The 54,786-nt window shown below is 61.4% G+C and carries 60 protein-coding genes (2 of these 60 cut by a window edge); 28 read left to right on the plus strand and 32 right to left on the minus strand.

The features are described 5' to 3' along the window. The 4 genes from MK745_RS02940 to MK745_RS02955 all read right to left on the minus strand — a co-directional run. A protein-coding gene (locus MK745_RS02940) for an ATP-binding protein (RefSeq protein ID WP_243611766.1) crosses the window boundary here: on the minus strand, positions 1-1,237 show its 5' portion. It extends 281 nt beyond the left edge of the window; the window shows 1,237 of its 1,518 coding nt (coding positions 1-1,237); the start codon lies at positions 1,235-1,237; the stop codon falls past the left edge of the window. Between the two features lie 10 nt (positions 1,238-1,247). Then, complete coding sequence (dcm, locus tag MK745_RS02945) at positions 1,248-2,546, minus strand: DNA (cytosine-5-)-methyltransferase (RefSeq protein ID WP_243611767.1); 1,299 nt, start codon at positions 2,544-2,546, stop codon at positions 1,248-1,250. Between the two features lie 51 nt (positions 2,547-2,597). Further along, entirely contained in the window at positions 2,598-2,996 is a 399-nt protein-coding gene (locus MK745_RS02950) for a hypothetical protein (protein ID WP_243611768.1), read from the minus strand. Positions 2,997-3,181: 185 nt separating this feature from the next. Further along, entirely contained in the window at positions 3,182-3,640 is a 459-nt protein-coding gene (locus MK745_RS02955; RefSeq protein WP_347813640.1) for a helix-turn-helix domain-containing protein, read from the minus strand. Positions 3,641-3,790: 150 nt separating this feature from the next. On the opposite strand from MK745_RS02955, the gene MK745_RS02960 reads away from it, so the two are divergent. The 3 genes from MK745_RS02960 to MK745_RS02970 all read left to right on the plus strand — a co-directional run bounded on the left by MK745_RS02960 (position 3,791) and on the right by MK745_RS02970 (position 6,410). After that, a complete protein-coding gene (locus tag MK745_RS02960) occupies positions 3,791-4,009 on the plus strand; it encodes a hypothetical protein (RefSeq protein WP_243611770.1) in 219 nt (72 codons plus the stop codon). 215 nt (positions 4,010-4,224) lie between these two features. Beyond that, positions 4,225-5,319 carry a tyrosine-type recombinase/integrase gene (locus MK745_RS02965; protein WP_243611771.1) on the plus strand — a complete coding sequence of 365 codons (1,095 nt, stop codon included), beginning with the start codon at positions 4,225-4,227 and terminating at the stop codon, positions 5,317-5,319. 194 nt (positions 5,320-5,513) lie between these two features. After that, the gene (locus MK745_RS02970; RefSeq protein WP_243611772.1) at positions 5,514-6,410 is read left to right on the plus strand and encodes an SDR family oxidoreductase; all 897 of its coding nucleotides are present in this window, start codon (positions 5,514-5,516) and stop codon (positions 6,408-6,410) included. A gap of 7 nt (positions 6,411-6,417) precedes the next feature. On the opposite strand, the gene MK745_RS02975 is transcribed toward MK745_RS02970, so the two are convergent. The 5 genes from MK745_RS02975 to MK745_RS02995 all read right to left on the minus strand — a co-directional run bounded on the left by MK745_RS02975 (position 6,418) and on the right by MK745_RS02995 (position 9,946). Next, positions 6,418-7,023: a cytochrome b/b6 domain-containing protein gene (locus tag MK745_RS02975; RefSeq protein WP_243611773.1), complete on the minus strand. Its 606-nt coding sequence runs from the start codon at positions 7,021-7,023 to the stop codon at positions 6,418-6,420. Positions 7,024-7,032: 9 nt separating this feature from the next. Further along, entirely contained in the window at positions 7,033-7,479 is a 447-nt protein-coding gene (locus MK745_RS02980) for a c-type cytochrome (protein ID WP_243611774.1), read from the minus strand. 164 nt (positions 7,480-7,643) lie between these two features. Further along, on the minus strand, positions 7,644-8,858 hold the full coding sequence (locus MK745_RS02985; RefSeq protein ID WP_243611775.1) for a threonine ammonia-lyase: 1,215 nt from the start codon (positions 8,856-8,858) through the stop codon (positions 7,644-7,646). A gap of 120 nt (positions 8,859-8,978) precedes the next feature. Next, entirely contained in the window at positions 8,979-9,683 is a 705-nt protein-coding gene (locus tag MK745_RS02990; protein WP_243611776.1) for a winged helix-turn-helix domain-containing protein, read from the minus strand. Between the two features lie 23 nt (positions 9,684-9,706). Then, positions 9,707-9,946: a hypothetical protein gene (locus MK745_RS02995; protein ID WP_243611777.1), complete on the minus strand. Its 240-nt coding sequence runs from the start codon at positions 9,944-9,946 to the stop codon at positions 9,707-9,709. A 175-nt stretch (positions 9,947-10,121) separates the two neighbouring features. Between MK745_RS02995 and MK745_RS03000 the strand changes: the two genes are divergently transcribed. The 3 genes from MK745_RS03000 to MK745_RS03010 all read left to right on the plus strand — a co-directional run bounded on the left by MK745_RS03000 (position 10,122) and on the right by MK745_RS03010 (position 12,542). Beyond that, positions 10,122-10,580, plus strand: a complete 459-nt coding sequence (locus tag MK745_RS03000) for a hypothetical protein (RefSeq protein ID WP_243611778.1) — start codon at positions 10,122-10,124, stop codon at positions 10,578-10,580. 123 nt (positions 10,581-10,703) lie between these two features. Then, complete coding sequence (locus tag MK745_RS03005; RefSeq protein WP_243611779.1) at positions 10,704-11,321, plus strand: ribonuclease HII; 618 nt, start codon at positions 10,704-10,706, stop codon at positions 11,319-11,321. A gap of 105 nt (positions 11,322-11,426) precedes the next feature. Further along, positions 11,427-12,542 carry a site-specific DNA-methyltransferase gene (locus MK745_RS03010; protein ID WP_243611780.1) on the plus strand — a complete coding sequence of 372 codons (1,116 nt, stop codon included), beginning with the start codon at positions 11,427-11,429 and terminating at the stop codon, positions 12,540-12,542. A 129-nt stretch (positions 12,543-12,671) separates the two neighbouring features. Here MK745_RS03010 and MK745_RS03015 read toward each other — a convergent pair whose 3' ends face one another. From MK745_RS03015 to mutY, 3 genes are all read right to left on the minus strand, one after another. Beyond that, positions 12,672-13,085, minus strand: coding sequence for an SMI1/KNR4 family protein (locus MK745_RS03015; protein WP_243611781.1), 414 nt, complete (start codon positions 13,083-13,085; stop codon positions 12,672-12,674). A 72-nt stretch (positions 13,086-13,157) separates the two neighbouring features. Next, positions 13,158-14,291, minus strand: coding sequence for an alkane 1-monooxygenase (locus MK745_RS03020; RefSeq protein ID WP_243611782.1), 1,134 nt, complete (start codon positions 14,289-14,291; stop codon positions 13,158-13,160). A 66-nt stretch (positions 14,292-14,357) separates the two neighbouring features. Further along, positions 14,358-15,410: an A/G-specific adenine glycosylase gene (gene mutY, locus MK745_RS03025; RefSeq protein WP_243611783.1), complete on the minus strand. Its 1,053-nt coding sequence runs from the start codon at positions 15,408-15,410 to the stop codon at positions 14,358-14,360. 86 nt (positions 15,411-15,496) lie between these two features. Here mutY and MK745_RS03030 point away from each other — a divergent pair, with 86 nt between their 5' ends. Together MK745_RS03030 and MK745_RS03035 are read left to right on the plus strand one after the other, a co-directional pair. Beyond that, complete coding sequence (locus MK745_RS03030; protein ID WP_243611784.1) at positions 15,497-15,997, plus strand: DUF721 domain-containing protein; 501 nt, start codon at positions 15,497-15,499, stop codon at positions 15,995-15,997. A gap of 13 nt (positions 15,998-16,010) precedes the next feature. Continuing rightward, the gene (locus MK745_RS03035; protein WP_243611785.1) at positions 16,011-16,697 is read left to right on the plus strand and encodes a DsbA family protein; all 687 of its coding nucleotides are present in this window, start codon (positions 16,011-16,013) and stop codon (positions 16,695-16,697) included. On the opposite strand, the gene lpxK is transcribed toward MK745_RS03035, so the two are convergent. Both lpxK and MK745_RS03045 read right to left on the minus strand, forming a co-directional pair. Continuing rightward, on the minus strand, positions 16,694-17,704 hold the full coding sequence (lpxK, locus tag MK745_RS03040; protein WP_243611786.1) for a tetraacyldisaccharide 4'-kinase: 1,011 nt from the start codon (positions 17,702-17,704) through the stop codon (positions 16,694-16,696). The genes MK745_RS03035 and lpxK overlap by 4 nt on opposite strands. Beyond that, entirely contained in the window at positions 17,701-18,921 is a 1,221-nt protein-coding gene (locus tag MK745_RS03045) for a 3-deoxy-D-manno-octulosonic acid transferase (protein ID WP_243611787.1), read from the minus strand. The genes lpxK and MK745_RS03045 overlap by 4 nt, the downstream gene beginning before the upstream one ends. Positions 18,922-19,148: 227 nt before the next feature. Between MK745_RS03045 and MK745_RS03050 the strand changes: the two genes are divergently transcribed. Then, a complete protein-coding gene (locus MK745_RS03050; RefSeq protein ID WP_243611788.1) occupies positions 19,149-19,889 on the plus strand; it encodes a glutamine amidotransferase in 741 nt (246 codons plus the stop codon). A gap of 41 nt (positions 19,890-19,930) precedes the next feature. On the opposite strand, the gene MK745_RS03055 is transcribed toward MK745_RS03050, so the two are convergent. Beyond that, positions 19,931-20,728 carry a 3'(2'),5'-bisphosphate nucleotidase CysQ gene (locus MK745_RS03055; RefSeq protein ID WP_243611789.1) on the minus strand — a complete coding sequence of 266 codons (798 nt, stop codon included), beginning with the start codon at positions 20,726-20,728 and terminating at the stop codon, positions 19,931-19,933. After that, positions 20,715-22,061 carry a TldD/PmbA family protein gene (locus MK745_RS03060; protein WP_243611790.1) on the minus strand — a complete coding sequence of 449 codons (1,347 nt, stop codon included), beginning with the start codon at positions 22,059-22,061 and terminating at the stop codon, positions 20,715-20,717. Before MK745_RS03060 ends, MK745_RS03055 begins: the two co-directional genes overlap by 14 nt. Before the next feature lie 154 nt (positions 22,062-22,215). Between MK745_RS03060 and MK745_RS03065 the strand changes: the two genes are divergently transcribed. Both MK745_RS03065 and MK745_RS03070 read left to right on the plus strand, forming a co-directional pair. Next, positions 22,216-22,965, plus strand: coding sequence for an SDR family oxidoreductase (locus MK745_RS03065; RefSeq protein ID WP_243611791.1), 750 nt, complete (start codon positions 22,216-22,218; stop codon positions 22,963-22,965). Further along, the gene (locus MK745_RS03070) at positions 22,962-23,573 is read left to right on the plus strand and encodes an enoyl-CoA hydratase/isomerase family protein (protein WP_243611792.1); all 612 of its coding nucleotides are present in this window, start codon (positions 22,962-22,964) and stop codon (positions 23,571-23,573) included. The genes MK745_RS03065 and MK745_RS03070 overlap by 4 nt, the downstream gene beginning before the upstream one ends. A gap of 78 nt (positions 23,574-23,651) precedes the next feature. Here MK745_RS03070 and MK745_RS03075 read toward each other — a convergent pair whose 3' ends face one another. Then, positions 23,652-23,945 (minus strand): HNH endonuclease, encoded by a 294-nt coding sequence (locus MK745_RS03075; protein WP_243611793.1) that lies wholly within the window; start codon positions 23,943-23,945, stop codon positions 23,652-23,654. Between the two features lie 76 nt (positions 23,946-24,021). Here MK745_RS03075 and MK745_RS03080 point away from each other — a divergent pair, with 76 nt between their 5' ends. Together MK745_RS03080 and MK745_RS03085 are read left to right on the plus strand one after the other, a co-directional pair. After that, positions 24,022-25,350 (plus strand): mechanosensitive ion channel family protein, encoded by a 1,329-nt coding sequence (locus tag MK745_RS03080; protein WP_243611794.1) that lies wholly within the window; start codon positions 24,022-24,024, stop codon positions 25,348-25,350. Further along, entirely contained in the window at positions 25,347-26,537 is a 1,191-nt protein-coding gene (locus MK745_RS03085; RefSeq protein ID WP_243611795.1) for a TIGR03862 family flavoprotein, read from the plus strand. The genes MK745_RS03080 and MK745_RS03085 overlap by 4 nt, the downstream gene beginning before the upstream one ends. A 12-nt stretch (positions 26,538-26,549) precedes the next feature. Here the strand turns inward: MK745_RS03085 and MK745_RS03090 are convergent, their stop codons facing one another. The 4 genes from MK745_RS03090 to leuS form a co-directional block, all read right to left on the minus strand. Beyond that, positions 26,550-27,134 (minus strand): glutathione S-transferase family protein, encoded by a 585-nt coding sequence (locus MK745_RS03090; RefSeq protein WP_243611796.1) that lies wholly within the window; start codon positions 27,132-27,134, stop codon positions 26,550-26,552. 113 nt (positions 27,135-27,247) lie between these two features. Beyond that, the gene (gene holA, locus MK745_RS03095; protein WP_243611797.1) at positions 27,248-28,273 is read right to left on the minus strand and encodes a DNA polymerase III subunit delta; all 1,026 of its coding nucleotides are present in this window, start codon (positions 28,271-28,273) and stop codon (positions 27,248-27,250) included. Beyond that, entirely contained in the window at positions 28,270-28,773 is a 504-nt protein-coding gene (gene lptE, locus MK745_RS03100) for an LPS assembly lipoprotein LptE (RefSeq protein WP_243611798.1), read from the minus strand. Before lptE ends, holA begins: the two co-directional genes overlap by 4 nt. Then, positions 28,760-31,333 carry a leucine--tRNA ligase gene (leuS, locus tag MK745_RS03105; protein WP_243611799.1) on the minus strand — a complete coding sequence of 858 codons (2,574 nt, stop codon included), beginning with the start codon at positions 31,331-31,333 and terminating at the stop codon, positions 28,760-28,762. Before leuS ends, lptE begins: the two co-directional genes overlap by 14 nt. A 337-nt stretch (positions 31,334-31,670) precedes the next feature. Between leuS and MK745_RS03110 the strand changes: the two genes are divergently transcribed. Next, positions 31,671-32,930, plus strand: a complete 1,260-nt coding sequence (locus MK745_RS03110; protein WP_243611800.1) for a glycosyltransferase family 4 protein — start codon at positions 31,671-31,673, stop codon at positions 32,928-32,930. Positions 32,931-32,951: 21 nt separating this feature from the next. Here the strand turns inward: MK745_RS03110 and MK745_RS03115 are convergent, their stop codons facing one another. After that, positions 32,952-33,461 carry a DUF3576 domain-containing protein gene (locus tag MK745_RS03115; RefSeq protein ID WP_243611801.1) on the minus strand — a complete coding sequence of 170 codons (510 nt, stop codon included), beginning with the start codon at positions 33,459-33,461 and terminating at the stop codon, positions 32,952-32,954. Between the two features lie 261 nt (positions 33,462-33,722). On the opposite strand from MK745_RS03115, the gene MK745_RS03120 reads away from it, so the two are divergent. Together MK745_RS03120 and MK745_RS03125 are read left to right on the plus strand one after the other, a co-directional pair. Then, positions 33,723-34,715 carry a porin gene (locus tag MK745_RS03120; protein ID WP_243611802.1) on the plus strand — a complete coding sequence of 331 codons (993 nt, stop codon included), beginning with the start codon at positions 33,723-33,725 and terminating at the stop codon, positions 34,713-34,715. 110 nt (positions 34,716-34,825) lie between these two features. Further along, complete coding sequence (locus tag MK745_RS03125; protein ID WP_243611803.1) at positions 34,826-35,479, plus strand: YggS family pyridoxal phosphate-dependent enzyme; 654 nt, start codon at positions 34,826-34,828, stop codon at positions 35,477-35,479. A gap of 47 nt (positions 35,480-35,526) precedes the next feature. On the opposite strand, the gene MK745_RS03130 is transcribed toward MK745_RS03125, so the two are convergent. Then, on the minus strand, positions 35,527-36,021 hold the full coding sequence (locus MK745_RS03130) for a L,D-transpeptidase family protein (RefSeq protein ID WP_243611804.1): 495 nt from the start codon (positions 36,019-36,021) through the stop codon (positions 35,527-35,529). Further along, positions 36,018-37,109, minus strand: coding sequence for a GTP cyclohydrolase II (gene ribA, locus MK745_RS03135; protein WP_243611805.1), 1,092 nt, complete (start codon positions 37,107-37,109; stop codon positions 36,018-36,020). Before ribA ends, MK745_RS03130 begins: the two co-directional genes overlap by 4 nt. 175 nt (positions 37,110-37,284) lie before the next feature. Between ribA and MK745_RS03140 the strand changes: the two genes are divergently transcribed. After that, positions 37,285-37,971: a response regulator transcription factor gene (locus tag MK745_RS03140; RefSeq protein WP_243611806.1), complete on the plus strand. Its 687-nt coding sequence runs from the start codon at positions 37,285-37,287 to the stop codon at positions 37,969-37,971. Positions 37,972-38,166: 195 nt separating this feature from the next. Here MK745_RS03140 and MK745_RS03145 read toward each other — a convergent pair whose 3' ends face one another. Further along, a complete protein-coding gene (locus MK745_RS03145) occupies positions 38,167-38,796 on the minus strand; it encodes a glutathione S-transferase family protein (protein ID WP_243611807.1) in 630 nt (209 codons plus the stop codon). A gap of 177 nt (positions 38,797-38,973) precedes the next feature. Between MK745_RS03145 and MK745_RS03150 the strand changes: the two genes are divergently transcribed. From MK745_RS03150 to MK745_RS03170, 5 genes are all read left to right on the plus strand, one after another. Continuing rightward, positions 38,974-39,762 (plus strand): exodeoxyribonuclease III, encoded by a 789-nt coding sequence (locus tag MK745_RS03150; RefSeq protein WP_243611808.1) that lies wholly within the window; start codon positions 38,974-38,976, stop codon positions 39,760-39,762. A 132-nt stretch (positions 39,763-39,894) separates the two neighbouring features. Beyond that, the gene (locus MK745_RS03155; RefSeq protein ID WP_243611809.1) at positions 39,895-40,809 is read left to right on the plus strand and encodes a thioredoxin family protein; all 915 of its coding nucleotides are present in this window, start codon (positions 39,895-39,897) and stop codon (positions 40,807-40,809) included. Between the two features lie 27 nt (positions 40,810-40,836). Then, complete coding sequence (locus tag MK745_RS03160; RefSeq protein WP_243611810.1) at positions 40,837-41,481, plus strand: LON peptidase substrate-binding domain-containing protein; 645 nt, start codon at positions 40,837-40,839, stop codon at positions 41,479-41,481. Then, a complete protein-coding gene (locus MK745_RS03165; RefSeq protein WP_243611811.1) occupies positions 41,478-41,663 on the plus strand; it encodes a Trm112 family protein in 186 nt (61 codons plus the stop codon). The genes MK745_RS03160 and MK745_RS03165 overlap by 4 nt, the downstream gene beginning before the upstream one ends. A gap of 89 nt (positions 41,664-41,752) precedes the next feature. Beyond that, the gene (locus MK745_RS03170) at positions 41,753-42,049 is read left to right on the plus strand and encodes a hypothetical protein (RefSeq protein WP_243611812.1); all 297 of its coding nucleotides are present in this window, start codon (positions 41,753-41,755) and stop codon (positions 42,047-42,049) included. Here the strand turns inward: MK745_RS03170 and MK745_RS03175 are convergent. Next, positions 42,039-43,253 carry an FAD-dependent monooxygenase gene (locus MK745_RS03175; RefSeq protein ID WP_243611813.1) on the minus strand — a complete coding sequence of 405 codons (1,215 nt, stop codon included), beginning with the start codon at positions 43,251-43,253 and terminating at the stop codon, positions 42,039-42,041. The two genes, MK745_RS03170 and MK745_RS03175, sit on opposite strands and share 11 nt — an antisense overlap. A gap of 87 nt (positions 43,254-43,340) precedes the next feature. Between MK745_RS03175 and MK745_RS03180 the strand changes: the two genes are divergently transcribed. From MK745_RS03180 to MK745_RS03195, 4 genes are all read left to right on the plus strand, one after another. Then, positions 43,341-44,675: an amidase gene (locus MK745_RS03180; RefSeq protein WP_243611814.1), complete on the plus strand. Its 1,335-nt coding sequence runs from the start codon at positions 43,341-43,343 to the stop codon at positions 44,673-44,675. 129 nt (positions 44,676-44,804) lie between these two features. Then, a complete protein-coding gene (locus MK745_RS03185; RefSeq protein ID WP_243611815.1) occupies positions 44,805-45,980 on the plus strand; it encodes an aminotransferase class I/II-fold pyridoxal phosphate-dependent enzyme in 1,176 nt (391 codons plus the stop codon). Positions 45,981-45,999: 19 nt separating this feature from the next. Further along, positions 46,000-48,873, plus strand: a complete 2,874-nt coding sequence (locus MK745_RS03190; protein ID WP_243611816.1) for a DNA translocase FtsK — start codon at positions 46,000-46,002, stop codon at positions 48,871-48,873. A gap of 87 nt (positions 48,874-48,960) precedes the next feature. Then, entirely contained in the window at positions 48,961-49,560 is a 600-nt protein-coding gene (locus MK745_RS03195) for a LolA family protein (RefSeq protein ID WP_243611817.1), read from the plus strand. Between the two features lie 4 nt (positions 49,561-49,564). Here the strand turns inward: MK745_RS03195 and MK745_RS03200 are convergent, their stop codons facing one another. Beyond that, positions 49,565-50,149 (minus strand): transglycosylase SLT domain-containing protein, encoded by a 585-nt coding sequence (locus MK745_RS03200; protein ID WP_243611818.1) that lies wholly within the window; start codon positions 50,147-50,149, stop codon positions 49,565-49,567. Positions 50,150-50,251: 102 nt separating this feature from the next. Next, positions 50,252-51,133 (minus strand): AEC family transporter, encoded by an 882-nt coding sequence (locus MK745_RS03205; protein WP_243611819.1) that lies wholly within the window; start codon positions 51,131-51,133, stop codon positions 50,252-50,254. 84 nt (positions 51,134-51,217) lie between these two features. Here MK745_RS03205 and hspQ point away from each other — a divergent pair, with 84 nt between their 5' ends. Further along, positions 51,218-51,544: a heat shock protein HspQ gene (hspQ, locus tag MK745_RS03210; protein ID WP_243611820.1), complete on the plus strand. Its 327-nt coding sequence runs from the start codon at positions 51,218-51,220 to the stop codon at positions 51,542-51,544. 17 nt (positions 51,545-51,561) lie between these two features. Here hspQ and MK745_RS03215 read toward each other — a convergent pair whose 3' ends face one another. From MK745_RS03215 to MK745_RS03230, 4 genes are all read right to left on the minus strand, one after another. Then, positions 51,562-51,948 carry a rhodanese-like domain-containing protein gene (locus MK745_RS03215; RefSeq protein WP_243611821.1) on the minus strand — a complete coding sequence of 129 codons (387 nt, stop codon included), beginning with the start codon at positions 51,946-51,948 and terminating at the stop codon, positions 51,562-51,564. Positions 51,949-51,952: 4 nt separating this feature from the next. Beyond that, complete coding sequence (locus MK745_RS03220; protein WP_243611822.1) at positions 51,953-53,530, minus strand: gamma-glutamyltransferase family protein; 1,578 nt, start codon at positions 53,528-53,530, stop codon at positions 51,953-51,955. A 64-nt stretch (positions 53,531-53,594) separates the two neighbouring features. After that, positions 53,595-54,023 carry an ATP-binding protein gene (locus MK745_RS03225; RefSeq protein ID WP_243611823.1) on the minus strand — a complete coding sequence of 143 codons (429 nt, stop codon included), beginning with the start codon at positions 54,021-54,023 and terminating at the stop codon, positions 53,595-53,597. Positions 54,024-54,069: 46 nt separating this feature from the next. Further along, a complete protein-coding gene (locus tag MK745_RS03230) occupies positions 54,070-54,402 on the minus strand; it encodes an STAS domain-containing protein (RefSeq protein ID WP_243611824.1) in 333 nt (110 codons plus the stop codon). A 188-nt stretch (positions 54,403-54,590) separates the two neighbouring features. On the opposite strand from MK745_RS03230, the gene MK745_RS03235 reads away from it, so the two are divergent. Further along, positions 54,591-54,786, plus strand: partial view of a thiolase family protein gene (locus MK745_RS03235; RefSeq protein ID WP_243611825.1) — the beginning only. Its footprint extends 977 nt past the window's final position; only the first 196 of its 1,173 coding nucleotides appear in the window; it begins with the start codon at positions 54,591-54,593; the stop codon falls past the right edge of the window.

The raw sequence follows: 54,786 nt of genomic DNA on the forward strand, positions 1-54,786 counted from the left end.
CGTGGACTTCCCACTTTTGGCCGTCAATGGTCGCCTCGAAGTGTTCGTCTGCTAACTCTCGTGCATTGTCTTCTGGTTCTTTTTCAAGAACCACACGTGACACATCACGATCAATCGACGCGGAAACAAGTCCTTTTTCCGCGTCATGCGCTGTTTCAGCGGCTGCTTTTTGCGCGACAACAGCAAGTTCATTTTTTGCTTTTCGCGCACGGAAATCATCTGCTTGTTTCAAGAGCGGGACGGGTTCCTCTGCAAGTCTCTCCTTGAGGAGTTCCAGGAACGCTTCTTGTTCGCTCTCGTCCCACTGGAAACCGTCTTTTGTATGTGAGACTTCAAAACCTTCGAGTTCCAATTCACCAAACAAGCGCTGACGTCTAAAGCTGTTCGCGCTTCCAAAAATGGCTTGCGGCTTAAAACCCTCATCCGCACTACCTTGAATGAGCCTTCCTCGCCGAAACAATGCAAAGCCAGCCCGTCTAGTGCTCGCGGTTGCGAACAGTGCAGCGAACCCCTTGGCGCTTTTGCCTTGACCAAAATCGAAGTCGATTTCTTTATGCCATTCAATAGGTCCGGCCTCCTTGTCCCATTCTGGAGGCTGATGGAGAATTGGAGGCTCATCATATTTCAAAGCCTCTCCTTTTATTTCGAGTTGCAGCCAACCTTCTCGGATAAACTGTCGATAAATGTCGCTGAGGTGTTCGCGGATCTTCCCTAGCGTCTTAGTGCGTGGAAGGCGGACAACATCGCGTAGTTCAACTACAGTGTAATGAGATTGCTCTAACGCAGGTCGCTCGTCCGCATCCAACTCTTCAATAGACTGGTCGACGATTGAGGAAATATCGAATTCTACCGTGCGTTCTACAGCTTCGCCGAGAGCTTTAGTGCGGACCGACCAACGAGGTGCAAACCAGCAGGCAGCAGACTTCATGCCCATGCCAAACTCTGACAAGCCACTGGCGTCCTCCGGAGCCTGCGCAGGACGAAAGGCACGCGGGAACTCCGAAAGTGGTATACCCGCTGCGTTGTCTTCGATCCGAATGATGCCATCATCAGAGATCAAGATTTGAACACGCAAATATCTCGATCCGGCTGCAGCTAGGGCATTTCTGTTGGCTCGAAAACTCTGCACTGAGTTGTCAACGAATTCGGCGATGGCAAACCATTCTTTGTAGTTCAGGTGCTTTAGAACGCCCAGAACACTAACGCCGGGATTGATCGGAACTTTTCGGAGCGTCATTGAAAGAGCCTTAATGTAAAGTGGATGAACAATTATCTTGGCCCAACAGACGAGCGGCAACGGATTGGACTACATCGACGTTCACCGCATTGCCTAACGCTTTGTAAGCGGCTTGCCTGGTTTCCGGCATGTATTCGAAGCCGCCCATACTCTGAAGCCGGGCACACTCTCGGACAGTCATATACCTTTGCTCCCATCCGATGACGGGCACTTGGCTCGTGGTTAGCGCCACAAGAGAAGGGGCTACTGTCGGTCGTTTCACCCGAATTCCGGACGCGCGAAACTGGATAATACCGCTTCGGATATCGCGCGGTCCGCCCTTCCAGTTCCACTCAAGTTTTTGAAAGCTTGGAGCAAACTGCCTAATCGACGGCAACCATGCATCAAAGGCTTCTGGAGCAAAGCCATAGAGCTCTCGGTTTTGAGAAATGAAGCGCTCTTTCCACGAAGCAAAGCGAGGTTTGGTTTCGCGCGCGTAAGGCGGTAGCGAAGCAAAGTCAGATGCACGGTCGCCAGACAATAAGTCGCCGAATGCGCCTCTGAGTCCTGTTAAAGCCTGCTCGATTAAAGAGTGAGGAGTGTGCCCAACATATGGATAGGTAGCTCCAAACTCCATCGCCCATATCGGAAACGATGGAAGAGGAACATCTTCGGGGTAGATGTCCAAGAACCGTTGCCACGCATCCAGGTATGAGATGAAGCTCTTTGGGAGGTACTTCGCATCATTCGGGCGATCATCTAAAACATCCCTGATATCCAGCTCGTCTTTAGCCCTTTTCCGCCCGGGCCAAGTGAAGTCCTTTAGCGAATTCTTGCCCTGCTTTGCAACGATGATGGCGCGGTCTCGGACTTGGGGAACGCCGAACATATGGGGCGAGAGAAGAGTGGATTTGACGTCGTATCCTATGTTCTCCAGTTGAGCTTCCATACCAGCCCAAGTTTGGCCGCTGTTATGGCGCAATAGATTGGGAACGTTCTCCAGAATTACGTGACCGGGTCGGCGTTTTCGTAGGATGCGCAACACATCGTCGAAGAGAGTTCCTGACCCAGGGTACTCCCTTCCGAGTTGAGCACCCGCCTTTGAGAACGGCTGACAGGGAAACCCGGCGCATAAAATGTCGTGAGCAGGTACCTTTTCAGCCGAGACCTTTGTAATGTCACCAGAAGGGCGAATGCCGTGATTTTTTTCGTAAAGGTCTGCTAGCTGATCATCGAGTTCCGAGGCGAATACACAGTGGTGCCCAAGATTATGGAGAGCCCTGTGAAACCCGCCTAGACCTGCAAAAAGGTCAATAAACTTCATCGTCATATCGTCATATCGTCATCGCCCTGACGAAAGCCTTGCAAGTCACGCCCATCGTCAATCCAAATTTTCTGAAATGTTTCCAGGCCACGAACGAGACTCCAAAAAATGCTGCCATGTACAGTTTTCCAAAAGCGCCTTGCTTGCTCGAAGCGGCTTGCAAACGTGTGCTTCTGTGATTGCCATCACACCCAAGATCATCACACCTATTGCGGTGCTCATAATCGCATATATCGTGATTTCAGACCGATTGAATACAAAATACAGCAAAGGAGCAACGATAAATGGCATGGAGACAAGGCTCATTAGCCGAACTGCTCTTAGTCTTTGTTCTGTAGTCTCGGCAATATCTTCACTAGCTCTTTTGAGGCCGTCTTTCCATTCCAGAAATTCATCCTCGAGCTGACCGAGCAGGTAATGCCCGCAACGACAATACTCCCTCGTGAGATACTCCATCTGCCCGCAACAGGCGCACCTAATTGCGTTGATCCCTGGCGCTTTGGGACGTGTTGGATCGCGCCGGACTAGTGTTTCATCTGGAGCTAGAGCGTTCTTCTCAAGAAATAGGTCAAGCCGATCTGAGAGCGACATGGTTCGCGGCTTGAGCACGTGGACGTTTGATGGCAGCTGACCCTCAGACATCACGCGACCAGCCCCAGGATGCGGTCTACTCGTTGTGTGTCGGGCGCATTCTCGGTCGTATTCAATGGGTCCTGATTGAGGAACTCAGCAAAGAGGAAATCAATCGCGTCCCACTTCTTTTCATCCGGCACTGAGAGGCCCCGTTCATTGATCCGGTGCTCAACGGCCATTCCGACCTTGCGGTAGGCCTGCGCCAGTTCTCGTTCACGCCGGGTCAGTCCTGGTTCAACGTCGCCTTCCAGCACCCACAGCGGGTCAGCCTCGAACTCCTGAAACACCTTCAATAAGAGCGATCCGGGCAGATCGCGTTCTCCCCTTTCATAGTACTGATAGGCGCTCCGGCTGACGTGAAGACGCTCAGCCATTTCTTCTTGAGACAGTTTTTCTTGGCGTCTTATTGCCGACAAGCGGTGTCCTAGGCCCTCTACAGTCATGTGCAACCTTGAAATTAGTTGCATTGACCACGAATATGGTCACATATTTACAGTGTGACTATGCTACGTGGCTATGCGCTCGTTTCTCTCATACCGAGCGTACTTTTGTTTCATTCTGAAGGCAAAAGAGAATCTTCTGCTTCGTTTCGTGGTCTGGACAGCCAGAGGTGACGCATGACGAAATTTCTTGAAACACCGAAAGAACTTGCCGAGCGCGTTGGTATTCCTGTGACCAACGTTCGCTACTTGATCCGCGAGGACATGCTGGATCACATCTTCACCGCGCCAGGGAAACGAAACCCGAAAATCCCCAAAGGTGCGTGGGAAAAGTATGTCGCCCAGTTCACGGTGAAAGCCGAGCCTAAAGCCGCAAACGCGGGCAGAGGGAGCTGAGCAATGTCAAATGAAGAGTATGCTGACAGCTCTCAAATATTGGCTCTAGGCAAGAAACCCGAGGAATGGGTTGAGCTCATGGGTGACATGGGCATCGAGATTTCCGAGCGAACACTTCGGGAGAGGGCAAATGAGACCGGGGCATTCTACCGGCTTGGACGGACCATGCTCATCACACCCGCGCAGATCGACAAGATTTTTGAAGGAGGCCAGGCATGCCGCTCCAAATCTACAAGAGGGGTCGCTTCTACTGGGCTAAGGGCTGGGTCGAGTACAACGGCAGGCCAATCGCAGGCCCATACCGGCGAAGCACTAAGGCATCTACAGAAGCAGGCGCTCGGGACTGGATAAACCGCGAGACCGAGCTCCAGATACGTCGCCATGTTGTTGGAGATGAGCCGAGCAAGACCTTCTCCGATGCAATCATGCTCTATAACGCCTCTCCCAAGACCGCAAAGCAGTTGATCCCGATTGTCGAAGAGATTGGCGACTTGCCACTGGGTGCCATCTCTGGCGCGCTTCTCAAGGGCCTTGGTCCGAAACTCAAACCGAAGGCGTCGACCGACACTTGGTGGCGCGAGATCGTGACGCCAGCGAGTGCGGTGATCAACAACGCGCATGAGCTGGAAGGAACGCCTCTGATCCGGGTGAAGCCCTATGACAAATTCGAGCGGATCGCCCAGGACAAGCGACGCGGAAAGCTGAGCCGCGTGGAACGCAAGCCCGCCGACAAGGAATGGATCGAAGCCTTCTGCCGAGCGGCTGATCCTTACAACGCCGCTTTGGTCCGTTTCATGTTCGAGACGGCGGCGCGGATCGATCAGGCCGTCTCGATTGAGCCTGACGATCTGCGACCGGCCGAGAACAAGGTCAGGGTGAAGGCGCAGAAGGGTCATCCGGAAAGCTGGATCACCGTATCGCCTCAGATGATGGATGAGTTGCTGGCCTTGCCGCCGAAGCGGCCAAAGAACCGCAAGACTGGCAAGTTCATGAAGCCACGCGTCTTCGGCTATGGCAGCTCGACAGGCTACAACACCCGCTGGAAGACCATCTGCAAACGCGCAGGCATCCCATACATATCCGCACATCCTGCAGGGCGACACGGGTTCTTCACTGAATTGGTCGTGCGCCAGGGCGTCGATCCGGTCACGGCGGCCAAGGCTGGCCGCTGGTCAGACCCCAATTTGCCGATGCGTATCTACGCCCACGCGGAGACGGATGAGGCCGATGTCAGGGCCCGTTTTCGTACAAACCACGTACAGGCGGACACTGTACAAACACCCAAGAGCAAGAAATCACAGAAGGAATAGCGCTATGAACGGTTCCCTCCTAAGGGGCAGGTTGCAGGTTCGAATCCTGCCGGGGTCGCCATCTTCCTATACATATGGCGAATAACGCGGGCTTTCGGAGGATCGGGCAGGTCTTGGGGAGAATGTGGCAGGTAACTTGAGGCCGTGGTGGGTATGTTCATCGGGACCAACAGAGAGCTTATTGGAGAGTAGCCATGACTATTCAGACACAATTTCCGGACTTTAGTGAACATCACGCGCCGTATGATTCCATCGACCCGGCGGCGGGGCTCAAGGATAGCGCGCGGGGCAAGGTTGTTCTTGTGGCGGGGGCATCGCGGGGGATTGGGCAGGCGACGGCGGTGGCCTTTGCCAAGGCCGGCGCCAAGGCGGTGTTCCTGCTTGCACGCTCGGAGGCGGCGCTTGAGGAGACGCAGGCCCTCGTGACGGAAGCCAACCCGGAGACGGAATGCGCCTATGCGGTTTGTGACGTGACGCAGGCCGGGGAGGTTTCGGCGGCGGTTGACGCTTGCAAGGCGCGTTTTGGCGCGATTGATGTGGCGGACGCGAATGCCGGTTATCTCGGCCCGTGGGTCAAGATCGGCGAGAGCGACCCGGAAGGGTGGTGGCGGAACTGGGAGGTGAATATGCGCGGGGCCTATCATGTGGCGCGCTATTGCCTTGCGCCACTGGCCGAGTCGGCGGCGCGCTGGGCGTCGGAAGGCAAGAGCGGTGGGCACCTGATCCTGCTGTCGTCGATTGGGGCACAATTCGTGATGCCCGGGGCCTCGGACTACCAAACCGCCAAGCACGCCATCAATCGCCTCTGCGAGTTCGTGCAGAACGATCACGAGGCGGACGGGATCAAATGTTTTGCGATCCACCCCGGCGGTGTGGCGACAGAGCTTGGTCACAACATGCCGGAGGGGATGCATCAGTATCTCGTCGATGCGCCGGAGCTTGCGGCGGGGTTTGTGGTCTGGCTCTCGTCTGGTCAGGCGGACTGGGCGCGGGGGCGTTACCTTAGCGCGACCTGGGATGTCGGCGAGATTGAGGCGCGGAAGGAAGACATCCTCGAGAACGACCTGTTCGTGAACAGGATGAGGGCCTGAGGTCGCGTCAGTCGCGGCTTTCGTCGCGGCGCACGGGTTTCCAGCCTGTGATCATCGGAGTCACGAGGTTCTCGCCCTTGAACCGCTTGTAATAGGCGATGGCCGCGATGTGCAGCACGACAAGGGCGAGGATCACCCAGAGCATCCGGTTGTGGATAAAGGTTGCGGTGCGGTTGGCTTCGGAGCTGACATACCCTGCGAGCGGGCCGACATTGATGAAGTCGTCGGGATCGGAAAAGAGACCGGTCCCGACTTGCGCGATCAACGCCGCGAGGATGGCGAATACGGAAAGCGCGCCCATCGGGTTATGACCGGGCCAATAGGAGGGCTTCGGCGTGCCAAGGGTCCGCAAATAGCGCAGCGTGGTGCGCGGGCCGTAAAGAAAAGAGGCAAAGCGCACTGGGGCTGGGCCCACCAACCCCCAAATCACGCGGAACACCAGAAGCGCGATCACCGCGTAGCCGAAATAGAAATGTAGCGTCATGATGTTGGGGCCGAACTTGCCGAGCCCCCATGCCGCGGCGACGCAGATCACCAAGGCCCAATGGAACAGGCGCGTGCCAATGTCCCAGATTTTCTCTTGGGAGACGTCTTCGGTGATCTGCTTGTTCATGGGGCGGCCTTAGTCTGCGCGGTAGTCGTCGTGGCAGGATTTGCAGGCACCGCCGAGCGTCCCGAGCGCGCCGGCCATCTCGGCCTTGCCGTTGCCAGCAACCGCTTGCATGGCGAGCGCGGCTTTGTTGAGGTTGTCGAACTTGGCCTCTACCCCGGCCATGTCGTCCCAGATGTCGGGCAGGGCGCGGGTATTGTCGAGGTCGAGCGACGACGTGCCTTCCATGAAGAGGTGACCGGTATTGTAGCTCGAAAGAAGCACGACGTTATCCGCGGCTTTTTGTGCGGCCTCGGCGTCATAGTCGATCTGGCCTTTTGCCATGCCCGCAAAGACGCCCATGTTGGCACCGAGAAGAGAGAAGTAGCCCTGCCGGGTTTCGACGGCTTTTTCTTCGGGTGTTTCGGCAATGGTAAGAGTCGGGGCGACGAGGAGAGCTGCGATTAATACGTGGCGCATAGGTCGTGTCCTTGATGATGATTACAACGCAGGGAAGTCTATCAAGGAAATTGTAACTGGATAGCGTCAGCAGCCTCGTGCCTGCGGGTGATCACCTGAATGTGATTGTCCCGCGCCATGGGCGCGCGGCGGATTGCCCGGCAAATGAGCGCTCCTGACCCGGTCTAGACCGGGTCCGCGTCGAGACGCACGGCAAAGCCTGCGTCGGACAATTTTGCGAGGATCGCCTGCACATGTTCCTTGTCACGGGCCTCGATCACCACGTCGAGCTCGGCGCGTTTGAGAGAGACGCTCTGCATCATGCGTTGGTGAATGACCTCAATGACGTTGGCGCCAGCATCGCCGATAATGCGCGAGATATTGGAGAGCTGGCCCGGCGTGTCGTCGATCTCGAAGGTGAGGCGCGCGATGCGCCCGTCGCGCATGAGACCGCGCAGGATCAGCGTCGAGAGCAGGCGCGAGTCGATATTGCCACCGCAGATCACGAGGCCGACCTTTTTGCCCTTGAAACGGTCGCGGTGCTTCTTGATGACGGCGAGGCCCGCTCCGGCGGCGCCTTCGCAGACGAGTTTCTCATCCGAGAGGATGTCAAAGATGGCGTCCTCAATCTCGGCCTCGGACGCACTATCCACGCGATCCACATAGCGCGAGATGATCGCGAGGTTGGCCTCGGCGGGTTCCTTGACGGCGATGCCCTCGGCAAGGGTCATGGCGCCAAACTCGGTCGGGACTTGGTAGAAGCGCGCGCGCACGGCATCGAAACTCTCGGCTTGGGCGCCGACGATCTCGATCTCGGGTTTGACGGATTTGGCCGCCATGGCCATGCCCGCGATGAGGCCACCACCACCAATGGGCACGACGATGGTATCGAGGTCGGGTTCCTGTTCGAGCATCTCGAGGGCGACGGAGCCTTGACCGGCAGCGACCACGGGATCGTCGAAGGGGTGAATGAAGGTCATGCCCTTGTCGCGGGCCATGTCGAGGGTGAACTGCACGCTTTCGTCGAAGCCGCGCCCGTGGAGGACAACCTCGGCGCCAAATTCCTCGGTGCGCTTGACCTTGTTGAAGGGGGTGCCCTCGGGCATGACGATGGTCGAAGGGATGCCGAGCCGCGTCGCATGATAGGCGACGCCCTGCGCGTGGTTCCCGGCGGAACAGGCGATCACGCCGGCGGCGCGTTCGGCCTCGGAGAGCGTCAGGAGTTTGGCCAACGCACCGCGGGCCTTGAAGGCGTTGGTGTGCTGGAGGTTCTCGAGCTTGAGGTAAAGGTCGATCCCGAGATGCAGCGAAAGCCGCGCCGCTTTGACAACGGGCGTGCGCGTCGTGGCAGGTTTGATGGCGTCATAGGTCGAGCGGATCAGGTCGGGGGTCAATTCCACGGGAGCACCTTTGGATGGTCTGGGACGTGCAAGATGCACGAGGTGCAAGGCTTTGCCGGAACCGGGGGAATTGTCAAATGTCTGGGGGCAAGCGATTTCGAGAATCCTTGCGCGCCGCGCCTAGAGCATGCGGATCACGTCCTTGTCGATCGAGAGCATATAACCCTTGCGGGCGATGTTCTTGACCAGAAGCTCGCTCACCAACTGGTTGCCGAGACTGTCGCGCAGGCGTTTGATACGGGTCGCGCCCGCGGCCTCTTCGCAATCGGCGGCGGGTTTGCCGGAGATCATCGCCTCGATCTCGGCCCCGGTCAGCACATCGTCATCAAGCCGCGCTTCGGCCAGCACCGAGAGGGTTTCCATCGCGGCGTCGGTGAGTTTGAAATCCATGTTGTTGAGATAGACGGCCTTCTCTTCGCGGCTGATGAGGAGGGAGTTGACCTGAATGCCTGAGCGTTCGATGGCGGCAAGGCGGCGGTTCATCACCACGAGCATGACAAGGAACACCAGTGCCGCGATGAGCATCGCCGTGGCAAAGGTCAGGAGCACGAAGATCACCATCCGGTAAGAGGAGAGCACTTCAGAGAAGGCGGTGCCTGAGCGGGCGAGAATCTCAAGAAGTTTGATCTCAGCCTCAGAGGTCAGGGTGTCGTTCTCGATGAATATCCGTTCGACTCGCGCATTAAAGGCGTTGGCATCAGGCAAGTTCGAGAACAACAGGATAGCCGCGACGAGCAAGATACCGACAATGGCAATCAGCCCGCCGATCACGATGCGGTTGCCAGAGCGGCGGGACTCGGAAGCGAGAATGGTATCTTCGGGCAAGGCCCCTCTCCCTGTTCCAGGTATCAGCGTTTGGTGACGGAAATCACCTTGAGAAGGACCAGCCCCTGCGATTTGAGCTGCCGGGCCAGCCTGGCCTTGGCGTCCTGGCGGGTGCAGGGACCGCCCACTGTCGCCACATCATAGATCAAGGCATAGGGCGTGTCGCGCTTGGCTTTGTATTCCACGTAACAGGCCGCCGATGCGGCGGCAGGTGCGAGGCCCAAAGCGGCGATAAGGGAGAGTATGGCAAGTTTCTGTGTCATGCAGGCAATCTGACCGAGGGGCGCATGTTTTTCAATAACAACAGGGTTTTGTGCGGCTGTTATCGGATAACAGGGGGGTGATATTGCCTGTCTTTCGGGGTCTGGGGGAGGGTGGATCATCAACTTCCGGCGCGACGTGTCGGAGACATGTATATCGCAACGAAAGGAAGACCCCATGTTCCGCAACCTGACCAACCGAACCCTTGCTGCCGTTCTTGCGGCATCGATTGCCATGACCGGCTTTGCTGCTGCCCCGGCGCGGGCCGCAGATAGCGGCGACGCGGCGAAGATCGCGGCAGGCCTCGCGGCGCTGTTCATCATTGGCAAAGCGCTTGAAGACAATGACAGGGATTATGTGCACCGTCGTCACGGCGGCTACAATCCGAACCACAACCGCTATCGCAACCCGCATCACGCGCGCAAGAACCTCCCGGCGAAATGCCGCTTTGTGTTCAACACGCGCCACGGTCGTGTGCCGATGATGGGGCAGAATTGTCTCGTGAAGAACTACGGCAAGATCAACCACCTGCCGAACCATTGCCGGATCAACGTGAAAACCAAGAAGGGTCTGATGCGCTATGGTTACAAGCCGCACTGCCTGCGTAACAACGGCTACCGCCTTGTGAACTACTAAGTCGAGCAGGAGGGCGGCTGTCCCTGTCCCTAGAACACGCTGCCCCCATGAGGCCCGGAGGATCCCCAGTTCTCCGGGCCTTTTTCATGTTGCGCCTTCGGGGTGGATCGGGTTTCTGGCGGTATGATGACACCTGATCTTAGTTTTGAAGAAGCCGCCTTTGCGCGTGGACTGGCGCGCGTGGCGGGTGTGGACGAAGTCGGCCGGGGGCCATTGGCCGGGCCTGTGACGGCGGCGGCGGTGGTGCTTGATCCGGGGCGTATTCCGGAGGGGCTCAATGATTCCAAGGCGCTCACGGCGAAACGGCGCGAGGTGCTCTATGATGTGATCCACGAGATGGCCGAGGTCTCTATCGCCCATGCCAGCGTCGAAGAGATCGACGAATTGAACATCCTGCGCGCGAGCCACCTTGCGATGGAGCGGGCGGTTGCGGGATTGCGCGCGCCCGTCGATCACCTTTTGATCGACGGCAATATGATCCCGCGCGGTTTGACCGGATCGAGCGAAGCCGTGGTCAAAGGGGACGCCCGATCCCTGTCGATTTCGGCGGCCTCCATCATGGCGAAAATCGAACGCGACAGGATCATGTGGGATTTGGCGCAACAGTTTCCCGGCTACGGGTGGGAGACCAATGCCGGATATCCATCAAAAAGCCACAAAGCGGCGCTGCAAAATCTTGGTGTGACCCCACACCATAGACGTTCCTTCAAGCCGGTGCACAATATCTTGTATCAAGAGTAAAATGTAACCCCTTGATTCAAAAAAGAAATTGACGGCGAATCGGGTTTGAATCATCTTTGTCTTAACCAAAGAGCGCGAAAAATCGTGCCGGGTAATGAGGCAGACATGATGACGAAGACCAAAGCAAAGGGCGCGCAAGCGCTCCCTCTAAACACGATTCTGGACGGCGACTGCATCGAAATGATGAACAGTCTGCCGGCAAATTCGATCGACCTGATCTTTGCCGATCCGCCCTACAACCTTCAGCTTCGCGGCGATCTGCATCGCCCGGACAACTCGAAGGTGGACGCGGTCGATGACGAATGGGACCAGTTCGCGAGCTTTGCCGCCTATGACAAGTTCACCCGCGAATGGCTCGCGGCGGCACGCCGCCTATTGAAGCCGAACGGGGCGATCTGGGTCATTGGCTCCTATCACAACATCTTCCGCCTCGGCGCAGAGTTGCAGAACCAGGGTTTCTGGATCCTCAACGACGTGGTGTGGCGCAAGGCGAACCCGATGCCGAACTTCCGCGGCAAGCGGTTCACCAATGCGCATGAGACGATGATCTGGGCCTCGAAAGAGGAAGGCGCGAAATACACGTTTAACTATGAGGCACTGAAGTCGCTCAACGAGGGCATTCAGATGCGCTCGGACTGGGTTCTGCCGATCTGCAACGGGCATGAACGCCTGAAGGATGAGAACGGCGACAAGGCGCATCCGACGCAAAAACCCGAGAGCCTGCTGCATCGCGTGCTGGTCGGGTCGACCAATCCCGGCGATGTGGTGCTTGACCCGTTCTTTGGCACCGGCACGACCGGCGCAGTGGCGAAGATGCTTGGCCGCGAATTTATCGGGATCGAGCGCGAGGAAGCCTATCGCAAGGTCGCCGAGAAACGCCTCAAGAAGGTGCGCAAGTTCGACCGTGAGGCGCTTCAGGTGTCGGCGAGCAAACGCGCCGAACCGCGCGTCCCGTTCGGGCAGCTCGTGGAGCGCGGCATGCTGCGCCCCGGTGAACAGCTTTACTCGATGAATGGCCGCCACAAGGCCAAGGTGCGCGCCGATGGCACGCTTATCGGCGATGATGTGAAGGGGTCGATCCATCAGGTCGGTGCTCATCTCGAAGGCGCGCCGAGCTGCAACGGCTGGACCTATTGGGGGATCAAGAAGGACGGCAAACAAGTCCCGATCGACATCTTCCGCCAACAGATCCGCGCCGAGATGGCCGAGCGCCCGAACTGATCATCCCAGAAGAATACCGCCAGTGCCATGTGGTCTGACTTTCACATGGCACGCATACCTATGCCCCGCCCTTGTGGCGGGGTCTTTTTGTTGGGCTGTTTGCTATTCGCCGGAGAGCCAATGCGGCGATCAGTCATTTCTATTCTCAAGTAGCGCCAGCAGGTCTTCAAATGATTGCGCGATCTCTATGCTGCTTTCTTGAAGATCGACGTTGGTCATATCGAAAAGAACAACCTTGATGCCTCTCGATTGGTCGGCGGTTAGAGCCACTGCAAGCCCCCCACCGCTGCCACCAATGACGAAGCAGTCTGGGAAGAACTCATGAAATGAAGCGGACCTATCAATCTCGACAACCTCTTCCGCCGAATAAAGAATAAGCCAGTAGGGATCGATGCTGAGTGGTCCCTCGCCGCCGTTACTAGCAGACAAGAAGCTCACGTAGCTTTCAGGCAGTGAGAAGGGCGCCACTTTTTCAAGGTCGATTAAGGCGTCTCGGGACGCCCCTTCATTTTGATCCCAACCTGTTAAATCATGCACTTCCATAACCCTGCCAGCAAAAAACTGAAGCTTCTATTCAAAACCCAAAGGCGGCAAAGTCCCGCATAGCCTCACACCTCACCGCGGCATCGGGGTCTTGGCCTTGTTGTAGGGGTGCCAGTCGGTGATCTCGGGGTAATACATCGCGCGCCATTTGCGGACGCGGGGGTTCATCACCTTCTTCCAGAGCGGTGGGATCATCGCGGCGACGCCCATGAGCGGGTAGCCGTAGGGCAGTTGCGGGGCGTCTTCCTCGGTATAGTTCTGAAGCAGTGGAAAGCGGCGGTCGGGTTTGTAATGGTGGTCCGAGTGGCGCTGGAGGTTGATGAGGAGCCAGTTCGTCGCCCGGTGCGCCGCGTTCCAGCTATGGTGCGGTTTGACGTGTTCGTATTTGCCCTCGCCAAGGTGTTTGCGGGTCAGGCCGTAGTGTTCGACATAGTTCACCAGTTCGAGCTGCCAGATGGCGATATAGGCCTGCCAGAGAAAGAGAAAGAGCCCGGTCCAGCCGCCGATGATCAGCGCGAGGAGGAGCATCGCGGCCTGAAGCGCCCAGTAGCGGAAGAAGGGGTTGGAGAGGTCGGTCCAAGGCAGGCCCTTGCGGGCGAGGCGGGCTTTTTCGAGCCGAAAAACCGAGAGCGGCACCTGCCAGAGGACGCGCGGGAAGTAGCGGTGAAACCCCTCATTGTAGCGCGCGGTGACGGGGTCGCGGGGGGTGCCGACATAAACGTGGTGACCGTGCAGGTGCTCGGTTCTGAAATGTGAGTAGAGCACCATGGAGAGGAGGATATCGCCGAGCCAACGCTCGCGATTGTTCTTTTGGTGCATCAACTCGTGCGAGTAGTTGATGCCGATCGTGCCGGTGACGATGCCGACTCCGAAGAACAGGCCGATGGTCGCCCCGGTGGAGAGGTGATCGGTATGTGTCACATAGTAGATCAGGCCATAGAGCGTCAGGAATTGCAGCGCGGGCCAGATCATCGTGATGGCGCGATACCAAAGGAGATCGTCCTCGGTCGTGTCGAGGTCAGCATTGTCGAGGTTGAGGCCGGTGACCGCATCGAGCAGCGCAAAGAGATACCATGTCGTGAGAGGGATCAGCAGGACCCACCACGAGCCAAGGCCCGCGACGATCCAGATCAAAGGGATCAGCAGCAGCGAGAGCCAGAACGGCAGGGCGCTTTGGAATTTGGCGACTTGGGCGGACGGGATCATGGTCTTCTCCGGTGTCTTGCGCGCGCCTGTATTCTGAGCCTCCGAGCGGCGCGGTGCAATGCGATATTATGCGCCTTGGAGAAGGTCGAAGGCCTTGCGCATCACGGTCGGCAGGTCGGAGGGGCGGAAGGCCTCTTTCTCGATGAACTCGCCTGTGCGCGGGGTGCGGTCGAGGGGCACGAGGGCCGTCTTCACCGTCAGGCGTAGATGGAAATGTGTGAACGTATGGCGTGCTTCGGCGGGCAGGGTCTTCCACTCGGCGCGGATCGGGGCGGTATGGGCGGGTGTGTCGCCCTCGATCCAGTCAGAACCGGGCCAACCGAGCATGCCACCGAGAAGCCCCTTGTCTGGGCGGCGTTCGAGAAGGAACGCACCGTCGATGCGCCGCGCGATGTAAACTGTGCCGTGGCGGATCGGCTTGGGCTTGCGCGGTGTCTTTTTCGGCAGGTCCGCCGCCGTGCCATTGAGCCGTCCACGACAGCCATCGCGCCACGGGCAGAGGCCGCAGGCAGGGTTGCGCGGGGTGCAGATCGTGGCGCCAAGGTCCATCACAGCCTGTGCGTGATCGCCGGGACGTGTTTCGGGGGTCAGGGCGGCGGCGCGTTCGGTCAGTTCGGCCTTGGCAGCGGGGAGTGGCGTGTGGATATCGAAGAGGCGGGCCATCACGCGCTCGACATTGCCATCCACCACCACGGCGGGGCGGTCAAAGGCGATGGCGGCAATGGCTCCGGCGGTATAGGGGCCGATTCCGGGGAGTTGTTGCAGGGCTTCGACGGTATCGGGAAACACGCCGTCGTGCTCTTGCGCGATCACACGGGCGCATTTGAGCAGATTGCGGGCGCGCGCGTAATAGCCGAGCCCCGCCCATTCGCCCATCACTGTCCTGTCCTCGGCCCCGGCAAGCGCCTCAACTGTGGGCCAAAGCGTTGTAAAGCGGGCAAAATAGTCCTTTACGGCGGCCACGGTGGTCTGTTGCAGCATGATCTCGGAGAGCCAGATACGATAGGGATCGGGGCGCATGCCTGCACGGTGATCCGCCGGGGCGATGCGCCATGGCAGCACGCGAGCATGGCGGTCATACCATTCGAGCAGGGCCTCGGATCGTGGCTCTTCACGCAAGATTTATTCTCCTGACGGTTGGTTTCGCTGGTGCCGCGCGGTGTGGACACTAAAATAGCGCGCACGAAGAACATGCAAGGGATCTCATGCGCCGCGCGACCACCAAAGGCTTTGCCCGCACATCGACGCTATTGCGGGAGCGTATCCGCAAGGCGGGCGAGAGCCGGGGATTCGCCGTGACGCGGGTCTTGACGCATTGGCAAGAGATCGTGGGCGAAGACATTGCGGCGATCTGCAGGCCGGTGGATGTCAAGTATGGCCGGCAGGGCCTTGGCGCGACGCTTACCGTTTTGACAACGGGTGCGCAGGCCCCAATGCTTGAGATGCAGAAGGATCGCATCCGGGCCAAGGTCAATGGAATCTACGGCTATAACGCGATCGAACGCCTTCGGATCACGCAGACGGCAGCGACGGGCTTTGCCGAGGGGCAGGCCACCTTCACGCCCAAACCGAAACAGACCGAGACCGCATTGCCCGATGATATCCGTGCCGCAGCGCATGATGTCGCTGCGCCGGTTTCGGATGACGGCCTCCGGGAGGCGCTTGAACGTCTGGCCGGAAACGTATTGAACAAGACAAAACGCTAGGAAAGGTTTCCTGATGAACCGTATCGTCCCCATTCTCCTTGTTGCGCTGGCCGTTGTGGCCGGGGCGGCCTATTGGGTCACCCAAGGCAACACGGAAGACGTCGCCACCACCAACTCCACAACGTTGATCGCGTCGAACGAGACCAGCACTGATGCCGCGCCGGCAGAGGACCGCGGGATTGTCGAGATGGTTCTTGGTCAGGCGGATGCACCCATCGAGTTGATAGAATACGCCTCGTTCACCTGTCCGCATTGCGCGACGTTCCATGAACAAATCCTGAAGCCTCTCAAGGCCGACTATGTCGATACCGGCAAGGTCAAGGTTGTCTTCCGCGATGTGTATTTTGATCAGCTTGGCCTTTGGGCGTCGATGATCGCGCGCTGCGGCGGGGAAGAAAAATTCTTTGGCATCACTGAGCTTCTCATGAAAGGGCAGCGGGATTGGGCGCGGTCTGGTGATCCTGTCGCGATTGTGGACGAGCTCAAGAAGATCGGCCGCATTGCCGGGGTCGATCAAGAGAAGCTTGATGCCTGTATGCGTGACGAAGACAAGGCGCGCGCGCTTGTGGAATGGTCCGAGGCCAATGTGTCGGGTCATGATATCGAAGGCACCCCGACGATGATCATCAACGGCGAGAAGCACTCGAACATGAGCTATGCCGATCTGAAGAAAATCCTCGACGCGAAGCTCGAGGGTTAAGAGCCTTTCGCCAGGACGCGATCCAAGAGCGCGTCTACGGCGGTCCAGTCGGCAATCTCAAGCCGGACGGGCAAGGTCAGAACCTTGGAACGGAAGGACGCCGGCAGTCGCACGGCGTCCTTTTCCGTTGTGACAAGCTGGGCACCGTGGAGAAGCGCGTCGCGTTCGAGCCGCGCCATCAGGGCGGCGGTCAGGGGTTGGTGATCCTCGAGCGCTTCACCATGCACGAGATGCGCGCCGAGGCTACGCAGTGTGGCAAAGAACTTCTCCGGGTGGCCGATGCCCGCGAAGGCGAGATAGGGCGTTTCGCTCCAGTCCATGCCCATTTGCAGCGGTGCCAGCGCGCCGGTGACATGCGGCAGGCTGGAGAGAGAGGCGCCCCAGACGTCGGCGAAACGGGATTGCGCCTCGGAGGGGCCGATAGAAAGGACGAGATCGGCGCGTGAAAGACCTGTGGCCACCGGTTCGCGCAGGGGGCCGGCGGGGATACAGAGGCCGTTGCCAAAGCCCTTTTGTGCGTCGACCACGATCACGGAGGCGTCCTTGGCCAGGCTCGGGTTCTGAAACCCGTCATCCATCAGGATCACATCCGCCCCGGCCGTTTCGGCCGCGCGTGCGCCCGCGGCGCGGTCCTTGGCGACCCACGTGGGCGCAAAGGCGGCTAGGAGGAGCGGTTCGTCACCTGTCTCGTCGGCGCGGTGGTTGCGCTCGTCGACTTGCACCGGGCCTTCGAACGTACCGCCATAGCCGCGCGAGACGACATGCGGGGTCAGTCCGCGCGCCTGAAGCCTTTGCAGGAGAGCGATGGTTGTCGGTGTCTTGCCCGTGCCGCCTGCGTTTAGGTTGCCGATACAGATCACGGGAACACCAGTGCGATGGGCGGTGTCCGCGCCTTTGGCGAGGCGTTTGGCGGTTTGATGCGCGTAGAGGCGCCCAAGCGGCGCGAGACAGCGGGCGCGCCAGTCGAGCGCTTCGGGATCGGTATGCCAGAACGCGGGCGCCCTCATGCGTTGACCTCTGAAAGATCAAGCGCCTCTTGCAAGAGCGTGATGATCTGATCCGACACTTCCGCGCCCTCCGATACGATTTCCCAACCTGCATGGGCCATGCGCGCGGTGATGTCCGGAGCGAGGACTTGGCCGAGCGCGCTCACGAGGCTGTCGACATCGCGCACGATACGGGCCGCCCCGGCATCGGCCAAGCGCGAATAGGCCTCGAGATGATTGCGGATGCTGGGGCCATAAAGAACAGCCGAGCCAAGCGCCGCAGGTTCAAGCGGGTTTTGGCCGCCCTGTTTCGGAACGAGGGACGAGCCGAGAAAAGTGACCGGGGCGACGCGATACCAGAGGCCAAGCTCTCGCGGGTCGCCGGACAGGATCACGCGGGTCTTGTCCTCGGGAACGTCGCCGTCGTCCCAATGCGCCACGCGCCAACCGCTTTCGCGACATGTCGTGTAGAACTGATCGGCTTCGGCCGGGTTGGCGGGCACGACGATCAGAAGCAAGCGATGCGACAGGCGTAGCATAGCGCGATGTGCGGCAAGCACCGGAGACAGTTCGGACAGATGAAGCCGCGCAGCGAGCCATGTCGGGCGCCCCCCAAGTGCCTGCGAGATATCCTCGAGATCCGTCTCATTGCACGGCAGCGCCGGGCATTCCTCAAGCAGTGGCCCACTTTCGAGGAGGCGATCTGTGTCTGGGGCCAGCTTGCGCAGACGCTGCATCGCCTCTCCGTCAGGCACGAGAATGGCTTTGAACAGCGCCAATGTCGGGCGGATCGGGTCTGGGCCGAGGCGCCAGAGGCGGTTTTCGAGCAGCAACTCGCCGGTATCGACAAAGTAGAGGGGCAGGCTGCGGCGCACGGCGGCGTCGATCAGCGCGGGCCGCAGGTATGGGCCGAGCCAAAGACCGGCATCCGGGTGCCAATGGTCAAGAAAACGGCGCACGTCGTCGGGATTTTCGGAGGGGCAGGCCTGCCAGATCACGCTTTCGGGGAGGCCGTTTGGGCGGCGTGTGCCGGGCGATGTCGTAAGCAGGAGCGAAAGGCCGGGGCGTTGTGCCGCGAGGCGCTGGCCAAGGCGTGCGACCGTGCGGGCGTTCTCGGCGCTTGGGCAATGAAGCCAGAGCAGTTCACCTTCGGGACGCGCCGAAGATGGCGGGGCGGACGTCGCCGGAAGGCGGCGGGCAAAGGTCAGGTATGCGGAGAGGCCAAGGGAGCGCGCCATGTGATATCAGCCCTTCAGGACCAGCGGCGCGGCGGCCGTTGGCAAGGCGATAAAGGCGAAGAAGGCAGGCGCATTCGTGGTCCTCGGTGTCATGCGACGCGACCCTAGGCCTTTGCCGAATGGGCTGCAAGATCAGCGCTTGCGTCAATTTTCGACAGGGTGGCGCGCTTGACCTGCGGGCGGGGATGCGGCAGGTGCCAAGCGGACCTTCTTTTGCCGGATTTGCCATGAAGCCCTTTCTCATTCTGCAATTGCGCCCCGAGACCGAAGCCTCGGACGACGAGTTTGCCGCCATCCTGCGCAAGGGTGGGCTCGAGGCCGGGGAGGTTGTGCGTATCCGCCTTGATCAGGCTCCGTTGCCGGATGGGCTCGACCTTGAAGACTATAGCGCGGTCATCGTCGGGGGCGGTCCGGGATGTGTCAGCGATCCGGTGGAAAAGAAATCTCCGGTCGAGAAACAGATCGAGGACGCGGTGATGAGCCTCATGCCCGAGATCACGGCGCGGGATTTTCCCTTTATGGGCTGTTGCTACGGTATCGGCATCCTTGGCCATCACCTCGCTAAGGCTGTGTCGAAGGAGAACTTCTCCGAGGCGGTCGGCACGTCGGATTGCCGACTGACGGAGGCCGGGCGGAGCGATCTGCTTCTTCAGGGGATGCCCGAGCGGTTCGAGGCGTTCGTCGGTCACAAGGAGGCCATGCAGAGGCTGCCCGAGGGGTGTGTGCATCTCGTGGAGTCGCCGACCTGCCCCTATCAGATGATCCGCTATGGTGAGAACGTTTATGCGACACAGTTCCACCCAGAGGCTGATAGCGACGGGTTCGAGGTGCGTATCGGGATTTACAAGCACCGGGGCTATTTCCCGCCAGAGGATGCAGAGCGCCTTGTCGCCATGTGCCGAGCGGCGGATGTGCATGCGCCCGAGCGCATCCTGCGCAAGTTCGTCGAGCGGTATCGCCGGGGCTAGGCGCGTGACCAAGGCCTTCCGAAAGGCCTTGATCCCCGGCATCAGAAACGCGGCACAGCGCCTTTGGGGGCGAGCGCGCCGGTCAGGTTCTCGTGCAGGGCGCGTGGTGCGGCAACCATACCCATCTGGCGCGGATCGGCGTTGTTGAAGCGCAGTCGCGCGCCGTAGCGATCGGAGGTGGCCGCACCTGCCTCGCGAAGGATGAGGTCACCAGCGGCGATATCCCATTCCCACGTTGGCCGTAGTGTCAGCATCGCATCGTAGCGCCCTTCGGCAACGAGCGCGGTGCGGTAGGCGAGAGAGGGGCGATGGCTGCGCTTGATGTCCGGCACGCGGCGCCAGTGTTCTGGCGCGAGGGCGGGACGTGCGGCGAGGATCGACGCGCCGAGAAGGCTATCACGGGAGGATGGTGCGATCGGTTCGCCATTGAGGAACGCACCTGCGCCCTTGGCCGCGCTATAGAGCTTGTCCATCATCGGAAGGTAGATCACGGCGGCCTGCACCTCGCCATGTGCAACGGTGGCAAGGGCATGCGCCCAAGTGCGCGCGCCTTCCATGAAGCTTCGGGTGCCGTCGAGTGGATCAACGATGAAGACCTGCTCGCGCCCGAGACGGTCGGCGTTGTCTTCGGTTTCTTCGCTCAGCCAGCCATAGGAGGGCCGCGCCGCCTGCAGCTCGCGTTCGAGCATGGCGTTGACGGCGAGGTCGGCCTCGGTCACCGGGCCAGCGCCGCCCGGCTTGTCCCAGACACGCGCCTCGGGGCCGGTATAGCGCAGGGCGATTTTGCCGGCCTCGCGCGCGGCCTCGATCAGGAGGGTGAGATCATCACTTGCCGGCAAGGGTCATCCCTTCGACAAGCAGCGAGGGCACGACGCGCGACAGGTAGGTCCGGGCGTCATTGGCGGGCACGAGGGCGCGCAGCATGTCATGCAGATTGCCCGCGATGGTGCATTCGTTGACCGGGTAGGCGATCTCGCCATTTTCGACCCAGAAGCCCGACGCCCCGCGCGAATAGTCGCCCGTGTTGGGGTTGATCGTAGAGCCAATCAGCGAGGTCACGAGGAGGCCCGTTCCCATGTCGCGCATCAGGTCGTCGCGGGTTCGGTCCGACTGCGTCATCGCGACGTTCCATGTCGAGGGCGAGGGGGGCGAGGAAATCCCGCGCGCGGCGTTGGCTGTCGTCTCGAGGCCGAGTTTGCGCGCGGTGGCGAGATCGAGGGTCCACCCCGTCAGAACACCATTGTCCACGATCTTGCGCGTGCGGGTCGCGAGGCCCTCGGCGTCGAACAGCCGCGAGCCGGGGACGCGCGGACGGTGCGGATCCTCAAAGAGGTCGATCCCGGCAGGCAGAACCTGTTCGCCAAGTCGGTCGCGCAGGAAGGACTGGCCGCGTGCTACGGAGGCGCCGTTGGCGGCGCCAAGAAGATGGCCGATCAGCGTCGAGGAGATGCGCTCATCGAAGAGGACCGGGTAGGCGCCTGTGGGGGGCTGCACCGCACCAAGGCGGGCCACGGTGCGTTCTCCGGCCACGCGGCCAATGTCCTCGGGGCTGCGCAGGTCGGCCTGAAAGATGCGGCCCTCGCCGTCATAGTCCCGCTCCATCCCGTCGCCGGTTCCTGCGATGGCGAGGCAGGAGAGGTTGCGGCTTGTGCGGCGGTAGCCACCGGAAAAGCCGTTGGTCGCGGCGAGGAAGACCTCGCTCGCGCTATAGCCGGCGCTCGCGGATTGGACCTGTGTCACGCCGGAGATGGCGAAGGCCGCGGCCTCGGCGGCTTCGGCATCGGCCTGAAGGGTGGCGGGATCGGGCTCGGGTGTCGGATCGGCAAGCTCGAGCGCCGTGGCGTCGGTCTCGTGGGTGATCTCGGACGGGTCGGCGAGGCCGATATAGGGATCTTCCGGTGCTTCCTTGGCCATCGCGACCGCACGTTCGGCGAGCATGGTGAGCGTTGCGGGGGAGGTGTCAGAGGCCGACACATTTGCCTGTCGCTGGCCGATCAACACGCGCAATCCGATATCGACCCCTTCGGAACGTTCGGCCTGTTCCAGGGTGCCGTTGCGCACGTCGATAGAGACGGAGGTGCCGCGCGATGCGATGGCATCGGCGTTTTCGGCCCCGGCGGCGCGGGCCGCAGAGAGCAGCGCTTCGGTCAGCGATTGTAGGTCTTTGCTCATGGGCCCCCCGGAAAGCGTTTCTCTTGAGGTAGACCGGGATAGGTCAAGGCGCAAGTGCGTGGGCGGATCGCAGGGAACAAGAGCGCGGTGACTGGACCTGCGGGGCGGGGCGGTCTACCAAAAGGAGAACCAGCGCGAGAGGGGAAAGACCAAGATGACGATGCAGGGAAAAACAGTGCTCATAACGGGTGCAAGTCGGGGTATCGGCGAGTCGGCGGCGCATATTTTTGCCGAGGCCGGCGCGAATGTCGTGCTCGTGGCGCGCGGCGCGAAAGAAATCGAACGCATCGCGGCAGAGATCGGCGAGAAGGCCATCGCCGTGTCCTGCGACGTGGCCGACTATGCCTCGGTGCAGGCCGCGGTCGATAAAGCCGTCGAGACGTTTGGCGGGCTCGACGTTCTCATCAACAACGCAGGCGTGATCGAGCCGATTTCGCATCTAGACGCCTCGGACCCGGACGGTTGGGGGCAGGTGATCGATATCAACCTCAAGGGCGTTTATCACGGGATGCGCGCGGCGATGCCGGTCATGGAGGCCAATGGCGGCGGGTCGATCCTGACGATTTCCTCGGGCGCGGCGCATGGCCCGGTCGAAGCGTGGAGCCACTACTGCGCCTCCAAGGCGGCGGTGAACATGCTCACGCGCTGTATCGACAAGGAAGCGCGCGACAAGGGCATCCGCGCCATCGGCCTTTCGCCGGGCACCGTGGCGACAGAGATGCAGCGCGAGATCAAAGCAAGCGGTATCAACCCGGTGAGCCAGCTTGACTGGTCCGACCATATCCCGCCGGATTGGCCCGCGAAATGCCTCCTGTGGATGTGCGGACCGGGCGGTGATGATTGGCTCGGGGACGAAATTTCGCTGCGCGATGAAAGCATCAGAAAGGCGGTGGGGCTGATATGATCGAGCTTCAAAAAGAAGAAAGCGGGCTTTGGATCGCGACGATCAATCGCCCGGATAAGGCCAATTCGCTCACCAGTGCGATGCTCGAGGAACTGGCCGATATCGCGGAGGCTGCGGTTGAGGCGAAGGTGTTGATCCTGACCGGCAAGGGCAAGGTATTCTCAGCCGGGGCGGATCTTGATGAGGCGCGTGCGGGGCTTGCGACCTCGCCTGTCTGGGAGCGGCTTTCTGGCAATATCGCGAAGCTTCCCGGCCTCACCATCGCAGCGCTGAACGGGACGCTGGCGGGTGGCGCGATGGGCATGGCGCTTGCCTGTGACCTGCGGCTTGCGGTGCCAGGGGCCAAGTTTTTCTACCCGGTGATGAAGCTCGGCTACTTGCCGCAACCCTCGGATCCGGCGCGCATGGCCGCGCTCGTCGGGCCGAGCCGTGCCAAGCTCATCCTCATGGGCGGGCAGAAGATCATGGTGGATGAGGCGCTTTCCTTCGGTCTCGTGGACCGGATTGTCGCGCCGGATGCCCTCCTCGACGCGGCCCGCGAGATCGCGACGGATACGCTCGCCGCGAAGCCGGAGATCGCGCGTGGAATCAAGGGGATGTGTGCCTAACGTGGGGAGGGGCCAGCCCCTCTTGGCCGCAAGCGGCCAATTCACCCCGGGATATTTTGGGCAAGAGGAAGCGCAGGCTTAGCGCTTGCGGCGGGGACCGGGGGTTTTCGAATGAAACCCCGGCGGGCGTTTGGCGATCCAGCGGATGAATTTCGCAAGACGCGGATGGGCGCGCAGGGCCTCAACCGTGGCATAGTCGCGGGCGAGCTCGGCCTCGCTTAGCGTCGCGTGGATCTCGTTGTGGCAGATCTGGTGCAAGAGCACGGTTGGCCCATGTTTGCCGCCCTTGAGGCGGGGGATCAGGTGATGGTGGCTCTGGCGGGCGTCCGGCGGGATCGGGCGGTCGCAGAGCGGGCAAACAGGGTCTGACACAGGGTTTTCCTTGAGTCGATTGAGGCGTCGTGCAAGAGGATGGCGCGCGTATCAGTAGTCTCAAGGGGTTCGCAGAGTGGATCAATCACAACTTTTGGAAACCATCCGCAGCTATGCGCTTCAGGGGGTGGATCTTGCCAAGGGGTGGCTCCTGAGCCCCGCCGCATGGACGCAGTTCGCGCTCCTCCTCGTGGCCTATGTGGCGGCGCTCTACCTGACCAAGCGGTTCCGGCCCCTGATCGAGAAATACCTGTCCCCACCCGAGGGGCAGGATAGCGCCTTCGCCAAGGCACGGCGGTTCCTTCTGATGTTCGCGCCGCTTCTGCTACCGCTTGTGGCTTATGGGCTGACCGGGATCGGCGAGAGCGTCACGCGGTCGCTTTTTGGATCGGGTGAGGTCATCGCCTTTGGCAAGCGAGTTTTCATGCTTCTTGCTGCGCGGATCCTCGTGCGCGAGATCATCGAGGATCCGCTTCTGCGGGTGCTGGGGCGGTATTTCCTCCTTCCGGTCGCCGCGCTTTATGCGGTGGGGCTTTTGGATGATGTGATGGCGTGGCTTGATGCGACGGTTCTGCCACTTGGCAACCTGTCCTTCTCGCTATTGTTCCTGATCCGCTTTGTCATCGTGGGCGGCGCGATTTTCTGGCTCGGGCGATGGTCGAACGATCAATCCTCGGCCTTCATCAAGTCGCAGCAAGAGATGCGCCCGGCCATGCGCGAGCTTGCCGCAAAGGCGACGGAGATCGCGATCTTCGGTGTCGCCTTCCTGCTTGTGATGAACATCATGGGGATCTCGCTCACCTCGCTTGCGGTTCTTACGGGGGCGATCGGTGTTGGCCTCGGCTTTGGCCTACAGAAGATCGCGTCGAACTTTATCTCCGGCATTATCCTCTTACTCGAAGGGCAGGCGACGGTCGGCGATTATGTCGAGCTTGATGGCGGCGAGGCGGGCACCATCGTCAAGATGACTGCGCGGGCCGCGATTCTTGAGACCTATGACGGCAAATGGATCGTCGTACCGAACGAAGATTTCATCACCACGCGGGTGGTCAACTATTCCGATAGCGGCTCTGCCAACCGCTATGAGGCGCCGTTCTCTGTCAGCTATGACACAGATATCAACCGGGTGCCGGGGATCATCGAAGAGGCGGTTGGCAAGCTCGATTTCGTGCTTTCGGGGGGCGAGGGCGGCGCGCTTGACCCGGATTGCGAATTGCGCGGCTTTGGAGATAGCGGGGTGGATTTTGCAGTCGAGTTCTGGGTCAACGGGATCGACGACGGCAAGAACAAGTTCACGCCCCGGGTTCTCTTCGCGATCTGGAACGCGCTCAAGGCCCATGACATCGAGATTCCCTATCCGCACCGCGTCGTCGAGCTGCGCGACCAGCGCGCGCCGGAGGCATGAGTTTCGCGCTCGTCATAGGGGGTGGTCCGGCGGGGCTCATGGCGGCGGAGGCGCTGTCTGAGGCGGGCGTTCCGGTGGTCGTTGCCGAGGCGAAACCCTCAGTGGCGCGCAAGTTATTGATGGCGGGGAAATCCGGCCTGAACCTGACAAAAGATGAGCCGTTTCAGAAGTTTATCGAGGCCTACGGCACGGCGGCAACGGAGCTTCATCCGATGCTCGAGGCGTTTGGGCCGGCTGAAGCGACGGCTTGGGCCGAGGGGCTTGGGCAGGAGATGTTCACAGGGTCGAGCGGGCGGGTGTTCCCCAAGAGCATGAAGGCCTCACCACTCTTGCGGGCGTGGCTTGCGCGGCTTGGGGCGCGGGGCGTCGCGCTTCGCACGCGGTGGCGATGGGTTGGGGTTGAGGACGGCTTTGTGTTCGATACGCCTGAGGGGCGGCAGGTCTTGCGGCCGGGGGTCACGGTCTTGGCCTGTGGTGGGGCGAGTTGGGCGCGGCTTGGGTCAGACGGGGCATGGGCCGGGTTTCTCAAGATAGACACCGCCCCATTCCAGCCCGCCAATATGGGCTTTGTCGTCGATTGGTCGCCGCATATGGAAAAGCACTTTGGCGCGCCGGTGAAATCGGTGCGCCTCAGCGCCGGGGGAACCTCGGTGCGTGGGGAATTTATTGTGTCTTCACAAGGGATTGAGGGCGGCGGAATCTATGCGGTGTCGCGTGAGGTGCGCGACGGCGCGGCCTTGTCGGTCGATCTCTTGCCCGATCTGAGCGAGGCCGAAATCCGCAGACGTCTTGCCCGGCCACGCGGCAAGGCGAGCCTTGGCAATCACCTGCGCAAGACACTGAAGCTCGACCCGGTGAAACAAGCGCTCCTGATGGAGTTCGCGCGGCCCTTGCCGGAGGATTTGGCGCCTGTTCTCAAAGAGTTACACATTCCCCATGATGGCCCGCGCCCGATGGACGAAGCGATTTCGACGGCGGGCGGCATCCGGTTTGACGCGCTCGATTCCGCGCTCATGCTACGTCACATGCCGGGGGTGTTTGCCGCCGGAGAGATGCTCGATTGGGAGGCGCCAACGGGTGGATACCTCCTGACGGCGTGCCTTGCGACGGGGCTTTGGGCCGGGCGGGAGGCCGCCCGGTTTACCGCGAAAACCAACGTCAGTATTACGTCGGTATCGCGTCTGTAACGCGGTGGTGCGTTATTTGCCGGTGAGCTTTTGAAATGCCGGGCGGGCGCGGCAGGCTTTGACATATTCGGCAAAGCGCGCGTTGTCCGATGGGAAGCCAGCGGAGCGCGCCCAAGTCCCACAATGGGCGAGTAGGATGTCGGCGATCGTGAAAGTCTCGCCCATGAGATACGGCCCCTCGAGGCTTTCCATCAGGCGATTGATCGTGCGCTCATATTCCCATTTGAGCGAGTCCTTGATCGCAGGCAGGCGTTTCTCCTCGGGCAGGACAAAGGTATGGCGCGCGGCGGTCCAGAGCACGGCGTCGATCTCGTCGAGGATGCAGTGGGTGAGCGCATCCTGACGCGCACGGTCAAGCGTTCCGGCGGGAAAGGTCAGCGCGCCGTGCTTGTCGGCGAGATAGGTCATGATCGCGGTCGAGTCGGTGATGACATCGTCGCCATCCTTGAAGACGGGGATTTTGCCCGACGGGTTGAGCGCCTTTACGGCCTCGGAGCGGGGCTGCTCCTTTTGCACCTTATAGGGTTCGCCCAATTCCTCGAGCATCCACATAACGCGAAAGGCGCGGCTGGTGGGGCTTCCGATGATTTCATACATGTCCTGTCCTCCCTGAAAATCCTCGAGAAGGAAAGTGCCGCCCCAAGAGCGCGACGACAAGTCAGGACGTAGGGTCGCGGGGGCGTTTCTTCTTTGGGGGATGCGTCGGCAGGTTAGCGGCGCGCCAGCATCGAGAGGCGCAGAAGGGTGCGTTCGACAAGCGCCATAGCGGGTGCGCGTTGCCCGGCAGACCGCAGTTGCAGATCGGTATCCGTCAGGATGGTGAGTGCCTGTTCGAGCTTCGCCGCGCCCCAGCCCTGCGCCTGGCGTAGCATGCGGTCGCGGCGCGGGCCGAAGATTGGCGGACGCATACGGGCGATGCCTGCGGATGCGCCGCCGGGATCGGAGGCCGCGGTGTAGAGCGCGCGGAAATGGCGAGTCGCCCCGATACAGAGCGTCACCGGGTTCACGCCTTGCGCCTGAAGCTTGCGCAAGACCGGGCCAAGATCGGGCGCGCGGCCTTCGGCGGTGATGTTGAGCACATCATCAAGAACCGCCTCGGTTGAGACGGGGGCCGAGGCCTCGACATCCTCGCTCGACACTGGGGTGGTATCGCCAAGCTTGTAGAGCGCCAGTTTCTCGAGCGTCTGGCGGAAATCGCCGGGTTCGAGTTCGCGCGCGAGGTTGGAGAGATCGGTCATCGCGTCGGGGGTGATCTCGCGCAGGCCAGAGCGGGCGAGGTCGGCCTCGATCTCTTCGCGGGTGGGCGGATCGTTGTAGAGGCCCACGGCATAGGCGTTGGGGTGGCCCTCGAAGGCTTTGCGGATCTTGGAGGTGGCCTTGAGTTGGCCTGCGGTCACGATGATCTGGGCATCGCCCGGCGCCCAGTCTTCGAGCGCGGCAAGGATCGACGGCGCGGCAGTGTCGTTGGCGTCCTCGACAAAGGCGACACGGGGGCCGGGGAAGAAGCTCACTTCCTTGATTGCATCTCCAAGGCGTGCCGGGTCTTTGCGCAGATCACCCGCCGGGATGCGTGACAGGCGCATTTCCTCTTCGCCCGCGGGGCCGATCAGCGCGGCGACAAGTTCCTGCCGCTTGAGCGCGATGCGCATTGTATCGGGGCCGTAGATCAGGATTCCGGTGCGGTCGGCATCGGGTTTGGAGAAATACCGGCCTGCGTCGCGCGCCGAAAGTTTCATTGCGCGTTTTGGGCCGCGTAGGCGAGAAGGTTGGCGACGATCTGATCCGTGAGGATCACCATCAGGCGTTCTGTTGCGTCTTCGCGGGAGGCAACGGTGGCCACGGTTGAACCGGTCGCGGAATACCCGACATAGTTCTTCGTCTTGCCGGAGGTCAGCACTTCGCCGGTTGCGAGATCCCGTAGCGCAAAGGTCGCCTCGCCGATCATGTTATAGCGCGAGGTGGCGCCAGTGATCGTGCGTCCGGCGCTGTCCTCGAAGGTGCTGAGCGAGATCGAGAGGCCATAGGCACCGTTCAGGTTCCGTCCGAGGCGGTCCTCAAGCTCGCGCGTCAGCAGGTAGCTTCGGTTGTCGGTCGGCGCATCCACCGTGATCTGGTTGAGGAACCGCGAGGCGCTTCCTCCGCTGCCATAGACAGGCTCGAAGCCGCAGCCCGCGAGCGTGAGCCCGCTGGCGGCGGTCAGGGACAGAAGAACAGTGCGACGGTTAAATGACGACATTCACGATCCGGCCGGGGACGACGATGAGTTTCTTGGGCTGGGCCCCATCCAGCGCACGAGTGACAGCTTCGTGTGCGAGCGCAAGTTTTTCAACCTCTTCCTTCGCCATATCCTTGGGAACGCTGATTTCACCGCGGCGTTTGCCGTTGATCTGGATCGGGAGGGTGACGTTCTCCTCGACCAGCATCGATTCGTCAGCTTCGGGCCAAGCCGCGTCGACGATCATGCCGTCTCCGCCGAGCATGCCCCAGATTTCCTCGGAGAGGTGCGGGGTCATTGGCGACATGAGCTGTGCCAGCGCGAGGGCGGCTTTGCGTTTCGCGGACGCGCCGGCCTTGGATTTGGCGAGCGTGTTGGTGAAGGCGTAGAGCTTGGCGATGGAGGCGTTGAAGCCGAAGCTTTCGATGCCGAGGGTCACATCGCGGATCGCTTTGTGCATTTCGCGCAGCAGGTCTTCATCCGCGCCGTTGTCCGCAGCGTCGGAGGCTGCGATCTCGGAGGCGATGCGGTGAACGCGGGCCAAATGCTTGGCCGCGGCTTCGGCACCGGAGGCTGTCCATTCCACGTCACGCTCGGGCGGCGAATCGGAGAGCACGAACCAACGCGCGGTGTCGGCGCCGTAAGAGGAGATGATGTTGAGCGGGTCCACCACGTTGTTTTTGGACTTCGACATTTTGGCGGAGGGGATGACCTCGACCGTCTCGCCGGTGTCCTTGACGAACACGCCGCCGTCACGCTCCTCGACTTCGGCCGGGTAGTGATAGATCGCGCGGCCGTTCTCGTCGGTGCGCTCGGCGTTCTTATAGATCGCGTGGGTCACCATGCCCTGGGTAAAGAGCGCGTCGAACGGCTCTTTGGACTTCTCCGGCAGGTGGCCGCAGATATGCATGGCGCGGGCGAAGAAGCGTGAATAGAGCAGGTGCAGAATCGCGTGTTCGATGCCGCCGATATACTGGTCGACGTTCATCCAATACTCGGCTTCGGCCATATCCGTCGGTGTTGTGGCGCGCGGGGCGGTGAAGCGGGCGAAATACCACGAGCTATCGACGAAGGTATCCATGGTGTCGGTCTCGCGCTGTGCCGGGGCGCCGCAGGACGGGCAGGCACAGTCGCGCCAGGACGGGTGCCGGTCGAGCGGGTTGCCGGGCACAGAGAAGTCGATCGGTTTGCCGCCCTCGTCGTAGGGCAGCTCAATCGGCAGGTTCTCTTTCTTCTCGGGCACTACGCCACATTTCTCGCAATGCACGACAGGAATCGGGCAGCCCCAATAGCGCTGACGCGACAGACCCCAATCGCGCAGGCGATATTTGGTGACGCCTTCGCCCCAGCCTTCGGCCTCGGCCTTGTCGATGGTGGCGGCGATGGCCTCTTCGCCGGTGGCCTCGTCGAGACCGGCAAAATGGTCGAGCCATTTCACCTTTTCGGTTTTCGGCGGCACGAAGGCCTCTTTCTCGACGGGTTTGGGATCGTCGAGCGCGAGGAAGGTGTCGATCACCGGCAGGTCATACTTGCGGCAGAAATCGAGGTCGCGCTGGTCGTGGGCGGGGCAGGCGAAGATCGCGCCGGTGCCGTAATCCATCAGGATGAAGTTCGCGATCCAGACCGGGAGTTCCCAGTCGGGGTTCAGCGGGTGACGCACGCGGATACCCGTGTCGTAGCCGAGCTTCTCGCCCGTCTCGATGGCTTCCTCGGTGGTGCCGCCCTTGCGGCACTCGGCGACGAATTCTGCGATCTCGGGGTTTTGGGCCTCGAGATCTTTGGCAATCGGGTGATCGGGAGAAATGCCGACGAAGGATGCGCCCATGAGCGTGTCGGGGCGGGTCGTATAGACGGTGATCGGGTCGGCATCGTCGGTGCGTTCAAAGGAGAATTGCAGGCCGCGGGATTTGCCGATCCAGTTCTCCTGCATCAGACGGACCTTGGCGGGCCAGTTTTCGAGCCCGTCCAGCGCCGAGAGCAGTTCCTCGGACATGTCGGAGATTTTGAAGAACCATTGCGTCAACTCGCGCCGTTCGACCAGAGCACCAGAGCGCCAGCCGCGGCCATTTTCGACCTGTTCGTTGGCGAGCACGGTCATGTCGACCGGATCCCAGTTCACCACGGCGTTCTTGCGGTAAACGAGGCCTTCATCGAGGAAATCGAGGAAGAGGGCCTGTTGCTGACCGTAATATTCGGGGTCACAGGTGGCGAACATGCGCGACCAGTCGAGCGAGAGGCCCAAGGGCTTCATCTGATCGACCATCGTGTCGATGTTGGAATAGGTCCAGTCCTTGGGATGGCCGCCGGACGCCATGGCGGCGTTTTCGGCGGGCATGCCGAAGGCGTCAAACCCCATCGGGTGCAGCACGTTATGGCCGGTCGATATCTTATAGCGCGCGATCACGTCGCCCATCGTGTAGTTGCGCACGTGCCCCATGTGCAATTTGCCCGAGGGGTAGGGGAACATCTCGAGGACATAGTATTTCGGCTTGGTCTCGTCCCGGACGGCCTTGAAGCTCTCGGCCCCGGCCCAGGCATCCTGCCACTTGGCTTCGATATCGGCGGCGATATAGCGCGACATGGGTGCACCTTTCGTCAGTAATCAGGCGTTTCAGCGTTGCAGAGCGTGATAGGCGCAGGCAGGGCCGGGGTCTAGGCCCAGTGGCGCGAATTTCGCGCGATTTCGCCCGCGAGCGTGGCTTTGGGGCGGTTTTTCAAAGGAGCGCGCCACGGCGCGCGCATTGGGTGCCTGCCCCCGTCCTGCGATGCAGGCCAGGGACAGGCGAGTGCGAGGCGCTGCCTCGCGCTCCGAGGTATTTTCCCCAAGCAGAAGTCAAATGCACGAGATGCGGTGCTGGTCGTGTCGGGGCCGGCGCGTTAGAAGAAGGAGAACTGGCAAGTCGTGAAAGTGCGCCCGTATGAATATCCTTTTCATTCACCAGAATTTTCCCGGTCAATATAAGCATTTGGCGCCTGCGCTGGCGCGGGCGGGGCACAAATGCGTGGCTTTGACCCTGAGGGTTGAGACGCCAACCGATTGGCGCGGTGTCCAACTTGTCCCCTACCGTATTCGGCGCAAACCGGGCGAGGGGCTGCATCCGTGGCTTGTTGATTTCGAATCCAAGCTGCTGCGCGGGGAATCCTGCTATCTCGCGGCGCGGGAAATGAAGGCGCAGGGATTTGAGCCGGACCTGATCGTGGCGCATCCGGGTTGGGGCGAATCGATGTTCCTGCGCGATCTTTGGCCCAATGCACGGATCGGCCTTTATTATGAGCTCTACTATACCACCCACGATGGCGACATGGGGTTCGATCCGGAATTCCCGCAGAAGATGCCGGAGTTGGAGGCGATGCGGCTTCGAGTCAAGAACCTCAACAATATGATGCATCTCGAGGTCGGCGACCTTGGGATCAGCCCGACCGAGTTTCAGGCCAACACCTATCCAGAGGCGTTCCGTGACCGGATCACCGTGATTCATGACGGGATCGACACGGAGATCGTGCGGCCGAACGCGGAGGCGGTTCTTGATCTTGGTGATGGGGTGTCGGTCACGGCGCAGGATGAGGTCATTACCTTCGTCAACCGCAACCTCGAACCCTATCGCGGCTACCATATCTTTATGCGCGCCTTACCGCAGCTTCTTAAGGAACGCCCCAAGGCGCGGGTTGTTCTTGTTGGGGGCGATGAGGTCTCCTACGGGGCGAAGCCGCCAAAGGGGCGGACATGGAAGCAGATCTACATCGACGAGGTGCGCGGGCGGATCGCGACGCCGGATTGGCAGCGGGTGCATTTCCTGGGCCGGGTGCCCTACGATCAGTTCCTGAGCCTGTTGCAGGTTTCAAGTGCGCATGTCTACCTCACCTATCCGTTCGTCCTGAGCTGGTCGCTCATCGAGGCGATGAGTGCGGGCGTGCCGATTGTGGCAAGCGATACGGCGCCGCTACACGAGGCGATCCATCACGGTGAAACCGGGCGGCTCTTTCCGTTCTTCGCGCCGGATCGGCTTGTCGAGGAGGTGTGTGGGGTTCTTGAGGATCGCGACATGGCGCAGGGCCTGGGGCGGGCTGCGCGAAAAGTTGCGCAGGAAAAATACGATCTACAGACAGTTTGCCTGCCGCAGCAGATGAAATGGATCGACCGGCTCGCGTCGATGGAGCCGGGTCGGATCACGATGTAAGGGCCGAAAGCGGCGTTTGGATCAGAGGCGGCCGTCGGCGATCCGCAATTCGCGGGCGCGTGTCAGGATCGCGTCTTCGACGGCGCGTACCGTGCCAGCCGCGACCGGGCGACCGCCACGGGTCTGCATGGCCACGTGCAGCGAGCGCGCATCCAAGGCGGGGTCGCGGATGTATACGGTCGCGCGGTAGGAACGGCCACCGCCCGGGGGCGTGCCAAAGCCGGTCACGATCACGCCCGAGAACGGGTCAACCGATTGAACCGGCAGGAAATCCAGCACTTCAAGCGAGGCATTCCAGATATACTTGTTCACCCGCACGGTGACGTCGGAGTTGTCGTCCTTAAAGATATCCCAGATGGAAGACCCGTCGGTCGAGCGGTCCGTCGGATTGCCGACATCATCGCGGTTGAGATAGTCACCGGCCGCGGCCTGTTCCTGTGCGTAGGGATCTTGTTTGCGGCCGCCGCAGGCTGCCACGAGAAGAACCAGTGCGGAAACTGTCAGGAATTTAAATGCGCGATTGCGTGTCATGGCCAACGTTGCCCCGTCCAATGCTTTGATACCGTCCTAGCCAAGAGGCGCGCGCGGGGCAAGGAGAGAGTCGCCTTCTTGGTTCGGGAGAGATTGGTCGGCGGGGAACAGACTGTGGCATGTCTGCACCATTTTCGGCGACATTGCATTTCGGCGTGCAGGTTTTCTTGCAAGAGAGGCCGGAAAAGAGTGAAACACCCTTGCAACCCTCGTCGGATTCCCCGGCTTGGGCGCATGAATTGGAAAACCGAGGGAAAAATCATGAAAAAGATTCTCTTCGCAACGACCGCTCTCGTCGCCACCGCTGGCGTCGCAGCAGCAGACGTTTCGTTCGGCGGCTATGCCCGCTTTGGTGTGGACTACAACGACTCGCGCGCAACTGAAGAAGTTCGCATCACGAGCCGTTTCCGTCTCGTCGTGACCGCATCCGCTGAGTCGGACAACGGTCTGTCGTTCGGCGCTCAGATCCGCTACCAGGCCGACGCCAACGAAGACACCTACAAAATCACCTCGCTGACCCCGGTCACCAACGGCACCGGTTCGACCGTTGCTGTGGGTCTCGGCAAAGCCGGCTTCAACACCCCGCGTTTCTGGGTTTCGACCGGTGGTCTGACCGTTTCGGTTGGTCACATCATGGGTGCCTTTGAAAACATGCCGGGTATCTACGCTGGTTCCGTTGGCCTCACCGGCCTCGGCTATGCCAACGTTGTCACCAACTACGGCGTTGACTTCTACACCTCCGGCGCAGCTGGCCGCTTCGGCTTCGACGTTGTGTACTCGGCTGGCGCCTTCGGCGTTCACCTGACCCACACCTTCGACGACGCGTACCTCGCAGCTTCGAACTCCGGCGTTTCGCGCACCGGCATCGTCGCATCCTACTCGATGGGTGACTACACCTTCGCTCTGGGTGTTCAGGACTCCGACGTTGTGACCGACACCGACTGGGCGTTCACCGCTGGCGGTTCGTTCGGCGCATTCGACCTGACCCTTCAGGTTGCTGACAACGGCACCAACGACACCAAATACGGTATCGCAGGTAACTACAACCTCTCCGCAGCAACCTCGCTGCAAGGTTATGTCAACGTCGACACCCGCGCTGCATTTGACGTGCCGGGCGGCGAAGACATGAACATCGGTCTGGGCTTCGTGCACAACATGGGCGGCGGCACCTCGCTCCGCGGTGGTGTTGCATCGCTCGCAGGCGCAGCTGGCAACACTGTCCGCGCCGACCTCGGTCTGCTCTTCTCCTTCTAATCTTAGAAGAAGAATACAGCCTAAGAGAGGGCAGGTCTTCGGACCTGCCCTTTTCTTTTGGCCGGGGATAATGTTTTAAAGCGGTGAGTGTTGAAGACAGGAACCCGCGCATGTCCCTTGCCGATATCAAAGCCCGCATTCACAAGGCCGAAGAGGTCGCCGGTCGCCCGGTTGGCGCGACGAAGCTCATCGCGGTGAGCAAGGTGCAGCCCAATGACCGGGTCGAAGCCGTTCTGGAGGAGGGGCATCGTCTCTTTGGGGAAAACAAGGTGCAGGAAGCGGCGAGCAAATGGCCGGATTTCCGCGCACGTTTTGAGGGTGTCGAGGTGCATCTCCTCGGGCCGCTTCAGACCAACAAGGCACGGCAGGCGATCGAGCTATTCGAGGCGATTCACTCGGTAGACCGGCCCAAACTTGCCAAGACGCTGGCGCGGTTGGCGCAGGAGATGGGGCAGTGTCCCGAATTGTTCATTCAGGTGAACACCGGGGAAGAGCCGCAAAAGGCGGGGGTTTTGCCCGCAGAGGCGGATGCATTCGTCGCGGAGTGCCGGGCGCTTGATCTGCCGGTGAAGGGGCTGATGTGCATTCCGCCGGTGGACGAAGAGCCGAGCCTGCATTTCGCGTTGCTTGGCAAGATCGCAGCACGCAACGGGCTCGACGGGCTTTCCATGGGGATGAGCGGTGATTTTGAGCGCGCGGTGGCGCTTGGGGCGACGCATGTGCGGGTCGGGTCGGCCATTTTCGGGGCGCGTGACTACGGATAAGGGAAAGCGCCTTCGAAATCGCGTCTAAGGATTTTCGAAAGCCCTTTTTAGCGGACGATCACCCGCGTGCCCGGCGCGGCATGGGCGGCAATCCAGAGCAGATGATCGCGGCGAAAGGCGATGCAGCCTTCGGTCGGATAGCCCTTGCGGCGATATTGATGCAGGAAAATCGCCGAGCCACCGCCCGGCGTTGCGTCGGGCCAGTTCCAATCCGTCAGCAGAATCACATCATAGAGCGGATCAGCGCGGCGCAGGTGCTCGTGGCTTGGGGAATAAGGCGCGCGCACGAGGGTATTATAGGCCGGATCGTCGGGGGCATCTGACCAGAGATCATCTTTGCCGATCGCCATCGCCCAAGGCGCGGGCGCAAGCAGGCGGTCAGCGCGGTAGAGGAGGCCGGTGATCCGGTGGACGCCGCGCGGTGTCGCGCCGTCCCCTTCCCGTTTCTCTGACGTCAGGCCGCCCTTGCCGATGGAGCAGGGAATATAGCGGCCCATGAAGCGCACGCCGCGCGGTGTCAGGACGAGATCAGCAGGCGTCATAGCAAGTGCCCGGATTTCGCCGCCTTGGTGGCGAGATAGGTGCGGTTGTGGGCATTCTCGCCGACTTTGAGCGGTACGCGTTCGGCTACGGAAATCCCATGATCTTCCATCATCGAGACCTTGCGCGGGTTGTTGGTCAGCAGGCGTACCGAGGAAAAACCGAGTTCGCGAAGAATTTTCGCGCCGATGCGGAAATCGCGCTCGTCATCTTCAAAGCCGAGGCGGTGATTGGCCTCGACCGTGTCAAAGCCCTGATCCTGAAGGCTATAGGCGCGCATCTTGTTGGCTAGGCCGATGCCGCGCCCTTCCTGATTGAGGTAGAGGAGGACGCCCGCGCCTTCCTGGCCCATCTGTGTCAAGGCACCGCGCAGTTGCGGGCCACAATCGCATTTGAGACTTCCAAGGACATCGCCGGTAAAGCAGGCAGAATGCAGGCGGGCGAGAACGGGTTCGTCGCGTGGCGGGCGGCCGATCTCGATCGCGTAATGCTCTTCGCCGCCATCCTCGGGGCGGAAGATATGCAGCCGCCCGGCCTCGGCCGCTTCCATGGGTAGGCGGGCATGAACAACCGGGTGCAGGGGGCTTGTCGCTTCGAGATGCGGCGCGGCGAGGTCGGCGGGAATCACCGTCAGGCCATTGGCAAGGGCAAACCCGGCGGGATCCTTTAGGTCGGTCACGACGGTAGCGGGCAAAAGCTGGGCCGATTTCGCCAGCTTGATCGCGGCCCGGTGTAGGCCAGCGTCGCCGCCGCGCTCAGCCAAGAGCGGCCCCTTCATCGGAGAGGCGAGATCATCCGCCGGATCGGCAATATCCCGGACCCATGCAAGGCTCGCGTCCGAGGGCAGGTTGATACGTGCAAGATCGCCGTCATAGGCATGGGCCTTCAGGGTCGTGGCGCGACGGGCCGTAATCGCAAGCACCGGATGCCCCCCGAGGGCGCGCAGATCATCCAAACGCTCTGCCTTGAGTGTTTCCGCAGCGAGGACAAGCACCGCCGCGCCGTTGCCAGTCAGCAAGATCGGCACCCCCATGCGCAGGTCAGCGCGGGCGCGGGCAAGGCGTTCGATAATGTCGGGTGCGAAGCTCATGGGTGGGGCTTGTTATAGTGTTACGGTTTTGAGGGACAGGTGTATCCCCGATTGTCGCATTATGAAACATATCACGGGTGAATTACACGAGGCCGTGAGAGGATTGCAGCAATTCTTGTCGAACGCGTGAGGGCGCGCCACATGTCATGCGACGAAGAGAGAAAGGGAGGTCGAGATGGCCCAGCTCAAGAAGATCCTGCTTGTCGATGATGACGAGGACCTGCGCGAGGCGCTGGCCGAGCAGCTCGACATGACCGAGGATTTCGATGTGTTCGAGGCCGGCAACGGCAGCGAAGCCATGGTGAAGGCCAAGGAAGGCCTGTATGACCTGATGATCCTTGACGTAGGCCTGCCGGACACCGACGGGCGCGAGCTTTGCAAGCTGATGCGCAAACAGGGCGTCAAATGCCCGATCCTCATGCTCACGGGGCATGACAGCGACGCCGACACCATCCTTGGCCTTGATGCCGGGGCGAATGACTATGTGCCGAAACCCTTCAAGTTCCCTGTGCTCCTTGCCCGTATCCGCGCGCAGCTGCGCCAGCATGAACAATCGGAAGACGCCGTGTTCCAGCTTGGGCCGTATACGTTCAAACCGGCGATGAAGATGCTCGTGACCGAGGACGATCGGAAAATTCGCCTGACGGAGAAAGAGGCCAATATCCTCAAGTTCCTCTACCGATCGAGCGAGGGCGTGGTGCCGCGCGACGTGCTTTTGCACGAGGTCTGGGGCTATAACGCGGGGGTCACGACCCATACGCTCGAGACCCATATCTACCGCCTGCGTCAGAAGATCGAGCCCGATCCGTCCAACGCACGGTTGCTCATTACGGAGTCTGGTGGGTATCGCCTTGTTGCGTGATGGGGTGCTGCAGCGATGCAATATGCCGTGACGGAATTTTCCGATTTGCGAAAATTTCGTTGATCTGGGTCAAAGTCACGGATTCAATGAATCTTTAGAACATACCCACTATTACGTATCCCTTGCATGTCTGGGTTATGACATGCACCTCCCTGTTGGACTGGGCCCGGATTTGTTCCGGGCCTCTTTTTTTGTTTAGAGAGAGGCGCTTGGGCGCGCGGCGATCCGGTCGTACCAGCGTTTCAGATCGGGGCGGGTGTCATCGACACGCAGTTTGATGACACGGGCGAAATCGACAAAGACAAAGCCCGTGATATCAGCGAAGGAGAACCCGTCAGCGGCGATATAGTCGCGATCTGCGAGGTGCGCGTCGAGCCGGTCGAAAAACAGGGTTGCGCGTTCGAGGCCGCGTTTGGCCAAGGCGGGAATCTGTTCGAAATTGTCCGGGCCGGGCAGGGCGCGACCCTTCATATGTGGGTTGCCGTTGCGCAGGGCTTCGGCGATGGCTAGGCCGAGCTGATGCTCGATCCGGGCGTTCCACATCTGAATCAGGGCCTTTTCTTCGGCGGTGGTGCCTAGGAGAGGCGGTTCGGGGTGCATCTCCTCGAGATAGGTTGCGATGGCGATATTCTCGCTCAGGATCAGGCCGCTTTCGGTCGCCAGCACGGGGACCGTAGCGCCGGGGTGGATCGCTAGGAATTCAGGCGAGAGCTGTTCTCCCTTGGCGAGCGAGACCTCGCGGGTCTCGACCGAAAGCCCTTTCTCGGCGATGAACATGCGGGCGCGGCGGGGGCTTGGCGCGGTGGCGCAATCGTAAAAGATCATGGTGTTTCCTCCTCGGGGCCATGTTGAAGGGCTGCGCCAGAATGTCGAGCGTATCGTGGCGGCGCGGCGGGGATTGAGTATTTGGACAGAGAAGAAGATGGAGGCGGTTTTCGCCGTGGCGGGCCTTGGGGCGAGCGGTTAAGGTGGCGCGACAACGGATAGGAAACGGAGCGGATCATGGCCTTTACCCTTGCCACATGGAACATCAACTCGGTGCGCCTTCGAGAGCCTATCGTCTTGAAATTGCTTGAGGAAGAGGCGCCGGACGTGCTCTGCTTGCAGGAGTGCAAAAGCCCGGTCGAGAAGATTCCGACCGAGGGCTTCAGGGCGCTTGGATACAACTACATCGTGGCGCGGGGGCAGAAGGGATATAACGGGGTTGCGATCCTGTCGAAGATCCCGATGGAAGATGCAGGCGACAAGGATTTCGCCGCACTTGGCCATGCGCGCCACGTTGCGGGCCGGCTTGAGAACGGGGTCACGATCCAGAATTTCTATGTCCCGGCGGGCGGCGACAAACCGGACCGTGAGATCAATGAGAAGTTTGGTCAGAAGCTCGACTACCTCACCGAGATGCGCGATTGGTTCCACGGGGAGAGACCGGAAAAATCCATTCTTGTCGGGGACTTGAACATCGCCCCGCGAGAGGACGATGTGTGGAATCACAAGCAGCTTTTGAAGATCGTGAGCCACACGCCCATTGAGGTCGAGCACCTTGCCGAGACGCAGGATGCGGGCAAATGGGTCGACATCACGCGGCAGGATATTCCCGAAGGTTTGCTCTATAGCTGGTGGTCCTATCGCGCGAAGGACTGGGACGCGGCGGACAAGGGGCGGCGGCTCGACCATGTCTGGGCCACGCCGGATATTTCCAACGCGGGGCATGGCAGCCGGGTCCTGCGCGCGGCGCGCGGATGGGAGAAACCGAGCGACCACGCACCGGTCTTTGCGACCTTCGATCTCTGAGAAACGCAGGTCGGTATTGCGTCGGTATTGCGTCTGTAACGCGGTGGTGCCGGTTTCACAGATGTGACGGGTTGGCAGGCTTGGCCACAAGGGCCATATAGGGGCCAACACGACAGATGAGGGGGAAGACCCATGCTCGAACTTGGACAAGGCAACGCGGCACCGGCCGGCGATCTTATCAAGGATGTGACCGAGGCCACTTTCATGGCCGACGTGGTTGAGGCCTCGCAGGAGGTTCCGGTCATCGTCGATTTCTGGGCACCTTGGTGCGGCCCGTGCAAACAGCTTGGCCCGGCGCTTGAGGCGGCGGTGACGGCGGCGAAGGGCGCGGTCAAGATGGCCAAGGTCAATGTCGACGAGAACCAGATGATCGCGGGCCAGATGCGGGTGCAGTCGATCCCGACCGTCTATGCCTTTTATCAGGGCCAGCCGGTGGACGGGTTCCAAGGGGCGCTTCCGCCGAGCGAGATTGACGCCTTTGTGCAGCGTGTCATCGAGGCGGGCGGCGGTGAAGCCGACAATGGCCTTGCCGATGCCGTCGAGGCCGCCGAGGCGATGCTTGCCGAAGGCGATGCGCAGGGCGCGGGCGAGACATTCGCCGCGATCCTCGAACAGGAGCAGGACAACGCGCCGGCCTTTGGCGGGTTGATCCGGGCCAATATCGCACTTGGTGCGCTTGATCAGGCCGAGGCGGTTCTGGCGCAATGCCCCGAGGCGATGGCGACAACGCCGGAAGTTGAGGCCGCGAAGGCGCAGCTTGAGCTTGCCCGGCAGGCCGAAAACGCTGGTCCGGTGGCGGAATTGCGTGCGGCGGTCGATGCAGATCCGGACAACCACCAAGCCCGGTACGACCTTGCTCAGGCGCTTCATGCGGCGGGTGAGGCCGAGGCCGCGGTCGAGGAACTTCTCGAGCTTTTCCGGCGCGACCGGGAATGGCATGATGGGGCGGCCAAGGCGCAGCTCTTTACCATTTTCGAGGCGCTCAAACCCAACGATCCGGTGGTGCTTAACGGGCGGCGCAAGCTCAGCTCGATGATATTTGCCTGACGCGCAAAGCGCGCTAAGCTTTCCTGCATGTTCAAAGTTTCCGATCTTCCCGGTACGATCCCGATTTTTCCATTGCCGGGGGCGCTGCTCCTGCCGCGCTCGCGCCTGCCGCTCCATATCTTTGAGCCGCGTTACCTCGCGATGCTCGACGATGCGCTCAAGACGCCGGAGCGGTTGATCGGCATGGTGCAACCCAACGAGGTTCCGGGCCGTGAAGGGCCGGGGCTGCAATCTATCGGCTGTGTCGGGCGCGTGACGCAATTCTCGGAGACCGAGGATGGGCGCTATCTCATCACGCTGTCGGGGGGCTCGCGGTTCCGAGTGCTGCGCGAGGTCGAGGGGTTCACGCCTTATCGGCGCTGTGAGGTGAGTTGGGACGGGTTTGCACAAGATCTTGGCGGGCAGGAACACGACGTCGATTTTGATCGTGCGGCGTTCATGTCGGTCTTAGAGCGGTATTTCGATACCATGGACCTTTCGACCGATTGGGAGACATTGCGCGAGGCAGAGGACGAGTTGCTCATCAATTCGCTCTCCATGCTTCTTGACTTTGCCCCCGAGGACAAGCAGGCGCTTCTTGAGGCGCCGTCGCTGGCCACGCGGCGGGAGACCCTCGTGACGTTGATCGAATTCGCGCTCAGAGGCGGCGCGGGAGAGGATGTGATGCAATGACTGAGAAAGCACCGCTTTTTGACCGTCGGATGCTCGAGGCGCTGATCTGTCCGCAGACGCGCGGCACGCTCGAATATGATGCCGAGGCGCAGGAGCTGATTTCCAAGAGCGCGAACCTTGCCTTTCCGATCCGCAATGGCATTCCCGTGATGCTTGTCGATGAGGCGCGGGTGCTCGACTAGGCCACGGGGTCTTTCGAAAAGACGATTGGCGTTCAGAGGGTATTAACCCCCGACGTGTTTGCATGGGCCGTCACCAGAAGGAGGCGGCCATGTCACGTGTGAGTCCGGCGGATGCGCTTGGGTATATTCGGGAAGAGATTGCAGCCCTGAAACAGAGGGAGGCAGAGCTCAAGGCGCGGTTGATTGCCGAGGGCGAGGTCGAAGGCGATGCCTATGACGTCGAGTTCTGCGAGGTGCGGCGCAAGGTGTTTCGTTATGACCGCCTGCCGCGCGCGATGCTTTGTGATCCGCGGTATTGGGATGAACGGGTGTCGGTCGAGCTTCGGGTCCGGGATCGGACTGTCGACTTTGGCGTTGGCAGTGGCGAGGCGCGGCTTAGCGCATGAGCGCGGGCAGCTCCCCGGTCAGGCCGGCCGCCTCGCGGATCATGCCACGGCGCAGCGGCGGGATCGCGTTGACGAGGCCAAGGCCAAGGTCGCGCCCGAGCCGCAGAAGCGGGTTGTCATTCGAGAATAGCTTGTTCGTGAGGTCCGTCGCAGCGATGAGCGCCTGCGTGTCGAAGCGGCGCCATTCTTGGTAGCGTTCGAGAACGGCTTCGGTGCCGATATCTTCGCCGCGCCGGCGGGCCTCGTCGAGCACCTGCACAAGCGCACCGACATCGCGCAACCCGGCATTGAGCCCTTGGCCCGCAATCGGGTGCATCCCATGCGCCGCATCTCCGACAAGCGCCACGCGATCGGCGATGAAAGCGTCGGCGACGGTCAGGTTCAGGGGATAGGTAAAGCGTTTGCCCGCAAGGGAAATCTCGCCCAGAAAGTCGCCGAACCGCGGGCGCAGGGCGGCAAGGTAATCTTCGTCGGAAAGCGATTGGAACCGGGCGGCGGTCTCGTCGGTTTCGCTCCAGACGATGGAAGAGATATTGCCCGGCAAAGGCAGGATCGCGAGGGGGCCGGGGGGCATAAAGAACTGATGCGCGACGCCGTCATGGGGTTTTTCATGGGCGATGGCGCAGACAAGCGCGGTCTGCCCATAACCCCAGCCGGTGCGGGTAATCCCGGCGCGGCGCTGCACGCCGGATTGCCGACCGTCGCAGCCGACGAGGAGGCGGGCGCGGATCGTCTTGCCCGAGGCGAGCGTCGCGGTGACACCGGCGGTATCGACCTCTTGGTCGACGACCGAATCCTCGGTGATGAGGGTGATGCGGTCATCTTCGTCCATGGCGGCAAGGAAGGCGCGATAAAGAAACCGATCCTCGAGCATATGGCCCATCGGCCCCTCTTCGAGCGCGCCGCGTTCGAAATGCAAAAAGAAGGGCGAGGGGCCTTCGCCCGCGCGTCCGTCCGTAACCTTAATCTCGTTCATCACCTGCGCGTCCGATTTGACGCGCGACCAGACGCCGATCGCATCGAGAAGCCGCGTCGAGGCCAGCGCCAGCGCATAGCCGCGCCCGTCGAAATTGTCCTCGGCCCGCGCAGAGCGGGGGCGAGGATCGACCACGGTCACGGTAAAGCCCGCCTGCGCCAGCCCAAGCGCAAGGGCCGGGCCATTCAGGCCACCACCGGCGATAACGATGTCTCTGTCATAGCTCATAGGCCAAATATGCGCTTGTAATCGGGATTGTCCATGCCGCGCCGGGCGGCTACCGTCGCTTTCGCAGGATTTAGCAAGGGGACAGGCATGTTGGATTGGCTCTCGAAAAGCGCGGCGGAGCTTGGGCGCGGAATTGGTGACGGGGCGATTGATCCCGTGGCGCTCACGCAGGCGTTTCTTGGCGCGATCGACAGCCATGATGCCCGCGACCGGATTTATAGCGTCGTGACCCATGAGCGCGCCTTGGCCGAAGCCGAGGCCGCAGCGGAACGTGCCCGCGCCGGGCTGCGGCTTTCGCTGCTCGACGGGGTGCCGATCAGTTGGAAAGACCTGTTCGATACGGCGGGCGTCGAGACCGAGGCCGGGTCGAAGCTTCTTGAAGGGCGGGTGCCGGGACGCGATGCGGAGGTGCTTCGCAATGCGACGGCGCTTGGCCTTGTGTGCCTTGGCAAGACACATATGTCCGAGCTTGCTTTTTCCGGGCTTGGTCTCAACCCGATGACGGCGACGCCGCCCTGTATCAATGATCCGGGCGCAGTGCCGGGGGGATCGTCCTCGGGCGCGGCGGCCTCGGTCGCCTTTGGCCTTGCGGCGGCGGGGATCGGTTCGGACACGGGCGGATCGGTGCGAATCCCGTCGGCCTGGAACGATCTCGTCGGTCTCAAGACCACGGCGGGCCGGGTGTCTTGCGAGGGCACGGTGCCGCTTGCGGCAAAGTTCGACACGGTGGGGCCGCTTTGCCGCACGGTCGAAGATACGGCGCTCTTGCTTGCGGTGCTCGAAGGGCGGCAGCCGATGGACCTGCGCGGCACGTCGCTTCAGGGCAAGCGGTTCGCGCTGTTGCAGACCTCGGCGCTTGACGATGTGCGCGAAACGCCGATGGCGGCCTATGTGCAGACGGTCAACCGGCTTCGTGATCTTGGCGCAGAGCTTGTCCCGCTTGAAGCGCCAGAAGTGGCGGAGGCGCTTGCACTTTCTGCGCCTCTCTTCACGGCAGAGGCCTATGGCACATGGCGTGACGTGATCGAAGCCGCGCCAGAGAAGATGTTCGACCAAATTCTCGAACGTTTCCGGGCCGGAGCACAGTTCGACGGCCCGACCTATGTCGCGGCGTGGCACAAGCTCGACGCCTTGCGCGCGCGCTGGCATGCGCGGGTTGCGGGGTTCGATGCGGTGCTTCTGCCGACCTCGCCGATCTTGCCGCCGAATGTCGCCCGGTTGATGACGGACCAGGACTATTACGTGACCGAGAATCTGCTCGCGTTGCGCAATACGCGGATCGGCAACCTGATGGGGGTGTCGGCAATGTCGCTTCCGACCGGGGTTCCGAGTTGCGGGTTGATGATGCTTGGCGCGCCGATGGGCGAAGAACGCCTGTTGCGGGTTGCGGCGGCAGTCGAGGCGGCGCTTCGCGCCGAGTGACCCGCCCGCCTTGGGCGCAAAAGCCACAACGCGCGGCTTTCAGGGCATTTTTCTGGACGTAGGCAGCCACCTTTTGTAGTCTGTGGGAAACGGGGCGCTAACGATCCCGAACCTTGAGGCAGTCCGAATATGTTTCCCGAGCGGTTTTCGAACCTTCCGGCCTATGCGTTTCCGCGCCTGCGCGCGCTGTTGGATCACCATCAGCCCGGCGGCGATGTCGTGCACATGACCATTGGCGAGCCGAAACACGCGTTTCCGGCCTGGGTCACGGATGTGATTGTGGACCATGCCGAGGGGTTCAATCGCTATCCGCCCAATGACGGCACGCCTGAATTGCTCGACGCGATCTCGGGTTGGATCGGCCGGCGCTATGGCGTCGAGGTTGGCGCGGAACAGATCATGGCGCTCAACGGGACGCGCGAGGGGCTTTACAACGCGCTGATGGCGCTTTGCCCGGAAACCAAGCACGGCCAGACGCCTTTGGTTCTCGTGCCGAACCCGTTTTATCAGGTCTATGCCGTGGCGGCGATCTCGGTCGGGGCAGAGCCTGTCTTTGTCAATGCTGAGGCCGAGACAGGGTTTATGCCGGACTATGCGGGGCTTCAGCCGGAGGTGCTTGACCGGGTGGCGGTCGCCTATATCTGCTCGCCCGCGAATCCGCAGGGCGCGGTGGCGGATCGGGCCTATTGGCGAGAGCTTATTGCGCTGGCAGAGAAGCACGATTTCCGCATCTTCGCGGATGAGTGCTATTCCGAGATTTATCGCAACGAGGCCCCGGTCGGGGCGCTTGAGGTGGCGAAAGAGATGGGGGCGGACCCAGAGCGGGTCGTGATCTTCCATTCGCTTTCCAAGCGGTCGAACTTGCCGGGGCTGCGCTCTGGCTTTGTGGCGGGTGGGCCGGAGTGCATTCGTCGCATCCGCCAGTTGCGGGCCTATTCGGGCGCGCCGCTGCCGTTGCCGTTGCAGAAGGCGGCAGAGAAGGTCTGGGCCGACGAGGCGCATGTGGTCGAGAACCGCAGGCTCTATGCTGAGAAATTCGCGCTTGCCGACGAGATTTTCGCGGGCGTGCCGGGCTACCAGAGCCCGGAGGCGGGATTCTTCCTTTGGCTTCCGGTTGAGGACGGGGAAGAGGCGGCGCTGAAACTCTGGAAAGAGACGGGGGTGCGGGTATTGCCGGGCGCCTATCTCAGCCGGGACACAGAGGCCGGAAACCCCGGCAAAGGATATACTCGGGTCGCCTTGGTGGCCCCAAAATCGCAGGTGCAGGACGCGCTCATCACGTTGCGCGACTGCCTCTACGGATAAAAGAGACGAGGGAACGAGCATGGCATATCAGGCACGCGGGCGCGACCCGCTCCTTGACAGCACCACGCAAGCCGCGATCGAGAAACGCGGCAAGGAATTGATCGGTATCGCGCTACTTGTGCTGGCGGCGATGGCGGCGGCGATGATCGTGTCCTACACGCCGGACGACCCGAGCTGGATCTCGGCGACGGATGCGCCTGTCGAGAACTGGATGGGCCGGATGGGTGCGTCGATTGCGGCGCCGCTTTTCACCATCATCGGTTGGGGCAGTTGGGGTATTGCGCTTGTTCTAGGGGCCTGGGGTGTGCGTTTCGCGCTGCACCGGGGCGAAGAACGCGCGGTCGGTCGGGTGATCTTTGCGCCGATCATGCTCGCGCTTGGGTCGATGTATGCCTCGACCCTCGTGCCGGGTGCCAACTGGACCCATAGTTTCGGGCTTGGGGGGCTTTTCGGAGATACCTTCCTTGGCGCGATCCTCAATATTCTGCCGATTGGCGCGGTGACGGGGATCAAGATCCTGTCGGCGCTTGTCGGGATGGGGTTCCTTGCGCTGTCGCTTTTCGTGCTTGGCTTTACCCGTGTGGAACTGCGTCAGGTGGGGCGGTTCATGCTGGTCGGGATCATCCTTAGCTATGCCTCGCTCATGAGCCTTCTTGGCAAGGGCATGGGCGCCACGGCGCAGGCCGCACAAAAGGCGCAGGTGCGTCGACAGGAGCGTAAGGCCGAGGCTGACGCCCGCGTCGCCAGCGCCGCGTCGCAAGGCTGGGCGAGTGCGGTTGAGGCCATGCCAGAGCCGAGCGTTACAGCGGCGTTCAAGGCTGAGGAGCCCACCAAGACCGGGCTGCTTGCGAAGATGCCCAGCCTGATCAAACGGCCCGAGCCGATGCCAGAGCCGGAGCTTGTCGAGCAGGAATGCCTTGCCGATGCGGCGAATGCCCCAGAGCCGGACCGTATTCAGGCGCGGATCGCAGAGGCCATCCGCCTGCGCAAAGCGCAAGGTCAACCCGTTTCGCCGCCGGAATTCCCGGAGGATAAGCCGCTGACCAAGGGACGCGGTCGCCAACCGGATCCGTTGATCGTCGAGCCATATTATCAGGGCGGCCTGCCGCCTGAACCGCCGCTCACGGCGTCGGGTTTTGGCGCCGCAGAGGCACCAATGGCCGAAGTCGGAGAGGAAGACCCCTTCGCGGATGAGGTCCTGATCGAAGGGTTTGACCAGCCGTTGCCGCTCCGGGCGACGCCGGAGCCAAACGCCGCGCCGGTCATCCCGACCGCAGAACCCAAGAAGGTTGTGCAGCCGCGCAGCCAGAAAACCGTGCAGCCCTCGAGCCGCGCGCAGGCCGAAGCACAGCCATCGTTGGCTTTTGACGAGGCCGCGGTCGAGTACGAACTGCCGCCGCTCGGGCTTTTGGCGAACCCGATGGAGATTCAGCGCCATCACCTCAGCGACGAGGCGCTCGAGGAGAACGCCCGGATGCTTGAGGCGGTGCTTGATGACTATGGCGTCAAGGGCGAGATCGTGTCGGTGCGTCCCGGCCCGGTGGTCACGATGTACGAACTCGAACCCGCGCCGGGCCTCAAGGCGAGCCGGGTGATCGGGCTTGCCGATGATATCGCGCGCTCGATGAGCGCCCTTTCCGCGCGTGTTTCGACCGTGCCGGGGCGGAGCGTGATCGGTATCGAACTTCCCAACGAGAACCGCGAGAAGGTCGTCCTTCGGGAAATCCTGTCGGCGCGGGACTTTGGGGATTCGAACATGAAACTGCCGCTGGCGCTCGGCAAGGATATCGGCGGTGATCCGATCGTGGCGAACCTCGCGAAGATGCCTCACCTCTTGATCGCAGGGACCACGGGGTCGGGTAAATCGGTGGCGATCAACACCATGATCCTGTCGCTGTTGTATCGCCTGACGCCGGAAGAGTGCCGCCTCATCATGATCGACCCGAAAATGCTCGAACTGTCGGTCTATGACGGGATTCCGCATCTGCTTAGCCCGGTTGTCACCGATCCGAAAAAGGCGGTTGTCGCCCTCAAATGGGTCGTGGGCGAGATGGAAGAGCGTTATCGCAAGATGTCCAAGATGGGCGTGCGCAACATCGACGGCTATAACAGCCGCGTCGCGGATGCGCTTGGCAAGGGCGAGATGTTCAGCCGCACGGTGCAGACGGGGTTTGACGACGAGACAGGCGAGCCGATCTTCGAGACAGAAGAGTTCGCGCCCGAGAAGATGCCCTATATCGTGGTCGTCGTGGACGAGATGGCGGACCTGATGATGGTTGCGGGCAAAGAAATCGAAGCCTGTATCCAGCGCCTCGCCCAGATGGCGCGGGCCTCTGGCATCCACATCATCATGGCGACGCAGCGCCCGTCGGTCGATGTTATCACCGGCACGATCAAGGCCAACTTCCCAACGCGGATCTCCTTCCAGGTGACCTCGAAGGTCGATAGCCGCACGATCCTTGGCGAGATGGGCGCGGAACAGCTCCTCGGGATGGGCGATATGCTCTATATGGCGGGCGGTGCGAAGATCACCCGCTGTCATGGCCCCTTCGTGAGCGACGAAGAGGTCGAGGAGATCGTGAACCACCTCAAGAGCTTTGGCCCGCCTTCGTATGTCGGCGGCGTGGTCGAGGGGCCCGCTGACGAAAAGGCGGACGGTATCGACGCGGTGCTTGGCCTTGGTGGCAACACGGATTCCGAGGACGCGCTCTATGACACGGCGGTGGCCATCGTCATCAAGGATCGCAAATGTTCGACCTCCTATATCCAGCGCAAGCTCTCCATCGGCTACAACAAGGCGGCACGTCTCGTGGAGCAGATGGAGGAAGAGGGGCTTGTCAGCCCGGCCAACCATGTCGGCAAGCGCGAAATCCTCGTGCCGGAACAGCAATAAGCCGCGCATCGAGCACCTGTGCGCGACAATGTGAGCGCCGCCGGGGGTGCATTCCGGGCGGCGCGCGCTTATTTCTTGGATATGCGTATGAAACGACCCTTGATGGCCCTTGCCTTAACGATCGCCTCGGCGTTGCCGCTTCGGGCGGATATCCTGCCTCTGGCGGATGTCTCGGCCTATCTCAACAACCTGAAGACGGTTGAGGCGGCCTTTACCCAGATCAATGATGATGGCTCGATCTCGACCGGACGGCTCTTTCTTAAGCGTCCGGGGCGGATCCGGTTTGAATACGATCCGCCGGAAAAGGCGATGGTTCTGGCGAGCGGCAACACGGTCGCGATCTTTGACGGGCGGTCAAACCAGCCGCCCGAGACCTATCCGCTTCAGCGCACACCGCTATCGGTGATCCTTGAGGATCAGGTTGATCTTGGCCGGGCTGATATGGTCACGGCGCATGAGTATGACGGCACGATCACCCGTGTTCGGGCGCAAGACCCGGCGCATCCGGAATATGGCAGCATCGACATGATGTTCACCGGTGATCCGGTCGAGTTGCGCCAGTGGGTCATCAATGATGGCAATGGCGGGCGCACGACCGTGATCCTTGGCGAAATGGAAACAGGCCGCGACTTTGGCAGCAGCCTGTTCAACATTCAGCTTCACACCAAGCAAGAGGGCCTGAAGTAGGCCCTTAGCGGACCCGGCAGCTTGCCAGTTGCGCGCGATACATGCGGGCGCGATCGGCAACTTCCTGTGATACCCGCATCAGCCATGCCTTGTTGCGGTAGTTGCCGCGGGCATAGCCGGTGTGGCCTTCGTGATAGGCGAGGTATTGATGCCGCGCATTGGCCAGCGAGACGCCGTTTCTTTCGCGGGTTTCGTTCATGTACCAGCCCATGAAGTCCGATGCGTCGCGGATGTCGTCGCGCTTGGCGCGGCGGTTGCCAGTCTCGCGGCGGTATTGGTCCCATGTCGCATCGAGCGCTTGGGCATAGCCGAAGGCGCTACTCTGGCGGCCCATTGGCAGCACGCCGAGGACATAGCGGTAGGGCGTGCGCGCATCGCTGTCGAACTTGCTTTCCTGATAGATGATCGCCATCTGCACATCGACGGGAACGCCCCATCGACGTTCCGTGCGGCGGAACGCTTTGTGATAACTCGGACGCTGTTTCAGGATCGAACACGCGTCATTCAGGTTGCGGGGCGGTGAATCATATCCACCGCCGCAAGCCGCTAGCAGCACCAAAAGGGTCAGGGTGCGAAAGTATCTGCTCATCTGCCTCTCGCTATGTGATTTTTTATATTTCCTGCACAATAGCCCAAACCGGCCCTACCGCGCAAATCACAATACGCGCGGGCGGGCGAAAGTTCATAGGCTTCAGAGCACGAGTGCGAGGAGAAGCGGCAGACCGGCGACGGAGATCAGGGTCGAGACCACGACAAACCCCGCGACAGAGTCGCTATCGGCGCCGTATTTCTCGGCGATGAGGTAGGCGGTGACGGCGACGGGGGTCGAGATTTGCAGGACCAGCACACCGAAAGAGATATCGTCGAGGCCAAAGGCCCGCGCCATGCCCCACGCGATCACGGCGCAGATCACCAGTTTCACGAGCGAGAGCCATATCGCCGTGGTGATGCGCGCCGGGGTCAGGCGGGCGACCGCGACGCCGAGCGTCAGCAGCATCAGCGGGATCGCCATCTGGCCGATGAGGTCGAGCGTGTTGGTGAGAAAGCGCGGCGTTTCCCATCCCTGCCAGAGGAAGAGCGCGCCCAGGAATGTTGCACCGATCATCGGCTCTTTGAGGATCTTGAGGAAGGACCCGCGCCCGGCGACGAGCCAGATGCCGAGGGTGAAGGAGAGAACCGCGCTCACAGCCAAGAGCACCACCGCGCGTTCAAGGCCCGGTTGGCCAAAGGCGAAAAGTGCCAGAGGGATGCCAAGATTGCCGGTGTTGCCAAAGATGAACGGGGCGAGAAAGGTCTGTTGGTTCAGCCGCAAGAGCAGGAGCAGCGCCGCGCCAACAACGCCCACCGCAGCATATGAGGCGATGGCGGCCAATGTCAGGTTTGCCAGTGCGGCGAGATCGACCTCTGTTTTCATCAGGGCGGTGAAGATCAGGCACGGCACGGCGAGCGTCATGGCGAGGCGGGTAACGAACTCGATTCGGTATTCAAACCCGGCCCGAACCCACAGGAAACCGATCCCCGCCAGAAGGAACACGGGCGCGACGATCTCCAGAACTGTCAAAGCAAGGTTCACAAACTGTTTCCCTGAATTTTATGCCCGATGGTTGGACAAACACCCCTTGAAAGGCTTAACTTTGGTCGGTAGGGGCTGCAAGTTATGAACACGACACGCGCAAAATACCATCTCGGCCAAGTTGTCCGTCACCGCAAACATCCGTTTCGCGGTGTGGTGTTTGACGTGGACCCGGAATTTGCCAACACAGACGAATGGTATGCGGCGATCCCCGAGGAAAGCCGCCCCGATAAGGAGCAACCGTTCTATCACCTTCTGGCGGAGAACGATCAGTCCTATTACGTCGCCTATGTGTCCGAGCAGAACCTGATTGCCGACTATTCGGGCGAGCCGGTCGACCACCCGGATATCCCCGACATGTTCGGGCCGTTCGAAGACGGGCAATACCCGCTTCATTTTCAGCTCAACTAATCACGCCGCTGGCGCGACTAGGCCTTTTCGATGGCCGCGCCTCGGGCTTTCCACTGGCTGAATCCGCCTTCCATTTCGGCGACGTTCTCAAACCCCATGTTCTGAAGGTCGCGCGTTGCCAGAGCCGAGCGCCATGCGGAGGCGCAGAACAGGATGAGTGTCTTGTCGGTCTCAAAGACGGGCTTGAAATAGGGGCTTTCCGGGTCGACCCAGAACTCGAGCATACCGCGCGGCGCGTGGATCGCGCCGGGGATACGCCCTTCGCGGTCCAGCTCGCGAATGTCACGAATATCGACGAAGAGGGCCTCGCCCGCCTCGACCATCGCCTCGGCACGGTCTTGGGGCAGGGTTTCGATTACGTCGCGGGCCTTGGCGACGAGGGTTTTGACAGGTGTGATGGGCATTTCTTCAGTATCCTAGAGCGCAGCCGTCCTTGCGGGCGTCGGATGCCCCTTCAAGGATGCCTTCGGGGTGAATCTGGATGGCTTGTGCACCGCCGATCGGGGTTTCTGGGCGGACGACGGTGTGCCCCTTGTCGGCAAGCGCTCGGGCCACATCCTCGTCATAGCCCTTCTCGAGCTTCAATTCGCCCGCGTCGGAAAACGCGCGGGGGGCGTCGATGGCGGTCTGCGGGTCCATGCCAAAATCGACAAGGTTCGAGACGAAACGTGCGTGACCGTTGGGTTGGTAGGCGCCGCCCATGACGCCGAAGGGCATGGTCACGCGGCCCTCTTTGCGCAGCATGGCGGGGATGATCGTGTGCATGGGCCGCTTGCCGCCCTGCATCTCGTTGGCGTGCCCCGCTTCGAGGGTAAAGCCTGCGCCCCGGTTCTGGAGCAGGATGCCGAATTTCTCCGATGCGATGCCCGAACCAAAGCCGTGGAAAATCGAGTAGATGAGCGAGACCGACATGCGGTCCTTGTCCACGACGGTGATATAGATTGTGTCCTTGTGGACGGCTTCGGAAAGGGGCGCGGCGGCCTCCATCGCGCGGTCCGGATCAATCAGAGCGGCAAGGCGCTGGGCGGTCTCGGGCGAGAGCATGTGATCGAGGCGCGAGACATGATCGGGGTCGGCGAGGAAGCGGTTGCGCGCATCATAGGCGAGCTTGGCGGCCTCGGCCTCGATATGGACGCGTTCAGCGCCAAACGGGTCCATCGCGGCGATGCCAAACTGGTCGAGAATGTTGAGCATCAAGAGCGCTGTTGCGCCCTGGCCATTCGGCGGATGTTCGACAAGGTTGGCACCCTTATAGGGGCCGTCAATCGGCGTTGTTGGCATGCCTTGAGCGGCGGCGAAATCCTCGGTGGTGTGGACGCCGCCGAGGGCGGTCAGGGCGGCAACCATGTCCTCGGCGATCTCGCCTTCGTAGAAAGCGGCGCGTCCATCTTTGGCGATACGACGCAAGACTTCGGCCTGACCGGGCGCGCGGAACATCTGGCCGACCTTGGGCACCGCACCATTGACGAGGTAGTGCGTGCGTGCCGCACCTTGCAGGATCTCGGCACCAGCGCCCCAATCGAAGGCGACGCGCGGCGCGACGGGCACGCCCGCATCGGCATAGTGGATCGCAGGCTGAAGAAGTGCGTCGAGGCCGAGCTTGCCATGGCTCTCGGAAAGACGGCAGAAGGCGTCGATCGCGCCGGGGATCGTCACGGCCTCGGGGCCGTAGGTTGGCACGGTCGAGAGGCCGCGCGCGCGCAGATCGGCGGCGGAGGCCGCGGCGGGCGCGCGGCCCGAGCCGTTATAGGCCTCGACCTCATCGCTGTCGGGATGCGAGATCAGGACAAAGCAATCACCGCCGATCCCCGTCATCTGTGGTTCGCAAATGCCAAGCAGGACCGCGCCCGCGATGGCGGCGTCCAGGGCGTTGCCGCCTTGTTTCAGAATGTCGATCGCGGTTGCCGCGGCCAGCGGGTGCGATGTCGCGCAGATGCCGTTCTCGGCATAAACCGCGCTGCGTCCCGGCAAATGAAAATCTCTCATGTGTGTCTCCCCTCGCGCTTTGGGCTGACCCTAGGACGAGACGCGCGCTTTGCCAATCCGGTCGTCAGCTCTCGGGGATCGAGAAGGAGAGATGATTGCACCCGTCCGCGCGCACATAAGAGAGTTCGCGGGCGAGCATGTTGACGATGGCCCAGCCGAAACCGCCTTCGGGCAGGTCGCGCAGTGGGCAATCCGGGCTTGGCAGGTCGGGCCGCGGCACGAGACCGCCGGGAATCGGCACACCCGTGTCGCGGATGTCAAAGTGCCAACCTTGCGCGGTATGCGTGGCGCGCAGATGAATTTCGCCCTCTTCCTCGTGCCGGAGCGCGTGTTCGACGACGTTGTTGAGCACCTCGGCCAAGACGATCTCGATCTGGCCTACCGTGTCCGGCCCGCTTCCGCCCTCTTTGGCGCGCCCGCGAATATCGGTCAGCACGTGACGCACCGCCTTGGGGCTTCCGGGAAAGTCGAGAGAGAATTGCATATCGGCCATTGAGGGGCGATCCGGGCTGGTGTGAGAGGGGTCGCGGCGGGCCAGGTTACTGTGCAAGCGCGGCCTCCGGCGTCTCGAAAATGTGGAACACGCTATCCATCCGTGTCAGGCGAAAAACCTTATCGACATTGGGATTGAGTGCGGCGAGATCGAGGCGGCGATCGGGTCCAAGCTGTTTCATGGCGGCGACGATCGCGCCAAGCCCGCTCGAGTCGATGAAATCGACCTGTCCCAGATCGAGCACAATACGGGCGAAGGCCTCGTCGCTCAGATCCCGCATGCGATCCTTGAACTGGATCGCGACGGCGGCGTCGATCCGGGTTTCGTTGACCGAGACGACACAGGCATCCGCCGTCGCCTCATGGCGCGAGAGGTTCATTGTCGGGTTCTCCTTTGGTTTGCCCTGACGCTAGGGGCAAATGCTTATCAAAGGGTTTCTCGCCACCCGTAATAGCACGGGGTGGACTTGCTCCGGGGAGGGGCAGAAGATGCGCGCTGAAATAACCGTGCAAGATTTGTCCGCCAAAGAACCGGGCAAAGGACACCAGTCTCGGGAGGAAATCGAGAATGAAGAACGTAGTGATCGCGGGCGCGGCCCGCACGCCGATGGGCGGGTTTCAGGGCATGTTCGACGGCGTCGAAGCGGCACAGCTTGGCGGGACGGCGATCAAGGCGGCGCTGGCGGATGCAGGCGCCAAGACGGTCGATGAGGTTCTCATGGGCTGTGTCCTGCCTGCCGGGCAAGGCCAAGCCCCGGCGCGTC

It is taken from the genome of Shimia aestuarii (assembly GCF_022814865.1).
GTDB classification, from domain to species: domain Bacteria; phylum Pseudomonadota; class Alphaproteobacteria; order Rhodobacterales; family Rhodobacteraceae; genus Shimia; species Shimia aestuarii_A.

Coding starts and splice junctions, on each gene's coding strand:
- dcm (WP_243611767.1), bottom strand. CDS start 2,546: ATGACGATGAAGTTTATTGACCTTTTTGCAGGTCTAGGCGGGTTTCAC.
- MK745_RS02950 (WP_243611768.1), bottom strand. CDS start 2,996: ATGGAGTATCTCACGAGGGAGTATTGTCGTTGCGGGCATTACCTGCTC.
- MK745_RS02955 (WP_347813640.1), bottom strand. CDS start 3,640: ATGCAACTAATTTCAAGGTTGCACATGACTGTAGAGGGCCTAGGACAC.
- MK745_RS02960 (WP_243611770.1), top strand. CDS start 3,791: ATGACGAAATTTCTTGAAACACCGAAAGAACTTGCCGAGCGCGTTGGT.
- MK745_RS02965 (WP_243611771.1), top strand. CDS start 4,225: ATGCCGCTCCAAATCTACAAGAGGGGTCGCTTCTACTGGGCTAAGGGC.
- MK745_RS02970 (WP_243611772.1), top strand. CDS start 5,514: ATGACTATTCAGACACAATTTCCGGACTTTAGTGAACATCACGCGCCG.
- MK745_RS02975 (WP_243611773.1), bottom strand. CDS start 7,023: ATGAACAAGCAGATCACCGAAGACGTCTCCCAAGAGAAAATCTGGGAC.
- MK745_RS02980 (WP_243611774.1), bottom strand. CDS start 7,479: ATGCGCCACGTATTAATCGCAGCTCTCCTCGTCGCCCCGACTCTTACC.
- MK745_RS02995 (WP_243611777.1), bottom strand. CDS start 9,946: ATGACACAGAAACTTGCCATACTCTCCCTTATCGCCGCTTTGGGCCTC.
- MK745_RS03000 (WP_243611778.1), top strand. CDS start 10,122: ATGTTCCGCAACCTGACCAACCGAACCCTTGCTGCCGTTCTTGCGGCA.
- MK745_RS03005 (WP_243611779.1), top strand. CDS start 10,704: ATGATGACACCTGATCTTAGTTTTGAAGAAGCCGCCTTTGCGCGTGGA.
- MK745_RS03010 (WP_243611780.1), top strand. CDS start 11,427: ATGATGACGAAGACCAAAGCAAAGGGCGCGCAAGCGCTCCCTCTAAAC.
- MK745_RS03015 (WP_243611781.1), bottom strand. CDS start 13,085: ATGGAAGTGCATGATTTAACAGGTTGGGATCAAAATGAAGGGGCGTCC.
- MK745_RS03020 (WP_243611782.1), bottom strand. CDS start 14,291: ATGATCCCGTCCGCCCAAGTCGCCAAATTCCAAAGCGCCCTGCCGTTC.
- MK745_RS03030 (WP_243611784.1), top strand. CDS start 15,497: ATGCGCCGCGCGACCACCAAAGGCTTTGCCCGCACATCGACGCTATTG.
- MK745_RS03035 (WP_243611785.1), top strand. CDS start 16,011: ATGAACCGTATCGTCCCCATTCTCCTTGTTGCGCTGGCCGTTGTGGCC.
- lpxK (WP_243611786.1), bottom strand. CDS start 17,704: ATGAGGGCGCCCGCGTTCTGGCATACCGATCCCGAAGCGCTCGACTGG.
- MK745_RS03045 (WP_243611787.1), bottom strand. CDS start 18,921: ATGGCGCGCTCCCTTGGCCTCTCCGCATACCTGACCTTTGCCCGCCGC.
- MK745_RS03050 (WP_243611788.1), top strand. CDS start 19,149: ATGAAGCCCTTTCTCATTCTGCAATTGCGCCCCGAGACCGAAGCCTCG.
- MK745_RS03060 (WP_243611790.1), bottom strand. CDS start 22,061: ATGAGCAAAGACCTACAATCGCTGACCGAAGCGCTGCTCTCTGCGGCC.
- MK745_RS03065 (WP_243611791.1), top strand. CDS start 22,216: ATGACGATGCAGGGAAAAACAGTGCTCATAACGGGTGCAAGTCGGGGT.
- MK745_RS03070 (WP_243611792.1), top strand. CDS start 22,962: ATGATCGAGCTTCAAAAAGAAGAAAGCGGGCTTTGGATCGCGACGATC.
- MK745_RS03085 (WP_243611795.1), top strand. CDS start 25,347: ATGAGTTTCGCGCTCGTCATAGGGGGTGGTCCGGCGGGGCTCATGGCG.
- MK745_RS03090 (WP_243611796.1), bottom strand. CDS start 27,134: ATGTATGAAATCATCGGAAGCCCCACCAGCCGCGCCTTTCGCGTTATG.
- holA (WP_243611797.1), bottom strand. CDS start 28,273: ATGAAACTTTCGGCGCGCGACGCAGGCCGGTATTTCTCCAAACCCGAT.
- lptE (WP_243611798.1), bottom strand. CDS start 28,773: ATGTCGTCATTTAACCGTCGCACTGTTCTTCTGTCCCTGACCGCCGCC.
- leuS (WP_243611799.1), bottom strand. CDS start 31,333: ATGTCGCGCTATATCGCCGCCGATATCGAAGCCAAGTGGCAGGATGCC.
- MK745_RS03110 (WP_243611800.1), top strand. CDS start 31,671: ATGAATATCCTTTTCATTCACCAGAATTTTCCCGGTCAATATAAGCAT.
- MK745_RS03115 (WP_243611801.1), bottom strand. CDS start 33,461: ATGACACGCAATCGCGCATTTAAATTCCTGACAGTTTCCGCACTGGTT.
- MK745_RS03120 (WP_243611802.1), top strand. CDS start 33,723: ATGAAAAAGATTCTCTTCGCAACGACCGCTCTCGTCGCCACCGCTGGC.
- MK745_RS03125 (WP_243611803.1), top strand. CDS start 34,826: ATGTCCCTTGCCGATATCAAAGCCCGCATTCACAAGGCCGAAGAGGTC.
- MK745_RS03130 (WP_243611804.1), bottom strand. CDS start 36,021: ATGACGCCTGCTGATCTCGTCCTGACACCGCGCGGCGTGCGCTTCATG.
- ribA (WP_243611805.1), bottom strand. CDS start 37,109: ATGAGCTTCGCACCCGACATTATCGAACGCCTTGCCCGCGCCCGCGCT.
- MK745_RS03140 (WP_243611806.1), top strand. CDS start 37,285: ATGGCCCAGCTCAAGAAGATCCTGCTTGTCGATGATGACGAGGACCTG.
- MK745_RS03145 (WP_243611807.1), bottom strand. CDS start 38,796: ATGATCTTTTACGATTGCGCCACCGCGCCAAGCCCCCGCCGCGCCCGC.
- MK745_RS03150 (WP_243611808.1), top strand. CDS start 38,974: ATGGCCTTTACCCTTGCCACATGGAACATCAACTCGGTGCGCCTTCGA.
- MK745_RS03155 (WP_243611809.1), top strand. CDS start 39,895: ATGCTCGAACTTGGACAAGGCAACGCGGCACCGGCCGGCGATCTTATC.
- MK745_RS03160 (WP_243611810.1), top strand. CDS start 40,837: ATGTTCAAAGTTTCCGATCTTCCCGGTACGATCCCGATTTTTCCATTG.
- MK745_RS03165 (WP_243611811.1), top strand. CDS start 41,478: ATGACTGAGAAAGCACCGCTTTTTGACCGTCGGATGCTCGAGGCGCTG.
- MK745_RS03170 (WP_243611812.1), top strand. CDS start 41,753: ATGTCACGTGTGAGTCCGGCGGATGCGCTTGGGTATATTCGGGAAGAG.
- MK745_RS03175 (WP_243611813.1), bottom strand. CDS start 43,253: ATGAGCTATGACAGAGACATCGTTATCGCCGGTGGTGGCCTGAATGGC.
- MK745_RS03180 (WP_243611814.1), top strand. CDS start 43,341: ATGTTGGATTGGCTCTCGAAAAGCGCGGCGGAGCTTGGGCGCGGAATT.
- MK745_RS03185 (WP_243611815.1), top strand. CDS start 44,805: ATGTTTCCCGAGCGGTTTTCGAACCTTCCGGCCTATGCGTTTCCGCGC.
- MK745_RS03190 (WP_243611816.1), top strand. CDS start 46,000: ATGGCATATCAGGCACGCGGGCGCGACCCGCTCCTTGACAGCACCACG.
- MK745_RS03195 (WP_243611817.1), top strand. CDS start 48,961: ATGAAACGACCCTTGATGGCCCTTGCCTTAACGATCGCCTCGGCGTTG.
- MK745_RS03200 (WP_243611818.1), bottom strand. CDS start 50,149: ATGAGCAGATACTTTCGCACCCTGACCCTTTTGGTGCTGCTAGCGGCT.
- hspQ (WP_243611820.1), top strand. CDS start 51,218: ATGAACACGACACGCGCAAAATACCATCTCGGCCAAGTTGTCCGTCAC.
- MK745_RS03215 (WP_243611821.1), bottom strand. CDS start 51,948: ATGCCCATCACACCTGTCAAAACCCTCGTCGCCAAGGCCCGCGACGTA.
- MK745_RS03220 (WP_243611822.1), bottom strand. CDS start 53,530: ATGAGAGATTTTCATTTGCCGGGACGCAGCGCGGTTTATGCCGAGAAC.
- MK745_RS03225 (WP_243611823.1), bottom strand. CDS start 54,023: ATGGCCGATATGCAATTCTCTCTCGACTTTCCCGGAAGCCCCAAGGCG.
- MK745_RS03230 (WP_243611824.1), bottom strand. CDS start 54,402: ATGAACCTCTCGCGCCATGAGGCGACGGCGGATGCCTGTGTCGTCTCG.